The organism is Paenibacillus sp. OAS669 (assembly GCF_014873645.1).
GTDB lineage: Bacteria > Bacillota > Bacilli > Paenibacillales > NBRC-103111 > Paenibacillus_S > Paenibacillus_S vulneris.
In genome coordinates this window covers 115,344-173,014 of the sequence record NZ_JADBDR010000007.1, presented here as the reverse complement: position 1 = coordinate 173,014, position 57,671 = coordinate 115,344, and the positions used below count along the sequence as shown (strand labels likewise).

At 51.8% G+C, this 57,671-nt stretch carries 48 protein-coding genes, 2 riboswitches and 1 other annotated feature (1 of these 51 only partly in view); of the genes, 29 read left to right on the top strand and 19 right to left on the bottom strand.

Translation table 11 applies throughout. The features are described 5' to 3' along the window. The 3 genes in view from GGC63_RS17210 to GGC63_RS17200 are tightly spaced (at most 9 nt apart) and all read left to right on the top strand, a layout consistent with a single transcriptional unit that may run on beyond the window. Window positions 1-1,039: the 3' portion of an ABC transporter substrate-binding protein gene (locus GGC63_RS17210; protein ID WP_412973875.1), read on the top strand. It extends 53 nt beyond the left edge of the window; only the last 1,039 of its 1,092 coding nucleotides appear in the window; its start codon lies off the left edge, out of view; its stop codon occupies window positions 1,037-1,039. Window positions 1,040-1,048: 9 nt separating this feature from the next. Beyond that, window positions 1,049-2,725 carry an ABC transporter permease gene (locus tag GGC63_RS17205; protein ID WP_192703331.1) on the top strand — a complete coding sequence of 559 codons (1,677 nt, stop codon included), beginning with the start codon at window positions 1,049-1,051 and terminating at the stop codon, window positions 2,723-2,725. Then, entirely contained in the window at window positions 2,725-4,092 is a 1,368-nt protein-coding gene (locus tag GGC63_RS17200; RefSeq protein ID WP_192703330.1) for an MBL fold metallo-hydrolase, read from the top strand. The genes GGC63_RS17205 and GGC63_RS17200 overlap by 1 nt, the downstream gene beginning before the upstream one ends. Window positions 4,093-4,151: 59 nt before the next feature. On the opposite strand, the gene GGC63_RS17195 is transcribed toward GGC63_RS17200, so the two are convergent. Further along, window positions 4,152-5,507: a purple acid phosphatase family protein gene (locus tag GGC63_RS17195; protein ID WP_192703329.1), complete on the bottom strand. Its 1,356-nt coding sequence runs from the start codon at window positions 5,505-5,507 to the stop codon at window positions 4,152-4,154. Between the two features lie 220 nt (window positions 5,508-5,727). After that, window positions 5,728-6,702, bottom strand: coding sequence for a stalk domain-containing protein (locus tag GGC63_RS17190; RefSeq protein WP_192703328.1), 975 nt, complete (start codon window positions 6,700-6,702; stop codon window positions 5,728-5,730). Window positions 6,703-7,146: 444 nt separating this feature from the next. On the opposite strand from GGC63_RS17190, the gene GGC63_RS17185 reads away from it, so the two are divergent. Beyond that, window positions 7,147-8,550: an amino acid permease gene (locus GGC63_RS17185; protein ID WP_192703487.1), complete on the top strand. Its 1,404-nt coding sequence runs from the start codon at window positions 7,147-7,149 to the stop codon at window positions 8,548-8,550. Between the two features lie 265 nt (window positions 8,551-8,815). Here GGC63_RS17185 and GGC63_RS17180 read toward each other — a convergent pair whose 3' ends face one another. Beyond that, a complete protein-coding gene (locus tag GGC63_RS17180) occupies window positions 8,816-9,721 on the bottom strand; it encodes a DMT family transporter (RefSeq protein WP_192703327.1) in 906 nt (301 codons plus the stop codon). A gap of 98 nt (window positions 9,722-9,819) precedes the next feature. On the opposite strand from GGC63_RS17180, the gene GGC63_RS17175 reads away from it, so the two are divergent. The 5 genes from GGC63_RS17175 to GGC63_RS17155 all read left to right on the top strand — a co-directional run bounded on the left by GGC63_RS17175 (window position 9,820) and on the right by GGC63_RS17155 (window position 16,567). Further along, window positions 9,820-10,695 carry a LysR family transcriptional regulator gene (locus GGC63_RS17175; RefSeq protein ID WP_192703326.1) on the top strand — a complete coding sequence of 292 codons (876 nt, stop codon included), beginning with the start codon at window positions 9,820-9,822 and terminating at the stop codon, window positions 10,693-10,695. Window positions 10,696-10,802: 107 nt separating this feature from the next. Then, on the top strand, window positions 10,803-12,185 hold the full coding sequence (locus GGC63_RS17170; RefSeq protein ID WP_192703325.1) for a phytase: 1,383 nt from the start codon (window positions 10,803-10,805) through the stop codon (window positions 12,183-12,185). 171 nt (window positions 12,186-12,356) lie between these two features. Continuing rightward, entirely contained in the window at window positions 12,357-12,545 is a 189-nt protein-coding gene (locus tag GGC63_RS17165; protein ID WP_192703324.1) for a hypothetical protein, read from the top strand. 198 nt (window positions 12,546-12,743) lie between these two features. Further along, window positions 12,744-13,163: an HIT family protein gene (locus tag GGC63_RS17160; RefSeq protein WP_079913714.1), complete on the top strand. Its 420-nt coding sequence runs from the start codon at window positions 12,744-12,746 to the stop codon at window positions 13,161-13,163. A 437-nt stretch (window positions 13,164-13,600) separates the two neighbouring features. Next, complete coding sequence (locus tag GGC63_RS17155; protein WP_225948280.1) at window positions 13,601-16,567, top strand: OmpL47-type beta-barrel domain-containing protein; 2,967 nt, start codon at window positions 13,601-13,603, stop codon at window positions 16,565-16,567. Window positions 16,568-16,707: 140 nt separating this feature from the next. Here the strand turns inward: GGC63_RS17155 and GGC63_RS17150 are convergent, their stop codons facing one another. Further along, window positions 16,708-18,207 (bottom strand): MDR family MFS transporter, encoded by a 1,500-nt coding sequence (locus GGC63_RS17150; RefSeq protein WP_192703323.1) that lies wholly within the window; start codon window positions 18,205-18,207, stop codon window positions 16,708-16,710. A 175-nt stretch (window positions 18,208-18,382) separates the two neighbouring features. On the opposite strand from GGC63_RS17150, the gene GGC63_RS17145 reads away from it, so the two are divergent. Continuing rightward, the gene (locus GGC63_RS17145) at window positions 18,383-18,997 is read left to right on the top strand and encodes a TetR/AcrR family transcriptional regulator (protein WP_192703322.1); all 615 of its coding nucleotides are present in this window, start codon (window positions 18,383-18,385) and stop codon (window positions 18,995-18,997) included. A gap of 127 nt (window positions 18,998-19,124) precedes the next feature. On the opposite strand, the gene GGC63_RS17140 is transcribed toward GGC63_RS17145, so the two are convergent. Both GGC63_RS17140 and GGC63_RS17135 read right to left on the bottom strand, forming a co-directional pair. Beyond that, the gene (locus tag GGC63_RS17140) at window positions 19,125-21,248 is read right to left on the bottom strand and encodes an S-layer homology domain-containing protein (protein ID WP_192703321.1); all 2,124 of its coding nucleotides are present in this window, start codon (window positions 21,246-21,248) and stop codon (window positions 19,125-19,127) included. A gap of 116 nt (window positions 21,249-21,364) precedes the next feature. Next, window positions 21,365-22,198: an AraC family transcriptional regulator gene (locus tag GGC63_RS17135; RefSeq protein ID WP_192703320.1), complete on the bottom strand. Its 834-nt coding sequence runs from the start codon at window positions 22,196-22,198 to the stop codon at window positions 21,365-21,367. Window positions 22,199-22,454: 256 nt separating this feature from the next. Between GGC63_RS17135 and mgrA the strand changes: the two genes are divergently transcribed. From mgrA to GGC63_RS17120, 3 genes are all read left to right on the top strand, one after another. Further along, a complete protein-coding gene (mgrA, locus tag GGC63_RS17130; RefSeq protein WP_192703319.1) occupies window positions 22,455-23,447 on the top strand; it encodes an L-glyceraldehyde 3-phosphate reductase in 993 nt (330 codons plus the stop codon). A 57-nt stretch (window positions 23,448-23,504) separates the two neighbouring features. Next, window positions 23,505-23,779, top strand: a binding site (T-box leader). 173 nt (window positions 23,780-23,952) lie between these two features. Beyond that, window positions 23,953-24,936, top strand: a complete 984-nt coding sequence (gene trpS, locus GGC63_RS17125) for a tryptophan--tRNA ligase (protein ID WP_192703318.1) — start codon at window positions 23,953-23,955, stop codon at window positions 24,934-24,936. 51 nt (window positions 24,937-24,987) lie between these two features. Next, a riboswitch (SAM riboswitch) is annotated at window positions 24,988-25,102 on the top strand. Window positions 25,103-25,186: 84 nt separating this feature from the next. Continuing rightward, complete coding sequence (locus GGC63_RS17120; RefSeq protein WP_192703317.1) at window positions 25,187-25,657, top strand: NUDIX domain-containing protein; 471 nt, start codon at window positions 25,187-25,189, stop codon at window positions 25,655-25,657. Here GGC63_RS17120 and GGC63_RS17115 read toward each other — a convergent pair. The 3 genes from GGC63_RS17115 to GGC63_RS17105 all read right to left on the bottom strand — a co-directional run bounded on the left by GGC63_RS17115 (window position 25,619) and on the right by GGC63_RS17105 (window position 30,000). Then, window positions 25,619-26,506, bottom strand: coding sequence for a YitT family protein (locus tag GGC63_RS17115; RefSeq protein WP_192703316.1), 888 nt, complete (start codon window positions 26,504-26,506; stop codon window positions 25,619-25,621). The genes GGC63_RS17120 and GGC63_RS17115 overlap by 39 nt on opposite strands. Before the next feature lie 243 nt (window positions 26,507-26,749). Continuing rightward, on the bottom strand, window positions 26,750-29,098 hold the full coding sequence (locus tag GGC63_RS17110) for a UvrD-helicase domain-containing protein (RefSeq protein ID WP_192703315.1): 2,349 nt from the start codon (window positions 29,096-29,098) through the stop codon (window positions 26,750-26,752). Window positions 29,099-29,253: 155 nt separating this feature from the next. Continuing rightward, the gene (locus tag GGC63_RS17105) at window positions 29,254-30,000 is read right to left on the bottom strand and encodes a YwmB family TATA-box binding protein (protein WP_192703314.1); all 747 of its coding nucleotides are present in this window, start codon (window positions 29,998-30,000) and stop codon (window positions 29,254-29,256) included. A 213-nt stretch (window positions 30,001-30,213) separates the two neighbouring features. On the opposite strand from GGC63_RS17105, the gene GGC63_RS17100 reads away from it, so the two are divergent. Further along, window positions 30,214-32,193: an LTA synthase family protein gene (locus GGC63_RS17100; protein ID WP_318781068.1), complete on the top strand. Its 1,980-nt coding sequence runs from the start codon at window positions 30,214-30,216 to the stop codon at window positions 32,191-32,193. An 87-nt stretch (window positions 32,194-32,280) separates the two neighbouring features. On the opposite strand, the gene GGC63_RS17095 is transcribed toward GGC63_RS17100, so the two are convergent. Next, the gene (locus GGC63_RS17095; RefSeq protein WP_079913703.1) at window positions 32,281-32,481 is read right to left on the bottom strand and encodes a cold-shock protein; all 201 of its coding nucleotides are present in this window, start codon (window positions 32,479-32,481) and stop codon (window positions 32,281-32,283) included. Window positions 32,482-32,694: 213 nt separating this feature from the next. Then, a complete protein-coding gene (locus GGC63_RS17090) occupies window positions 32,695-32,895 on the bottom strand; it encodes a cold-shock protein (RefSeq protein ID WP_028549128.1) in 201 nt (66 codons plus the stop codon). Window positions 32,896-33,659: 764 nt separating this feature from the next. Between GGC63_RS17090 and GGC63_RS17085 the strand changes: the two genes are divergently transcribed. Continuing rightward, window positions 33,660-34,499 carry a protein-glutamine gamma-glutamyltransferase gene (locus tag GGC63_RS17085; protein ID WP_192703313.1) on the top strand — a complete coding sequence of 280 codons (840 nt, stop codon included), beginning with the start codon at window positions 33,660-33,662 and terminating at the stop codon, window positions 34,497-34,499. Here the strand turns inward: GGC63_RS17085 and hisJ are convergent. Beyond that, window positions 34,480-35,322 carry a histidinol-phosphatase HisJ gene (hisJ, locus tag GGC63_RS17080; RefSeq protein WP_192703312.1) on the bottom strand — a complete coding sequence of 281 codons (843 nt, stop codon included), beginning with the start codon at window positions 35,320-35,322 and terminating at the stop codon, window positions 34,480-34,482. The genes GGC63_RS17085 and hisJ overlap by 20 nt on opposite strands. Window positions 35,323-35,547: 225 nt before the next feature. Between hisJ and GGC63_RS17075 the strand changes: the two genes are divergently transcribed. Both GGC63_RS17075 and GGC63_RS17070 read left to right on the top strand, forming a co-directional pair. Continuing rightward, window positions 35,548-37,239: a methyl-accepting chemotaxis protein gene (locus tag GGC63_RS17075; protein ID WP_192703311.1), complete on the top strand. Its 1,692-nt coding sequence runs from the start codon at window positions 35,548-35,550 to the stop codon at window positions 37,237-37,239. Window positions 37,240-37,413: 174 nt separating this feature from the next. Next, window positions 37,414-38,031 (top strand): nitroreductase family protein, encoded by a 618-nt coding sequence (locus GGC63_RS17070; protein ID WP_192703310.1) that lies wholly within the window; start codon window positions 37,414-37,416, stop codon window positions 38,029-38,031. A 142-nt stretch (window positions 38,032-38,173) separates the two neighbouring features. Here the strand turns inward: GGC63_RS17070 and GGC63_RS17065 are convergent, their stop codons facing one another. After that, window positions 38,174-38,809, bottom strand: coding sequence for an FMN-dependent NADH-azoreductase (locus GGC63_RS17065; protein ID WP_192703309.1), 636 nt, complete (start codon window positions 38,807-38,809; stop codon window positions 38,174-38,176). 334 nt (window positions 38,810-39,143) lie between these two features. On the opposite strand from GGC63_RS17065, the gene GGC63_RS17060 reads away from it, so the two are divergent. The 4 genes from GGC63_RS17060 to GGC63_RS17045 all read left to right on the top strand — a co-directional run bounded on the left by GGC63_RS17060 (window position 39,144) and on the right by GGC63_RS17045 (window position 42,159). Continuing rightward, window positions 39,144-39,878, top strand: coding sequence for an amino acid ABC transporter ATP-binding protein (locus GGC63_RS17060; protein ID WP_192703308.1), 735 nt, complete (start codon window positions 39,144-39,146; stop codon window positions 39,876-39,878). Window positions 39,879-39,899: 21 nt separating this feature from the next. Then, window positions 39,900-40,739 (top strand): ABC transporter substrate-binding protein, encoded by an 840-nt coding sequence (locus GGC63_RS17055; protein ID WP_192703485.1) that lies wholly within the window; start codon window positions 39,900-39,902, stop codon window positions 40,737-40,739. An 83-nt stretch (window positions 40,740-40,822) separates the two neighbouring features. Continuing rightward, window positions 40,823-41,482, top strand: a complete 660-nt coding sequence (locus GGC63_RS17050) for an amino acid ABC transporter permease (RefSeq protein ID WP_192703307.1) — start codon at window positions 40,823-40,825, stop codon at window positions 41,480-41,482. 26 nt (window positions 41,483-41,508) lie between these two features. Further along, window positions 41,509-42,159 carry an amino acid ABC transporter permease gene (locus GGC63_RS17045; RefSeq protein WP_079913695.1) on the top strand — a complete coding sequence of 217 codons (651 nt, stop codon included), beginning with the start codon at window positions 41,509-41,511 and terminating at the stop codon, window positions 42,157-42,159. A 33-nt stretch (window positions 42,160-42,192) separates the two neighbouring features. Here the strand turns inward: GGC63_RS17045 and fabF are convergent, their stop codons facing one another. Beyond that, the gene (fabF, locus tag GGC63_RS17040; RefSeq protein ID WP_192703306.1) at window positions 42,193-43,431 is read right to left on the bottom strand and encodes a beta-ketoacyl-ACP synthase II; all 1,239 of its coding nucleotides are present in this window, start codon (window positions 43,429-43,431) and stop codon (window positions 42,193-42,195) included. 133 nt (window positions 43,432-43,564) lie between these two features. On the opposite strand from fabF, the gene GGC63_RS17035 reads away from it, so the two are divergent. The 4 genes from GGC63_RS17035 to GGC63_RS17020 all read left to right on the top strand — a co-directional run bounded on the left by GGC63_RS17035 (window position 43,565) and on the right by GGC63_RS17020 (window position 47,845). Next, window positions 43,565-44,428 (top strand): helix-turn-helix transcriptional regulator, encoded by an 864-nt coding sequence (locus GGC63_RS17035; RefSeq protein ID WP_192703305.1) that lies wholly within the window; start codon window positions 43,565-43,567, stop codon window positions 44,426-44,428. Between the two features lie 317 nt (window positions 44,429-44,745). Then, window positions 44,746-46,101, top strand: coding sequence for a dicarboxylate/amino acid:cation symporter (locus GGC63_RS17030; protein ID WP_192703304.1), 1,356 nt, complete (start codon window positions 44,746-44,748; stop codon window positions 46,099-46,101). 203 nt (window positions 46,102-46,304) lie between these two features. After that, window positions 46,305-47,255, top strand: a complete 951-nt coding sequence (locus tag GGC63_RS17025) for a helix-turn-helix transcriptional regulator (RefSeq protein WP_192703303.1) — start codon at window positions 46,305-46,307, stop codon at window positions 47,253-47,255. 83 nt (window positions 47,256-47,338) lie between these two features. Further along, window positions 47,339-47,845 carry a DinB family protein gene (locus tag GGC63_RS17020; protein ID WP_192703302.1) on the top strand — a complete coding sequence of 169 codons (507 nt, stop codon included), beginning with the start codon at window positions 47,339-47,341 and terminating at the stop codon, window positions 47,843-47,845. A gap of 63 nt (window positions 47,846-47,908) precedes the next feature. Here the strand turns inward: GGC63_RS17020 and GGC63_RS17015 are convergent, their stop codons facing one another. Beyond that, window positions 47,909-48,391, bottom strand: coding sequence for an NUDIX hydrolase (locus tag GGC63_RS17015; RefSeq protein ID WP_192703301.1), 483 nt, complete (start codon window positions 48,389-48,391; stop codon window positions 47,909-47,911). Between the two features lie 309 nt (window positions 48,392-48,700). Further along, window positions 48,701-48,842, top strand: a riboswitch (cyclic di-AMP (ydaO/yuaA leader). 106 nt (window positions 48,843-48,948) lie between these two features. Here GGC63_RS17015 and GGC63_RS17010 point away from each other — a divergent pair. Then, a complete protein-coding gene (locus GGC63_RS17010; protein ID WP_318781067.1) occupies window positions 48,949-50,784 on the top strand; it encodes an APC family permease in 1,836 nt (611 codons plus the stop codon). Window positions 50,785-50,798: 14 nt separating this feature from the next. Here the strand turns inward: GGC63_RS17010 and GGC63_RS34905 are convergent, their stop codons facing one another. Both GGC63_RS34905 and purB read right to left on the bottom strand, forming a co-directional pair. After that, window positions 50,799-50,933, bottom strand: coding sequence for a hypothetical protein (locus GGC63_RS34905; RefSeq protein WP_264082052.1), 135 nt, complete (start codon window positions 50,931-50,933; stop codon window positions 50,799-50,801). 117 nt (window positions 50,934-51,050) lie between these two features. Then, the gene (purB, locus tag GGC63_RS17005) at window positions 51,051-52,409 is read right to left on the bottom strand and encodes an adenylosuccinate lyase (RefSeq protein WP_192703300.1); all 1,359 of its coding nucleotides are present in this window, start codon (window positions 52,407-52,409) and stop codon (window positions 51,051-51,053) included. A gap of 265 nt (window positions 52,410-52,674) precedes the next feature. On the opposite strand from purB, the gene GGC63_RS17000 reads away from it, so the two are divergent. The 3 genes from GGC63_RS17000 to GGC63_RS16990 are packed head-to-tail and all read left to right on the top strand — an operon-like array spanning window position 52,675 to window position 55,540. Then, window positions 52,675-53,175 (top strand): TRAP transporter small permease, encoded by a 501-nt coding sequence (locus GGC63_RS17000; RefSeq protein WP_079913685.1) that lies wholly within the window; start codon window positions 52,675-52,677, stop codon window positions 53,173-53,175. Next, window positions 53,176-54,474 (top strand): TRAP transporter large permease, encoded by a 1,299-nt coding sequence (locus GGC63_RS16995; protein WP_192703299.1) that lies wholly within the window; start codon window positions 53,176-53,178, stop codon window positions 54,472-54,474. It begins immediately after the preceding gene. 28 nt (window positions 54,475-54,502) lie between these two features. Then, complete coding sequence (locus GGC63_RS16990; protein WP_192703298.1) at window positions 54,503-55,540, top strand: TRAP transporter substrate-binding protein; 1,038 nt, start codon at window positions 54,503-54,505, stop codon at window positions 55,538-55,540. A 329-nt stretch (window positions 55,541-55,869) separates the two neighbouring features. Here GGC63_RS16990 and GGC63_RS16985 read toward each other — a convergent pair whose 3' ends face one another. Together GGC63_RS16985 and GGC63_RS16980 are read right to left on the bottom strand one after the other, a co-directional pair. Then, window positions 55,870-56,484, bottom strand: a complete 615-nt coding sequence (locus GGC63_RS16985) for a stalk domain-containing protein (protein WP_225948278.1) — start codon at window positions 56,482-56,484, stop codon at window positions 55,870-55,872. 210 nt (window positions 56,485-56,694) lie between these two features. Further along, a complete protein-coding gene (locus GGC63_RS16980) occupies window positions 56,695-57,669 on the bottom strand; it encodes a glycerophosphodiester phosphodiesterase family protein (RefSeq protein ID WP_192703296.1) in 975 nt (324 codons plus the stop codon). Window positions 57,670-57,671 lie beyond the last annotated feature (2 nt).

The window sequence follows — 57,671 nt, the reverse complement described above, 5'->3', positions numbered from 1 at the left end:
GGTTGGATTTGGGGTAGCAGGGTGCGGGACCTCGCAGCAGCAAACGGCAGCAACGAACGGATCGGCACCAAAGGCCGAGCAGCCGGTACAACCCGCTAAAGCAGAGGATAAAAAAGAAGAGAAGAAGCTGAGCGGCAAGCTGGTAGTGTACAGCGCAGGTCCTAAGGAGCTGGCTGAGAGCATTCAAAAAGGCTATGAAGCGAAAACCGGCGTAAAAATCGAAATGTTCCAGGGCACGACAGGGAAAATTTTATCCCGTATGGAAGCCGAGAAGGCCAATCCGGTTGTCGACGTCGTCGTGCTGGCATCGCTGCCATCCGCTCAAGGCTTGAAGAAGAGCGGCTTGACCTTGGAATATAAAGAAGCAAAAAATGCGGATAAGCTGATTCCCGAGTGGTCCGATAAAGAAGGCAACTTCTTCGGATACAGCGCATCGGCACTCGGTATCGGCTATAACACGAAGCTGGTGAAAACTCCTCCGAAGGAATGGACAGACCTGACGAAGGATGAGTGGAAGGGCAAAGTGAATATCCCTGACCCTGCATTATCCGGCTCCGCACTTGATTTCGTAACGGGTTACCTGAGCATGAAAGGCGATTCCGGATGGGATCTGCTGGATCAATACAAGAAAAACGGCGTGGCGATGGCAGGAGCCAACCAAGAGGCGCTTGATCCTGTCATTACAGGGTCCAAAAGCATCGTAGCTGCCGGTGTCGATTACATGACTTACCAAGCCAAAGCCAAAGGCGAGCCGATCGACATGATCTATCCTGCTAGCGGTACTGTCATTAGCCCGCGCCCTGCCGCTATCATCAAATCCAGTAAAAACGTAGACAATGCCAAAGCGTTTATCGATTATTTGCTGTCGGATGAAGCGCAAAAAATGGTAGCCGAAACGTATTTGCTGCCAGGACGTAAAGACGTTCCTGTTAAAGACCGTCCGGGTGTGGAACAAATTCCGCAAATGAAGGTCGACTGGAATTGGATGGACACCAATGGCGACGCCGTAACGAAAAAATTTACGCAGCTATTTAAATAAGAGGCGGCTATGTACAGCACAAACAAGGTTTCTTTCAAAGCATTGGGGATGACACTGGCGCTGCTGATCCTGGCGCTGCTGGTGGTCGTCCCGCTTTTTTTCATCTTTTTGACGAGCGTTCACTCCGGTGAACAGTGGGATTGGATGGCTCCGATCCGGACGATTCTAGCCAATGAGCTCGGCGAGGTATTCTGGAACTCGATCTGGCTCGGCCTGCTCGTCGTCGTAGGGACGACAGTGCTCGCTCTGCCGCTTGCCTGGATACTATCCAGAACGGATTTGAAGCGCCACACTTGGCTCGATATCGTGCTGCTGATTCCCTTCATGACACCGCCGTACATCGGCTCTATGGGCTGGATTTTATTCATGCAGACGAACGGCTATCTGGAGCAGCTGCTTCCGGCGGCCGCTGCGGTAACGCCTGTTTTTTTCAGCTCATTCGGGATGATCGCTATCATGAGCCTGCACTTGTTTCCGTTTCTGTATTTAATTCTGCGCAATGCGCTTGTACAGATCGGCGGCAGCAAGGAGGAGGCGGCAAGCGTTCATGGAGGAGGCTTTCTGTACAGCTTTCGGCGCGTTGTGCTGCCGCTCTTGCTGTCCAGCTATGCGATGGGAGCGCTGCTGATCTTCGTCAAGACGATCGCCGAGTTCGGTACTCCGGCAACCTTCGGCCGCAAGATCGGGTTTTATGTGCTTACCTCGGAAATTCACAAGTATATTTCCAGCTGGCCGATTGACTTCGGTAAAGCGACATCGCTCGCTTCCATCTTGTTAACGACCTGCCTGCTCATCTGGTACATGCAATCGATTATTAGCCAGCGCTTTACCTACTCGCTAGTCGGAGGCAAAGGCTCCCGCGGGAAACTGTACCGGATGAGCGGCTGGATGCGCAGCCTGGCCTGGCTGTATGTCGCAGGTCTGCTTGCGGTATCGATCGGTATTCCGTACTTCTCGATTATTGCGGCTTCTCTAATGAAGCTGCGCGGCGTCGGCCTGGCTTGGACCAATCTGACGCTTCAGCATTACGCGGAACTCCTTGCATGGGGCTCCAAAAGCATGCAGGCACTGATGAACAGTGTCAGCCTGTCATTGGTTTCGGCGACGATTTCGGTGATTCTCGGGACGTATTTTGCCTTGATGATCGGCAGAGCCAAATCATGGCCGCAGAAGTTCACGGACTTGTTCAGCCTGCTGCCCAATACGGTGCCGGGGATTGTTATTGTGGTTGGCTTGATCCTGCTGTGGAACGCGCCGTGGAACCCGGTTCCGCTGTATAACACTTACGGCATGGTGGTGTTGACGTATGTCGTCTTTTTCCTGCCGTATACGGTTCAATATGTCAAGGCGAATTTCGCTCAGCTGGACGATTCGTTGTTTCAGGCGGGGCGGGTATTTGGCGGCAGTGCGCCGTATATTTTCCGCCGCATCCTGCTGCCGCTTATCCTTCCGGGGATGCTGGCCGGCTGGATGATGACCTTCACGATCTCGGTTCGCGAGCTCGTCGCATCGCTTATGATTTTGCCGCCTTCTATGGAAACGTCGGCAACGTATATTTTTTCCCAATTCGAACAGGGCAAGGTGTCGCTCGGGATGGCGATGGCGGTGGTCTCCGTCGGGCTGACGACACTGCTGCTCCTTGCCGTTAACAAGTTAAGTGCAAACAAAAAGTGGAGTGTGGACTAATGCAAGTAACTGTATGGGGCGGTGCGGGGGAACATGGCCGTTCTTGCTACCTCGTCGAACACCGCCAAACCCGCGTGTTGCTGGATTGCGGGGTGAAGAAGGAAGGAGCAGGGGAATACCCTCTGCTGGATGAGCGGATCGTATCCGAATTGGATGCGGTGTTTCTTTCCCATGCCCACGAAGACCATTCCATGGCCTTGCCGCTGCTCTATAAGCTGGGTTATGAGGGAATCGTATGGACGACACGGGCGACCTCGCGGCAGCTTCCCTCCTATTTCGATGCATGGAGGCGATATGTGGCGGGGCAGGGCAGCGAGCTGCCATACGAGGAGAGACATATCCGGGAAATCCGCTATGGATTCCTGGAAGAGTCTGCTCCCGCTGGCAAATGGCTCGTCCTGTCAGATAAGCTAAGCGTCTGCTGGGGGAGAAGCGGTCATCTGCCAGGATCCCTATGGCTGCTGCTGGATCTGGAAGGGAACCTGGTCTTCTTCTCGGGAGATTATACGTCCGAATCGGCTCTGCTGGCCGCGGAAATGCCTTGCCTGCCGGATCTTACCGTACGAGCCAATGGGGAGAGGAACCGAGGAAGCGGCCAGCAGGCAGGCGACGGCACTCCTATGCAGCCTGCTATCGATTTATCGATTGTGGAAGCGGCTTACGGAATCGAGGAGGATTCCCAGGAACGAAAGCTGGACCAATTGAAGGAAGTCATCGGTTCCGCGCTGGGTCGGGAAGAGACGGTTCTGCTTCCGGTACCGACCTATGGGAGAGGGCAGGAGCTGCTATTATGGGCGCTCGATACGTTCCCTCAGACGAGGATCGTGGTTGAGCGGGAGCTCATGGACGGCCTCGGACAAATGCTGGAATGGCCGGAGTGGCTGCAAGAGGATGTGGCGGAGCGCATAACAAGCTGCTTATCGGATCGTCGGCTGCTCGTTGTGGACCAGGAGCTTGAACGCGCCCAAGCCCTCACAGATAGTGTCGGGGTCGGTACGATCGTGTTCACGAATGACGGCATGATGCAGTCGGCCAAATGCCGATGGTACTATGAAGAGCTTCGTGCAAGAGGAAGCTACCGTATCGTATTGACTGGGCATTTGGCCCGAGGCAGTCTGGGGCAGCGGCTGCTCGGCGGGGAAGAGGCGGGAGCAGACGGGAGCCGGATTCATTTTGTCCGGTACAAGGTGCATCAAGGCATGCCGGATGTGAAGGCGATGCTGGATGCTGTTCCTGCCAAGCGGACGGTGCTTGTTCATGCAGGACAAGCAGCCACGGACGCCCTGATCAGCCGTCTAAGCGAGCAAGGATATGCAGGGCTCCATTCCATGAAGCCCGGACAAGTACTGGCCGACCAGCCGGGCTAAGTCGTGCAATGAGAAATCCCCGGAAGCCATTCGCGGCGGCCGGGGAATTTTTGTAGGCTTCACGGGGAGGACAGTAATGGAAGGATCTGTTTTTCCCCGCTTGGTGTCTTATGTATCTCGAAACCGTCAAACAAGCTGCCTGTGGCGGTGTACGATTCGTATTTCATTACGTCTCCGTCCACTCGGATGAGCTGGTACAGCTGAGTGTTCGCTATGGAGTGATCCACTTGAGCTCCATTGTCTTTCCAATTTTTATCGGAAAGCTTCTTCATATGAGTACCGGCAAAAGAGACGACAAATACGGTGCCGCTCTTTGAACTCTTATCGTTCGTTCCCGCCGTGAGGCTGCTGATCTGGCCGCGTGCGTAGCTGTGATCATGACCTTGAAGCACTAAATCCACATTATATTTTTCGATAAGAGGAAGCAGCTTTTCACGGACCTCCGCATTGTCTCGATCGGGAGAGTTAGCGAAGATCGGATGATGGAACGTCATGACCGTCCATTGATTCGGGTTGTTGGCCAGCACTTGTTCGAGCCAGGCTACCTGCGCGTCCAATTTCACAAACTTCGTATTGGTATTGAGAGAGATGATGCGCATGCCTTGATGGTCTGTATAGTATACGGTTTCCTCTAAACCTGCAGGCCCGTTCTCCGGCAGGGCAAATTGCGGACGCCAGTACTGCGAGAGACCTTTTTTCGCGCCGGGTACGATCTTCTCGTATTCATGGTTTCCAGGGGTCATAATGCTGGGAATCATACCGTTCAGCCATCCGCCGGCCTTGAACCATTCGCCCCACTGTTCATCCGCATCCCCCCGATCGACCAAATCACCGGCATGGAGAATGAATTTTGCCTCGGGGTGGTTGGAGTAAGCTTTGCGGATCACACGGGACCAATGCTCAAGAAGATCATGCTGAGCATCGCCAAGGTAAAGGAAAGCAAACGGTTCAGCCTTGTCGGAGGCTGTGGTGAACTCGAACCATTCGCTCCAGTTAGCGCCATCGCCCACGCGGTAAAGGTATTTAGTTTTCGGGAGAAGGTTTTCGAATTTGACCGTATGGAATTTGGCCGTGTAAGGCTGATTTCCCTGGACTTCACTGCTGCTGCTGGCCATAACCGTTATCGCCTTGTCCTTGAAAGCGGTCCCATCTTCAGCGACAGCAATTTGGGCTTGGGGGGTGAGGACACTGGTATCTGTACGCCAAGTTACAGCTTGGGTTGTAGCGGGGTCATCATTCCAGTTCAGGATAATCCGATCCGGGACAGGTGTGGGCTTATACATATCGGCATCCGGAACCTTGGCTGCAGGCTGATTAGCCGATACGATATTCATACAAGGTAACGCGGCCACTAGCAGGAACATGAGAAGAACTGTACGAGCTTTAAAGCACCCCATTAACTTTTTTACTTCCATCAGCTTCTTTCCCCTCCATTACATAGGTTTTGTTATCGAGTGTCTGAATTCATCATTTCTTTTACCTCCTATTCATTGTATCAATTCCATCATTTGGGTTAAGGGGCAAATGCATTACTTGTGTAGGGGGATTTGATTCCGCAAGTCTTAGAATGGCATGACCTTACTGCTCACGTCTCCTCATCAATGGCAAGCCTCTAATAATAGGGGGGTGCAAGTATCACGGTCCGACTTCTTCAGACTGGAGTTGTTTGTCCTTATCTTTATTTGGATGCAAGCTATCTATGTACAGATCTAGCTCTGCTTTTTGTGGGGAGGGGGATACATATTTAGCATGGTTCAAGACTAAGGCGGAGCTGAATCTTACCATGTTATCACCGTCATAAATATCCATGAAATAAGAATATCCAGCAGGGAGATCCTGGCTTCTAGCTTTCATAACGACCATATTTTTAAGTAAACAAACGATTTTATGAAGTGTTTCTTGATACTCAATAGTCCGAGTCCCGTCGGGGCCGTAATGAATAATAACCTTGGACACGTTATTCAAATCAGTGTGTAGAATGGTAGGAACGGGGATACTCCCTTCATAGAGATTTGGCACTTCATGTATGGTGGAACCATTGATACTGTACGTATAAAGCTGGACGTAAGCGTACTGGCTGATGTCTTGGTCCGTATGGGTTTCGAAGCTGTAAGGCGTGCTGCTGAACTTATCGCCCTTGATATCGGCTTCTCCGATGATCTCTCCCTGTTTACCGAAGAAATATAAAGTCGCCTCCAACTGATTCCACTTTTGCCGGTGAGAGTCATGGAAATATTGACCCGTCCTGCCATAAACCAGCTGGCCCGTAATCTTGGTCCGATTTCCTTCCTTCGTGAAAATGAGGTTACCTGCAGCAATGCCTTTTGTCAGTGAATCTGGTATGTTCAACTCTCCGCTTCGAAAGAGCACCTTGTCTTCCTTCTCATCGTACACTACAGTTGCACCCAAATTATCGGCCACATAGCGAACCGGGACATAAAGGTGCCCTTTATAGTTCAAGGTATCATATTCGCTGTCCATCGCGCGGGGTTCTCCATTAAATTCAAATTTGACAGGGGATAAGAGTGCCTGAATGGCATCTGCGGCAAAAACGACCGAGGATAACGATAAGGCAATTCCAATAAATATTCCTGACAATAGGTTCTTCATTCAAATCCACCTTCCAATATATGTAATTTACTCTTTTTTCTTAGACGTCTCCATTGTTATTTAGTTGCGATTTTGGACGAGAACATTAAGTGCTGCTGAGGAGGCTAGTGAAAGGGCTCCAGAATCAAATCCTTCATGAACGTATCGAAAACATACCAGGATAGTAAAATATAGGAGAGCACTGTCGAAAGAGCATGGAATCACGTCGGAAAATGGGAAATTTTATCATTGATCTTTATCTTCAGCACATCTATTCTATATTAGGCGACATATCGTCTTATCGGGAGCGATAGGACTGGATATAAGGCTCGTGCGGCGGTCGATTTGTGCCGGGCGGGCCCGGTTTGTTTTGTAAGAAAGGGCACGAAAGCACTGGGACGAACGATAAGGGAGTGTTCTTTTTTGAAGGAAGAAAAACTGAAAAGAGGGCTGAAGGCCCGCCATATGGCTATGATTTCGCTGGGCGGGTCGATCGGAACCGGATTGTTCTTGGCGAGCGGAGGGGCCATACATACGGCAGGTCCGGGGGGCGCTCTGTTTGCTTATTTGACCATTGGTATAATGGTATATTTCCTGGTTACGAGTCTTGGGGAAATGGCCACCTACATGCCGGTATCCGGAACGTTCAGCACCTATGCGACAAAATTCGTTGATCCGGCACTTGGCTTTGCGCTTGGGTGGAATTATTGGTACAACTGGGCCATCACGATTGCGGCGGAATTGACGGCTGCGACGGTCATTATGAAATTCTGGTTTCCTGACAGCTCTTCGTTTTTATGGTCGGCGCTGTTTCTTGCTCTGATGACATTATTAAATCTGCTCTCGGTTAAAGGATACGGGGAGACGGAGTTTTGGTTCGCTCTAATCAAGGTCATCACCGTTATCGTCTTTATTGGTGTTGGTCTTTTGATGATTGCCGGCATCTGGTCCCAGTCGTCGGTGGGCTTTCAAAACTGGAAGATCGGCGATGCTCCTTTTCACGGAGGCTTCCTGGCTGCGTTAAGCGTGTTCATGGCAGCGGGCTTTTCTTTTCAAGGAACGGAGCTGGTCGGTGTCGCGGCAGGGGAAAGCGAGAACCCCAGAGAAAATGTGCCGCGTGCCATCCGCACTGTGTTCTGGCGCATCTTGCTGTTTTATTTGCTGGCCATTCTCGTTATCGGACTGATCATTCCTTATACGAATGAAGCGTTATCGAGCGACAACATCCGAATGAGTCCTTTTACGATCGTGTTTGAAAAAGCCGGCTTAAGCATGGCCGCCTCAGTGATGAATGCCGTCATCCTGACCTCGGTATTGTCTGCGGGGAACTCAGGGATGTACGCATCGACTCGGATGCTGTGGGTGCTGGCCCAGGAAGGCAAAGCTCCGCGCTTCCTAAATAAGCTGACCCGCCACGGTGTCCCTGTATTTGCTTTGCTGGCAACCGCTGCGCTCGGGATGTTCGCCTTCCTGTCTTCCTTTTATGGAGACGGTCTGGTGTACACCTGGCTGTTGAATGCGTCCGGTATGTCCGGCTTTATTGCTTGGCTGGGGATTGCGATAAGCCATTACTATTTCCGACGGGCCTACATGGCTCAAGGCAAGTCGCTTAAGGATCTGCCATATCGTGCCAAATGGTTCCCGTTCGGGCCGATCTTGGCCGGGGTGCTTTGCGTGATCGTTATTATCGGACAAGCGATGGGGGCATACTCGGACGGCAAAATCGATTGGGCGTACATGTTCGCATCTTACATCGGAATTCCGCTGTTCCTGGCTATCTGGCTCGGATACAAATGGAAGTTTAAGACTAAGGTGCTGAAGCCTGAGGAATGCGTATTCGACGAAGAGGACATAGAAAAAAGCCGCTGAGGCGGCTTTTTTTGTTGAAAAACCTAATTTTGCGAGAACTATGCTATATATGGAGGTGGGGTATGCCTCGGAGGAGTTTACGTCCGCCTTTGAAATCCGTGAAAAATACCGCTAAATCTAATCCAATTCACGGGTTTCAACAGCGGCTGGAGGGGTATACCCCATCGGAGTATATTGGCAATAGTTCAAGCTTCATAGGTTTTTCAACAAACCAAAAGCCGCCGAAGAGGGCGGCTTTTTTCTATGAAGTGGAAGAAGCAAGCCGTTAAGCCGTATGAAGCTTTTTCTTGCTGCGCAAAGCTTTAGGCTTGGAGTTCACCAGCACGATGCTGAGCAAAATAAGAATCAGTCCGGCGACCAAAGTCAACGTGATCTTTTCACCGAGGAAGAGGACGCTGCAACTAATAGAGATAAGCGGGATAAGGAACGTAAACGAGCCTACCTTGCTGGCCTCACCCGAGCCGACCAGCTTGAAGAAGACGAGCCAGCCAAGGGCAATGACGAAAATGGATATGAACAGCAGACAGACTACGAAGGGAAGGCTCCAATGAATATCGGACCAGCTTTCAAAGGCGGAGCCTGTACCCGTCAGGACGAGCCCGCCGATCAAAATTTGCAGGGCGACGACCCAGAGGGCATCGACCTGTCCTGTTGTTTTTTTCATGTACAGCGTGCCCAGAGCCCAGCTAACGGCGCTTCCGATCGCAAGCCATATGCCTATGGTTGAGATAGGACCGGTAAAGCCTCCGCTGCTGATGGCGGCGACCCCGAGAAATCCAAGCACCAAGCCGAGCATTTTCATTCCGAACATCGACTCTCCAAGCCACAGCCACGAACCGAGCCCGAGCAGCACCGGCTGGAAGAAAACCAGAGCCGAGAACAGACCCGCCGGAAGATAGTTCAGCCCTACGGTCTGAAGCCCGTAATATAGAATGATGTTCAGAACGGAAGAGATGAGGTAGGTGTGCCATGTCTGCTTCAAGCGCAGCAGCTTATATCTCGGCAAGCAAACGAGAACGAGGATAACGCCTCCGATCAGTGTTCGCACGCCTGCAAACAGCAGCGGGGGTGTATATAAAAGCGCGTATTTAGACAGCGGCCAGTTGATTCCCCATATGATAACGAGGAACGCCAAATAAACAGCAGCACGTGTACGTGTAAGCTGTGGCATGCAGATCACTCCTTGTTGTTTTCTCTGTTCAACATGATACAATGATTCTACTAATAAATAAAATGAATGTTAATCATAAGGGGTATACCATAAACGTTATGACTCATTCCCAGCTAAAATTATTTGTCAAAATTGTCGATACCGGAAGCTTCACCCGAGCCGGGCAAGAGCTGAACATGACACAGCCCGCGGTAAGCCGCGCCATCTCTACATTGGAGTCGGAGTTGGGCGTGACCCTTCTGATTCGGGACCGGCGCAAGGGAATCGTTCTTACGGAGGTAGGCAAGCGTATTCTTGTGCTTTTTCGCGATATATTGAAGGGCTTCGATAAAGTCGATCAGGAAGTGGCGGCGGAGAAGGGCTTCGAGGTCGGACTGATTCGTATCGGTTCTTTTCCGGCGGCTTCGGCTCACTTCCTGCCCAAGATCTTCCGTGCCATCAGCGAAAAATACCCGCGTATCCGATTCGAGCTTCACGAGGGAAGCATCGACGAGATTAAGGAGTGGCTTGCTGCGAGAACGATCGATGTCGGATGGATTATTCCGCCGAACGAAGAGTTCGAAGCGGTCACCTTGCTGAAGGAACAAATGTTTTTGTTTATGCGGGAGGACCACCCCTTGCATCAGCATGACCGCATTCATGTCAAGCACCTGGATCAGGAGCCGATGATCATTTGCAAAGGCGGCTATGAAGCTCCGCTTTACGAGCTTTTCGGGCAGGGAGGCTCGCGGCTGCAGGCCCAATTCATCGTTCACAACGCCAATACGGCTCTGAACATGATTGAAGAAGGTCTTGGCATGGCGATCATGTCCAATGTCTCTTTATCCTTGTCCGCCTTGCCGCCGCATGTTGTCATCCGGCCGTTGGAGCCGCAGCCCTACAGGGAAATTTTGCTGGCTGTTCCTTCCTTGGAGGAGTCCTCATTAGCCGTCAAGCTGTTTATTCAAACAGCGAGGGAGTTATTCTCCATTTAGTAAAATTTTCAAAATATTAACATTCCCCATACATTCCGTTAACATTGGTCCCCTATACTCGACATGCCGAGTGAAAAAACTCGAAAATAATGTACCGGGGGATCAAGATGAAACAAAGAAAAGCTTGGATTGCATCCGCCATGATCGCAGGGATGATGCTGCAAACGTTGAGTGTCAGTGCGGCTGAAGCCGATTATGTGCCGCTGCGGGCGCAGCTGGAGAAGCTAGGGGCGAAAGTGAGCTGGGACGCCAAGGATCGTACCGCAATGTTCAAGCTGAAGAACGGTATCGCCGGGATCGTCACGATCAATGAAGGGACATACCGTCTTGCAGGGAAGGAAGGCAAGCTGTCTAGCCCAGTGCAATTGGTTAACGAGCAGACGATGATTCCTGCGGCGCTGCTGCAAAGCATTTTGGCCGAAAACGCCAAATATCAGGACCCGAAGGATGCTGTCCCTATGTTCTCAGTTAAAGCACAAGGGGAGACGGAAGCGGTGGATTCGGGTGAGGATGCGGCGGATGATCCGGCCATCTGGGTAGATCCGGTCGACCCTTCCAAGAGCAAGCTGATTGCCACTAACAAAGCCGGAGGCATACTGGTGTATGACTTGAGCGGAAAGCAGCTGCAGTCGTATAGTGTCGGTAAAATGAACAATATCGATCTTCGCTACGACTTCCCGCTGGGAGGCAAAAAGGTGGATATCGTAGCGGCAACAAATCGTACGACTAACACCATAGATGTATTCTCTGTTTCCGGAGAAAACGGCGAGTTAACCCCGATTGTAGGCGAACCGATTAAATCGGCTATGGGCGAGGTGTACGGCTTCAGCTTGTATCACAGCCTGAGAACGGGAGCGTTCTATGCATTGGTATTGGGGAAAAAGGGTGAATTCGAGCAATATGAGCTGAAGGACGACGGCACCGGAAAGGTAACGGGCAAGCTGGTTCGCGAATTCCGTCTCGGTACCCAATCGGAGGGGCTCGTTGCAGACGACGAGTACGGGACGATGTATATTGCCGAAGAGGATGTTGCGATCTGGAAATATAACGCGGAGCCCGATGGCGGCAAGGAGCCGTTGGCACAAGTCGATATCGCGGACGGACGCCGTTTGCAGGATGATATTGAAGGCTTGACGATGTATTACGGTAAGGACGGCACCGGATATTTGATCGCTTCGAGCCAGGGCAGCAACAGCTACGCGATTTATGACCGCCAAAACGACAATAAATATATTTCCAATTTTAACATTGTGGATGGCGACCGCATCGACGGTACGAGTGAAACCGATGGCATCGATGTGCTTGGTTTTGGGCTGGGAGATCAATATCCGTACGGTATTTTCGTATCCCAGGATGACGCCAATTATGAGAATGGCAAGAAGATTAATCAGAACTTTAAAATTGTAGGCTGGGATCAGATCGCCAATTCGGCGAAACCAAAGCTTCGTATGGATAACACGGTGAATCCGCGCGAATTGGTCAAAAGATAAGCCCAGAAAGATAGGAATACATTACATCTAGGGAAGCCGCTTTGTTTTCTCGCTTTAGAGGGAATGATGCGGCTTCTTCGCATGATAGTGATAATTATTGACATAAAATGGAAAACGATAAATCATGATAATAGTTCTCATTTAGAAAATCCAATTGCAGGGGGTTATCTGTTGTTCGGAAAAGAGGCCATGCTGTATGTCAATGAATCGGATGTAGCCGCTTGCGGCGGGGATGATTGGCTGGCGAGGCGCTGTGCGGTGTTCCGGCTTGCAAAGGATGGGTCGATTCGCTGTATTACGGCGTCCTGGGCAGCACTGGGGATGGAGCTTATCCGGGCCGGGCGGGCCGTGGTACGGTAGAGATGGCGGTCTTTTTTTCAAGCTTCTGAAGGTCCGGTTGATCCGTATTTCTCCTAATTGAAGCCTTGCGTCGTCCTTAGGGGGAGCGGCTCCGCTTACCTTCCGCCATGATGAAAAAGAACATGGACAAACCATCGGGTTCGGGCTTACTATTAAGCAGAGCATGGTAAAATCAACCCAAAGGCAGGGGAGCCCCAAATGACGCAAAGCTGTATTTATTGTACGAAGGACGAACGGATTGAGAACCTGATGATCGAAATCGGTCAGCTGCGGGTGTCTACGCTGTATCTGTTCAGAGAGCAGACCTACCGCGGACGGTGTATCGTAGCCTTGAACGAGCATGAGACGGAGTTTTTCCACCTTTCCCAGGAGAAGCAGGACGCTTACATGCGGGACGTAGCCCAGACGGCGCGTGCCATCGAGCAGGCCTTCGCTCCGGACAAAATTAACTATGGGGCCTTCGGGGACACGATGCCGCACGTTCATTTTCACATCGTTCCGAAGTATGAAAATGAATATACCTGGGGCAAAATGTTCGAAATGAACCCGGCTCCGAACCAGCAGCTTAGCGATGCCGAATATGATGAAATTATCGGTCTGATCAAGAAGCATCTGTAAAAGGATCAGCTGCCAAACACCAACACACTCGGCAGAGTGTCCGGATTGTCTGAATTCCAAGAACTTGCCTTCTTTTAAAGAGGGTGAGTCTTTTTTTGTATAGTTGAATTTATAAGCCTCCGAGGTCATCGGATGTGAAAATTTTATTTGGCGATAAAACCTATCTCTAAACGCGGTCGAGCGTCTTTCAAAGGCCTCGATAGAGTTTTTTTTCATTCACTCGTTCTTCTGATTCCCGGGTAGGATAAACGTATGTTCTGCTTGGGACGGAAGCTGCGAAATCTGTCGATAATCAGAGGCCCTTCTATACCTTTATGCCTGTTTTTCCTCCCGGCCTAGTCCTATGCTCCTGTCTTCATAAAATATTATCAAATCTTTCAATCGTTTCGTGATAGAATGCAATTGCAGTTCTATTATTCAAATAATGGAGGAATATGATGAGCAAATCCATGCATTGGAAGGCAACGCTGTTAAAGACGACACTCGCTCTTAGCCTCGCATTTCCGCTGCAATCTTTCTTTATGGATGGGGGGCAGCAGGCTTTTGCCGAAGGACCTAACGATCCGGCTCCTTTCATCAACGCTAAAGTAGTCAACGAGAACGCAGGTAAAAAGATTTTGTTCGATAACACCCACGGTCAAACGGCCGGCGCGGCGGATTGGGTTATCGACGGCGGCTTTTCCGATTTCGGCAACGCCTTGGCGGATAACGGTTATTATGTGAAGGAGCTTCGGAAGTCCAGCCCTATTACGCTCGAGGACCTGCAGGGCTACGATGTTTTTGTTATTGGGGAAGCCAATGTTCCGTACAAGCAGACGGAGCAAGCGGCCATGAAGCAGTATGTTCAAAACGGCGGCAGCATATTCTTTATCGCTGACCATTACAATGCAGACCGGAATAAAAACCGGTGGGACGGATCCGAGGTTATGAACGGCTATCGCCGCGGCGCCTGGGATGATCCTGCCAAAGGCATGAGCACGGAGGAACGGAATTCCGCTGCTATGCAGGGTGTAGCAAGCTCCGATTGGCTGAATGAAAATTTCGGTGTGAGATTCCGCTATAACGCTCTTGGCGATATCATCACTGATAAGGTAGTCGCACCGGATCAGGCACTCGGTATTACAAAAGGGGTATCTACCGTTGCAATGCATGCAGGCTCAACGATTGAAATTATTGACCCTACACGGGCCAAAGGGATCGTCTATCTGCCGCAAACCAAGGAAGCATGGCCTAATGCGGTGGATCAGGGCGTATATGCCGGAGGCGGTATCGCCGAAGGTCCGTATGTCGCCATTTCCAAGTCCGGCCTCGGTAAAGCCGCATTTATCGGTGACTCCTCTCCTGTAGAGGATGCTACGCCGAAATATTTGCGGGAGGAAAACGGCCAAAGAAAGACGACCTATGACGGCTTTAAAGAACAAAATGACGGCACTCTGCTCGTGAATATTATCAATTGGCTGAGCAAGAAGGAGAGCTATACGAAGCTGAGCGACGTGAGCGGGCTTCAGCTCGACCAGCCGACGCCATTGCTGCCGTTCGAGGCTCCGGAAGCATCCACTGAGCCTCAGAAGGAGCCATGGGCCGCACCTGATGCCGGATACAAATGGTGGGACCCTTCCACGTTTAAGCCGGGCTCCTACGGCGGTGCAACAGCCGCTCCAACTGCAGCGTACAGCTTAGTGCATCAGGCACAGCTGCCGAATGCACAGCAGTTCCAAATCCGTGTCGTTGCGGATAACCTGCCGGCTTACGGAACGGTATCCGGCTTCAGCGCAGGCATTTATTTAACCGGGGGCACCCAGGTCGCCCAGATTCAAAATGCCGACGGCACTTGGCCGACCGCATATGGCTACAGCTCTGCTTTCAGCATGACCGCCGATGGCTTGGGCCATGCCTACAAGGATCTCACGGTTCGCATTAAGCCTGACACTACAGGAGCGGCAAGTCTGCGTTTAAGACAAAACGGCAATAACCTCAAGACCGAATCGGTTACCTTGGCGAATGTGCCGGCCGAGCCGCTTCCCGAGGACAAGCCGCCTCTACCTGACCAAATTTCGATAGCGGATGCACGGAGCAAGGCGGACAATACCCTTGTTACCGTAGAAGGTATCGTGACTACAGAGCCCGGGGCTTTCGGCGGGCAAGCGTTCTATCTTCAGGATGGTACCGCCGGAATCTATGTATTCCAAAGCCAAAGCGGCTTCCACCAAGGAGACAAGGTGAAGGTTACCGCTTCGCTTACTCACTATAACTCGGAGCTTGAGCTGGCCTCGCCTGTAGCTATCGCGAAGACCGGTACAGCCGAGCTTCCTGAGGTGAAGGCCGCTTCCTCCGTCAACGAGAATAACCAGGGCCAGCTTATCGAGCTGTCCAACGTTACCATTCATAATGTAGTCGCCGCCACACCGGCAGGTTCCTTTGAATTCGATGCGACGTCCGGCTCAACTACCAACCATGTGCGCGTTGACGGCCGTACAGGGCTCACACTGGATAAGTTCCCTTATCAGGAGGGGCAAGTCGTAACTGTCCGCGGAGTTGCAGCCATTTTCAAGGATAACTATCAGCTGAAGCCTCGCGGCTTAAGCGATTTTACGGCTGTTGACTCATCGGCTCCTGTCACAACGGCCGCCTTGTCCGGAACGCCGAACAGCAACGGCTGGTACCGTGAGGATGTGACAGTGACGTTATCTGCAACGGATACCGGAACAGGTGTTGCATCGACCTTGTACAACACGAACGGCGGAGAATGGACGGGCTATACGGCTCCGGTGACCGTTTCCTCCGAAGGCGACAGCCATCTGCAATATTATTCCGTCGATAACGCCGGAAACAAGGAAGAGGTGCAATCGCTCCTCATTCGTCTCGATAAAACGGCTCCGGCCGTGCGTCTGACACAATCGGGCCAAAGCGTTCATAGCATCACCTATGATGAAGCCTTTACCTTCGAGCTGGCTGCAACGGACGGATTGTCCGGCATCGCTTCCCAAAAGCTCCTTCTGGATGGTAAAGAGATTGCCTCCGGTCAATCGCTTCAGGCGAAGCAAGTGGGACTCGGTTCCCATACGGTACAGTACCGCGTTGAGGATGCTGCCGGAAATACGGCCGAGCAAAGCTTCAGCTTCGAGATCACGTTCAGCACCAGCTTCTCCGCTGTGCAAGCCTTAATCGATCAGCTGGATAAGAACGGTCAGTTCAAAAATAACGGGGAAGCCAATTCCCTGAGGGCCAAGCTGTCCAATGCGGAGAAACAGTTGGAGAAAGGCCATAAGGACCAAGCCATCAAGCATTTGAACGATCTTCAAGATACGGTGGAGAAGGATGCGGCCAAGGGCAAAATGACGGCTTCCGCCCACGAGCAGCTGGCTCAGCATCTTGCATATTTGCTGCAAAACATTTCCCGTTAACCGATTCTTACCTAAAGTCATGTATGGCTGCGGCAGCCGGAACAGCGTCTCTGTTCTGGCTGCCGTTTTTTGCTGCTTTCGGGGCTCCCCACAGTCCTGAATCGGCTTCGGAGAAGGCCTTACTATATGGGGCTATTTTTTCATTTAGAGGCACTCTCGCTTAACCTTGCACCTCCTATCGCAATGCTGGCCAGCAAGCTGACGGTAACAAACAGCGCAGCCAGCAGGAACATATCGCTGAGAGCCCCGCTGAACGCCCGCTCAAGCTCATGCAGCACCGAGTCCGGTATTCCGGAACGCACTTCCTGATTTAATAATAGCTCCGGGTCAGCGAACTGCTGCAGCTGCTCGGACGTCATGGTGCTTCCATCCTCCAGCCTGGCCGCAGTCCCTCTCGTAAGAATCCCGCCCATGATGCTGATGCCAAAGGTGCCGCCGACAGACCGGAAAAACTGGTTGGAGGACGTCGCCGCCCCTCGCCGCTCCCAGCTCACCGCGTGCTGCGCCGCCGTTCCCAAAGCAGGGAAAATCGCGCCAAGACCCAACCCGGTAATCACCATATACATCATAAGCTGCAATAGGGTTGTATCGACGCTCATCCGGGAGAACAGCAAGAAGCCGATCAAGGTTAAGGTCAGGCTAACTGCAAGAACGGTTCGATACGAAACGATCGTCAGCCACCTTCTTGAGCCCATAGTGGTCACTACGGTTGCAAGCATAAGGGGAACCAGAACGTACCCGGTAGCGGAAGGAGATACTCCGATGACACCCTGTGCGAATAATGGGATGTAAGCGATGGCTCCGAATAGGGCCGCGCTGACAAAAAATCCGGCAATACTGCTGCAGGAGATCGTACGAATTCGAAAGAGCTGCAGTGGAATCAACGGCTCCGGAACCTTGAGCTCCACCCACAGAAAGGCTGCAAGGAGTAAAGCACCGCCCCCAAATAACCCTAGAATGACGCCGCTGTGCCAAGCGTAAGTATTGCCGCCTAGGACGAGCGCCAGCAGCAAGGAGACTACGGCGCCGATGAAGGTCATTGCTCCGAGCCAATCGATCCTTGGTTTGCCCGCTGTTCGCGGCGGTTCTGCGAGAGCCCAAGCCAACATAATCCAAGCGGCCAATCCGAACGGGAGATTGATGAAAAAAATCCAGCTCCAGTTCCACTGAACGAGCATTCCTCCTATCACAGGTCCGCCTATGCTTGATGCGGCGAACAGCGTACTGAACAATCCCATAAATCGGACCCGCTGCTCGGGAGAGTAAATGTCCGCGATGATCGTGAAGGAAATCGGCATTAATGCCCCGGCGCCGAGCCCTTGTATTCCTCGAAAGATAATCAGCTGGGGCATCGTCGAAGCGAAGCCGCACCACAGCGACCCCGCCAGAAACAGCAGCAGGCCGAATAAAAAAATGCTTTTGCGGCCGAACAGATCGGCCAGCTTCCCGTAGATCGGCATGATGGCCGTTGATGCCAGCATATAGACGGTAAATACCCAGCTATACAGCGAGAGACCGCCTAACTGCCTGGTAATCGTGGGCATTGCAGCTGCCACGATGGTTTGGTCAAGGGAAGATAAGATCAGTCCGATGAGCAGCCCCGCCATGACCCATTTTGAATTCTTTTCCTTCATAGACATCTTTCTCTACCTCCGTTATAATCAACACTGTGTTGTATTAACAATGATGTGTCGATTATATTACCTTTCAGACCGGAAATCGGCAACCAACAATAACAGCCGGGATGCAGCATTTGTAACACTAATCCGGTGAAGTGTTGTATAAAATGATCATGTTAGACAGAAGGAGGATATCATGTCGATGAAGGAAACGACGGATCTTCGGGTTCAGCGCACGCTGCAATGTATTCGGGATGCGCTGATCTCGCTGATGAAGGAGCAGGGCTTTGATCGGACGACGGTTCGGGATATCACGTCTCGTGCGATGATTAACCGAGCTACGTTTTATTTGCATTATGAGGACAAATACGCTTTGTTGAGGAGTCTGGTGGATGGGATGCTGGAGGAGCTGAAGCAGACGATGCAGCTGCCCGACCATTTTTCGGCCCAACAATTGCAGATGAGCACAGAGGTTCCTCCCGTATCCTTTGTCCGGCAGTTTGAGCATTTGGCTGCCCACGCCCCGTTCTATAAAGTAATGCTGGGGCCGAACGGGGTTCCCGGCTTTGCCGGTCGCATGGAGCAAGTGATTCAGGAAGCGCTGTTTGCAAGACAGGCGCTGGCACAGCCTGATGAACGCAGGCTCTCTCTCCCGAGGGAGCTCATAATCCGTTATGCGACGTCAGCTCATATCGGAATTATGAAGCATTGGCTGGAGCATGACATGCCTTATTCGGCCGATTATATGGCTAAGCAATTGAATCGGCTTCATATGCTGGGGCCAACGCAGTTGTCGCTTCCAATGGAGTAGCGAAACATCGGAAACAGCAAGAAGACGAGCCAACGGATGGCTCGTCTTGGAATCAAAGCGGTAATGGATCGCTGCCGCCTAACCTGCCGGACTTGCTATTTCAACGCTGGTAAATGAACTCCGTCTATTAGTTGACGGTGGGCGTTTCAGGCTTCTTCAGCAGCTGAGTGAACCCTTTGTCCTGAAGATTTCGCAAAAATTGCAGCGCTTCGGCTCTGGTTAACGGATCGCTGCCGCCATACCCCTCCACCGTCGCCGCCGTCTTACCCTCAGAATAGCCGCTGCTGAGCAGGTAACGAATGGCATCCTGGTCATCCGCATAATGCTTGCCATTCAAGCCCCCGATAATCCAGGCGACTTGAACCCGCTGAATCGCTTGGTCGCGTGAGTCTCCACTAAGGCCTAGCCGGAAATACCGTGCGTACTCATAGAACTTATCGCTCCAGCTGCCGGAATCCGCCTGAGCCTGCAAGTCTTGAACGCTGCCCGGATACATCCGGAACAGCATAGCCAGAAACTCGGCCTCGGTCACTTGTCCGTCGGGGCGGAACGTTCCATCGGAATAGCCGTCGACGACTTGGTACTGCCGGGCCCATTCAATCGAGGCTTTCGCCCAATGCGAGCCGATATCCCGGAAGGAATCCCGGGACTGCACAGGCGGTGAAACCTGGACGACACCGTCGGCAGCTGCGGCGGACTTTTCTTTGATATGCACCGTATAGCTGAAATCCTTGCCTCCGAAGCTCGCCGTAATCTTGGCAGAGCCGGCTTTTATCCCTTGAATGATGCCGTTTTGGATCACGACATGATCTGAATCCGACGTGTATTGTACGGATGAGGACACGTCGGTTTTCGTTCCGCTCATGTAGTTGGCCGAAAAGCCGGGAACCTTGATCGTGCCGCCTACTTCGACGGAGGTAGGATAGGAGCCGTTCGGAACCAATGAATCTATGGCATCGCCTTGAGTCGTAAAGCTCCAGGTTTGCTGTTCCTCCGTTGAAGCAGAGTTCTCCATAAGGTTGCTCGCTTGATAACGGACCGTTACCGTATAGGCGGTATTCGGCTTAAGAGGCTCTTTGGGGATGTACAAAATCGCATTCTCATTGCCCGAGTGCTTGGAATCCACCAAATAATAGTCGACTTGATTGCCGGAGGCATCGCTAATTTGTGCGCTCAAGTGACTAAGCTTGCCTCCCGACGTGGTGCTGACGGAGATCGGATAGCCGACCTTGGCCCCGTTTTTGCCGTAATATTGCAGCGGATTAGGGGTTTCATAAGCATGCCAGTAGGAGGGGACCCCGGTCTGGCCGTTGTAAGGATAGTACACAGGCTTATAGTTCTGGGCGTTGTACGTGTACTCCTTGGTACCCGGGTTAATAACGGTATAGCCGTTAGAGACGCCTATCCCAACCTCGCGGAACGATGGCATCAGCAGAATGATCCGGTGAAACGGAGCGTCGATCAGCACCTGGGCCGCTCCTGACGGAGATGTGCCGGTGGAGGCTACGGTCTCGCCGACCCCGCCTGCAGACGCATATCCGAAGGCTTTGGCGCGATCCCAGGGACCGGCGCCGGAGAAGCCCGGTTTGCCCTGTTCCTCGGTGTGCCCCATCTTTTTATCGATCTCCTGATAATTGGCATGGGCCTGCGATGCCTTGTTCAAATTCTCGTTAATAGAAACCGCCGGTACGCCTACGGCCCGTCTAAGCTTATTTATGAGCTCCAGCGAGGCTTGACGATGTGTGGAAAGCCGGGACATATCGATTCCGGAGTACACGTCGAGGGTAGAGGTAGGTACGACAGGCTCGTTGACCACCGGGTTGCTGACCGTTGTCTGCTGCTGTTGCTTCTGCTCCTGCGGCGTGATGTTCTCGACTGTAACCGGAATGGAGGCGGTCAAATCGTTGTAACGGATCGTCAACACGGTGGTCCCTGGACCTACTGCCGTGACGACTCCGCGGGAATTGACGGTGGCCACCTTCGTATCGGCTATCGAATAGGTGCATAATGCCGACACTTCGGCGGATACGCCCGGCTCGCCGAGCGCATAGTAGTAGGTTGTATAGACCGTATTTAACGTCATGGTCATCTCGGAGACTCCGGGCGAGAGCCGGGTATATTTGGACGTTTGATAGGTTGCCCCTGTTACCGATGAGGCTTCTGCTATGTAAGCACCGCCGGGAAGAGCCGGCAGAGGAATCTGTGACAGCAATACGGCAGCCACAAGCGGTTTGACAAAAGGCTTCAGCATGACATAATCCTCCAGTTATTGAATGTTGTCCTACTACTATTCGCTACTGGAGAACTAATCCCTTCCAAAATTCGACAGATACTTCGCAAAATTTGGTTATAAGGTCCTAATTAGAATCAGGAGGATCTGCGATATTCGCTGGGAGACTGTTTTTTTAGCTTTTTGAACATTTTGGAAAATAACAGCTGGTCCTTATAGCCTACGGAATAAGCGATCTCACCGATGGACAGCGAAGGATTGCTCATTAACTCGCATGCTTTGCTGATTCGAAAATGGATCAGGTAATCCTGCGGAGTCAGCCCTGTGGCGGCCTTAAACAGCTTGGACATGTATTTGCGCTCCAGTCCGATCCAATCCGCTATTTCACTGATCGTGATAGCTTGGGAATAATTGTTGTGAACGAATTCGATGGCTTTTTTGACATACAAGTCCTGCGTGTTGTCCTGCTTGGCTTCAGGGTGCTTGCACTCGGCCTCTTCAATCAGTACGGATAAAAAGCCGTATAAAGCGCTTAACATTCGGGTATCGCGGGTGCTGCTCATTTTGCTGGCCTCGTAAACCTGCTGAAAGCAGGCTTCAAGCGCTTCCTTCCGGGTGCAATGGGAGACGGGATGCTCCACAGATAAATGGGCGCGGCGTAAGTACAGCTCGGCGTTTAGCCCGTTAAAGGCGATCCAGGAGTAGGTCCACGGGTCCTGATCATCGGCGCGGTAGTAGGCTACGGCATCAGGAGTCAGCAGGAAGACGTCTCCCGAGCCCAAACGGTAGGTATGGTCACCGGCACGGTAAATGCCTTGGCCGCTATGTACATACAATATTTTGTAATGGTCCTTCAGCGCCGGTCCCCAGGAGTGCCCCGGCGAGCAGTGCTCGAATCCGGAATAAAAAAGTTTTAATTCTATAGTGCGGATCGAGTGGTCGGAATGAAATCTGTAGTCGTGATAGCCCATATGCAGCCTCCGTCGTAAGGTACGATGTTTACTGTGAGACATTATACCATATAAAGAACTCATGCTGACATATGGAATGCTTGTCCCCCGATATAGAATGGAAGTAGGCTGGACGATTGTATGAAGGGAGCTGTCTCTTCGTCAGACAGGCTGTGAACGATGAGTTTTTTTGACACAAGATAGGATATCCTGCGGTTAAGGAGTCCCACGATCAAGGAACAAGCATTTCTCATAGAACTCTCAAGGAGGAGAAACAATGAGCTATATCCCTAGCAATGAAAGATACGATACGATGGTATACAACCGATGCGGCACATCCGGACTCATGCTTCCGGCCGTATCCCTGGGTCTTTGGCATAACTTCGGAGGCCACGATTCTTACGAGAACGGCAGAGCTATGGTACGACGTGCGTTCGACCTGGGCATCACGCACTTTGACCTGGCGAACAACTACGGGCCGCCGCCGGGAAGCGCGGAGGAAAACTTCGGCAAAATGCTGCAGGCCGACTTTGCCGGTTACCGCGATGAAATGATTATTTCCACTAAAGCGGGCTACCACATGTGGCCTGGACCTTACGGAGATTTCGGATCGAAAAAATACATCGTGTCCAGTCTTGATCAAAGCTTGAAGCGGATGAATCTGGATTATGTCGATATCTTCTATCATCACCGTCCGGATGCCAACACGCCGTTGGAAGAGACGATGGGAGCGCTGGATCTGCTGGTGCGTCAAGGGAAGGCGCTGTATGTCGGGATCTCCAATTACAGGGCGGACCGTGCGAAGGAAGCAATCGCGATTCTGAAGAGCATGGGAACTCCGGTGGTCATCCATCAGCCTAGATATTCCATGCTGGATCGCTGGGTCGAGGACGGCCTGCTGGATGTGCTGGAGGAGCAAGGAGTTGGCAGCATCGCGTATTCGCCTCTGTTCAAAGGCATCTTGACGGACCGCTATTTGAACGGCATTCCGCAGGATTCCCGTGCCGCAGGCTCCAGCGTATTCCTCAAGCCGGAGGAATTAACGGATGAAATGCTGGGCAAAGTCCGTCGTCTTGACGAGCTGGCTAAGCAGCGCGGGCAAAAGCTGTCGCAAATGGCTATTGCGTGGGTATTGAGGGGTGGTCGAGTGACCTCCGCATTGATCGGCGCGAGCAAGGTGAGCCAGATTGAAGATGCGGTGGCGGGCTTAAGCAACCTGAGCTTCAGCGAAGAGGAGCTTGCCGCTATCGAGAGCATCCTGAAAGGGTAGCTGGCGAATATTTGTAATGATTTTACAAATCGAGTGTGCTATACTGGATCAAATGAATAGTTCACGATGATGAAGAAGAGTAGACGAAGCTAAAGACTTCAGAGAGCGGATGGGTGGTGCGAATCCGTGTCGGTGCAGCGTTGAATGGGCTTCGGAGTGCGGATCTGAAGGCTTACGGCCGGTAGGTGAAGCGGATGTCTCACCGTTACAAGAGACAGGGTATCGAGGAAGAGCTCTCGAAAAAGGGCTGCTGCGCCTCCGTACCTGTAGAGCGAGTCTGCTTAGAGGCAGGCTAATGAAGGTGGTACCGCGAATTCAACTTCGTCCTTTTTAGGACGAAGTTTTTTTGTTGTTCTCACTGTTTCAGAAACGGGCAGCATCGATGCTATGCCGGTTCATCTATATTTTTTAAAGGGGGTGATGGCCATGGAAGACGGCTGGTGGTGGCGCAGTAACGATCAATTATTAAACAACTACCATTATGTAACTTTGAGGAGGATGTTCCATGAAAGAACGTGTATTAACAGGAGATCGCATTACCGGCAAGCTGCACCTTGGCCATTACGTCGGAAGCTTGAAAAATCGGGTGGAGCTGCAGCATCAATATGAAACCTTTATTTTGCTTGCGGATGTGCAGGCATTGACGACGCATTTTGACAACCCGCAGCTGATCCGAGACAACCTGAGGAATGTAGCGATGGATTATCTCGCCGTAGGCATTGATCCGGAGAAGGCGACCCTGTTCGTTCAATCGATGATTCCGGAAATCGCCGAGCTGACCGTCTATTTCTCGATGTTCGTCACAGTCAACTCGCTGCGGCATAATCCCACGATTAAGACGGAGGCGAACGAACGCGGGTACAAGGATATGTATTACGGCTTTCTGGGTTATCCGGTCAGCCAGTCGGCGGATATCGCGTTTTGCAAAGCGACATTAATTCCTGTCGGCGAAGACCAAATCCCGCACATCGAGCAGACGCGCAAAATTGTACGGCGCTTTAACGATTTGTACGCCCCGGTGCTTGTCGAGCCGAGAGCCCTCGTAGGGGAGCGGTTGGATGGCTTGGACGGAAACAGCAAGATGAGCAAGAGTCTTGGCAACGCGATCTATCTCGATTCGTCGAAGGAGGAGCTGACGGACAAGATCAAGAAGGCGAAAACCGACCCTAGCCGCATCCACAAGCAGGACCCGGGGCATCCGGAGATTTGCCCGATGTATGGCTATCATGCCGCATTCCGTCCGGAGGGCAAGGAGGAGATCCGCGAGAGCTGCTCCAAGGGCCGCATCGGCTGCGCCGATTGCAAGAAGCTGATCATTTCTGCGATGAACGAGCTCTTGGAGCCGATTCAGGAGCGCAGGCAGCAGGCGGCCGCCAAGCCGGGCTTCATAGATGAGATGCTGATGGCGGGAACGGCGAAGGCGCGGGCTGTAGCTAAGGAAACGATGCTGGAGGTCCGTGAGGCGATGGGTATCCAGTATTTCAAATGATTGCCAAATATAGATCGATGGGATTATAATCAAACCTGCAATTGAACACTTCTCTTATCCAGAGTTCGGCGGAGGGACTGGCCCGATGAACCCGCGGCAACCGGCTTGTCAACGGCAAGCACGGTGCAAATTCCTGCGAGGCGATGACTGCCTCGATAGATGAGAGGGAAGGAAACCGTCGAATCGACATTAGCCCCCTTTCATTGGAAGGGGGTTCTTCGTTGTATAGGAATTCAAAGGAGAGAGTTCTATGTCTATTCGAGTCAGAGTGGCCTGCATCGGCGTAAGGGAGAGCAGTATTGTGTTGATGAAGAAACGAATCCGCTCCTATTTCAATTACAATCAGCTGACCCCGCCGGGCGGAGGGGTGGAGCTGCATGAAACGTTAGAGCAGGCTTGTATTCGCGAAATGAGGGAAGAGACGGGTCTCACCATATCGAATCCGAAGCTGCGGGGGATCGTATCGTACATCAATCATACGAATAAAGATCATGCCGTCACTATGTTCTTTGTCAGCACGTGCCTGGAAGGGGAACTGGCCGTTCTGGAGCCGGAGAAGCATGTCCCCGAATGGGTGGAACTGTCCACGTTGTCTACCGATGAACGGGTCCCTGATTATTACAGAGCGATGATTGCCCGCAGCTTGACCGATACCGGTGTTTTTAATGCGACGATAGAATGGCTACAGCCGGACGGGCGATTCCGATGCACGCTTCCATAAGCGGGTTGTCTCCAATTCCTGGTTGAAGCCTTCTCCAGCCACGTCATCGGCTTCGGTAAAGACGATAAAAGCATGGGGGTCCAGGGCCTGTACAAGCAGCTTTAGCTTGCGCGCTTTATCGGCCGCCAGTACGACCATCATGATCACGCGGTGATCGTCGGTGTATCCTCCGGTGCCGGACAGCTTGGTCATGCCGCGGTCCAAATCCTCCAGCACGGCCTTGCTGAGCGCCTGTTCGTACTCCCGGGATGTAATGATATAGGCGACCTTGGAGCTTTTTTGCAGCTTCAGCACCATGTCCATGGCCTTGCGTGTCACGAATACGCTGACCAGCGCGTACAAAGCCTTCTCTGGGGCCATCAGTATTCCTGCGGAGATGACGACCACGGAGTCCATCGCCATGATGGCCTGGCTAGGCTTGACGCCAAGCCACTTGTGAAGCATTTGCGCCAGCAGCGTAAAGCCTCCCGTATTGCCGTGGGCCCGAAAGACGATGCTGAGTCCCACTCCCGTCATTACGCCGCCATAGATGGCGGCCAGCAGGGGATTATCGGTCAGCGGACGCAAGGAATGCGTGAGCAGCACGAAGAATGGCATCAGGATCGAGCCAGTCACGGAGGCTGCAAGGGAACGAAAGCCCAGAACGAACGCGCTGAGCAGCAGAAGGAGAAAGCTGCCTGCCCACAAAATGATCATTGAATCCGTGTTCCAAAGGCTTCCAAGCAGAATGGAAGTGCCTGATAAGCCGCCGGAGGCGATATGGTTCGGGCTCAAGAACCAGTTGAAGCCGAGCGCGACGACGAGCGTACCCGCCGCTATCATGCTGTATCGTTGAAGCTTGCGCATCATCCTATCCTCCTTTATTCCGTTTTTTGAGGATTATAAGACGGAATAGAAATCCGCGCAAGAATTCCCATTAATGCTAAAATGCTAAGCTGCATCGGCGCTTTCACGATGGATTCCTTTATCACAGCGGGGCGTCGGAGCGGGTTCGTCCCAGGGCGTCCAACACGCATGAGGCCGAGGCGGGCTCCACTGCGTCGCAAGGCGGCCGATCGAGTTCGGTGTTCCGCAGCAAGGCTCGAACCAACGCTATACCGGCACCTCTTTACTCCCCCGTTCCATCGGAGACTGGCATAACGGGCAAGCCTTGCTCTCGAGCTTGCTTTCCTTAGCGCTGCTGATCCGTGCCCAGGCGGGGCAGCTGCCGCTGGTGCAGAGCCACGCAGGGACCATGTGAAGCTTCCTCGGAGCGGAGGCGTGCTCCGCCTTCGGCTTCGGCGCATAGCCGCGGCTTGTATTGCCGGCACCAGAGGCCGACTGTGCCGCCGAAGAAGAGGCTCCCGCCTTCCGCGCGGCATCGCCCGGGGCCGATGAAGCCTCCGTGAACGGCGCCAGTATAAAGCGCGACACGTTCGCTTTCTTCCCGCGGTAATACGCAGGGGAGCTCACGATGAGCTCCTCCTTGGCCCGGGTTATCGCTACATAGGCAAGCCGCCGTTCTTCCTCCAGTGCGGCCAAGGCTTCCTCCTGGATTTGCTGCCTTGTTCTCTTATCCCCCTTCGTCACGGCGCCTGCCTCCACTGCCGAGCTGTGGGGCAGTATGCCTTCGGATAACCCTATGGCAAAGACGACGGGGAATTCAAGCCCCTTGGCCTTATGGATGGTCATTAAGGTGACCGTATCGGCGCCGGGATTGCCGCGCATCTGCTCCATGGCCTGATGCATCTCGGTCATGTGATCGATATGCTTCACGAATTCCTCAACCGTGTTGAATCGTTTGGCCGATGCCTCCAGCTCATCCAGCGTCTCCTTCAGCAGCTCCTTATGCGGAGTCAACGTCCGCCCGTCGGCGGTCTCCAGGAAAACATCGTAGAACCTGCGGCGAATTTCCTGAATGGCCTCCAGAGGCTTCATATCGGCAAGGACCCGGATCAGCTCGATGCGCTCCTTGACCTTTTCCTTCTGATAATCCTTCAAATCAGGGAAGGTCATCAGATGAATCATCGGCCCCTTCTTAGGCTGGATGCCTTCGCAGTGAAGAATGTAATCCATGCATTTGTCGCGGCTCAAATACAGCGTCTGCAGAATGCCCGCCAGTGCCTCAAAGTCGCGGCGGTTCAAGCCGAGCCGCAAATGATCAATGACCGGTCTGACCATCCACTGGTCGTAGAACACATCGACGCTTCCGTAGTGAACGAACGGAATGCCTTGAATGACGAGCTCCTCCAGCATCGCCCGGCTGCTGCTTGCCGTTCGGTACAGGATGGCAAAGTCGCTGTAGGTGCGGATTCCTTGCTCCACGTCCTGCCGGATACGGCTCAGTACGGCCTGAGCCTCCTCATCCGTATCTCCCGGCCGGATATATTGGGGAAGCATCGGGCTTTGCCTCGTTGCCTGCAGCGTCTTGCTCTTGCGCCGCGTATTGTGCCGAATCACTTCATTGCCTAATCCGACGATGCTCGAGGTCGAACGGTAATTGATATCGAGCGTGATCGTTCTGGCTCCCGGATATTCCTTATGAAATTGAAGGATGAATTCGTGGTTCGCGCCCTGGAACGTGTAGATCGTCTGGTCGTCGTCTCCGACCACCATCAGATGGTTGTGCGGAGCCGCGATAATGCGAACCAGCTCGTACTGCAGCTTGTTGGTGTCCTGAAATTCGTCGTTCATGATGTACCGGAAACGATTTTGCAGCGACGACAGAAGGGAGGGAGATTCCTTCAGCAGCTGATGCGCATAAACCAAAATATCATCGAAATCCATCTTGTTATTAGAGGCCTTCCACTGCTCATATTGCAGGAAGATGCGCTTCAGGTTGGCTTCGTCGGGTGTGCGTTCAGGCAAATCGTTCAGGTCGGTCATATTCATTTTGTACGCCGAGAGAGCGGAGAGCACCGTCTCGGGCTCATAATCGTCTTGAAGCCCGCGTTCGCGCAGCAATCGCTTCAATACAATATGCTGGTAGCGCGTCTCGCTGAATATCTCCTGCGTGTAGCCCTGCTTGCGCAGCAGCAGCAGGAAGAAGGAATGGAACGTACGCGCCTGTACCTCCTGGGCCATTCGGCTTGTGATCCCCGGCAGCTGTGCAATCCGCTGCTTCATCTCTGCAGCCGCTTTGCTCGAGAAGGTAACAAGCAGAATGTGAGCCGGCTGCACATGACGGACGGAGAGCAGATAGCCTGTGCGCGCCACCAGCACGGAGGTTTTACCCGAACCGGCGCCGGCGAGCGTCAGAATGGGGCCTTCAAAATGCCGCACCGCCTGAATTTGCCGGGCGTTCAGGGCGATGCCGCGGCTCTCCAGAGCGCGGAAATAAAAAGCATCCGACTCATCATCGGATACCAGGTCCTTGCTTGTCTTGGCCGGAGCGATAGCGGCAAAAGGGACTTTCTTGCTGTTTGCGCCGAACGGCCTTTTATAGTAAACGGGGTTCATCATTAGAATCGTATCCTTTATGTATCGTCATTTTTGCATCGTCCATGTCCGGTTATACCAAACATACGTACTTATGTGAGTGTACATGAAATGAGCAGAAAGAACAATTCACTAAGAAGGATTTTCCTGAATAAGGAACCGGGATAAGGGCTTCAAGACTAGTATTCTATGGTGATAGCCGGAATGCCTATAGTAATCCGGTTCTGGTGCGTTATGGAGCTGCGGTGGACGGCGACCTGAAGATTCATCTCCTGCTTGCCGTTGTTAATATGCTCCTTAAACTTGGGAGAATAATAAGTTACGCTGGTGCTGCCTGCATCTTCGTACTGCTCTACCTTGTGGGCCTCCAGCCGTTTCTGTACCCAATCCTGCAAAGGGGAAGCGTCGATAGAGTATTCCTCTGATGCATTGCCCTGGATCATGACGTTCCATTGCGGCTTGATATGCAGGAAAGCGAGGCTGTCTGCCAGTCTCTGCTGGACTGATTGGATGAGGGTGAAGCCTTCAGGCTGTGTCGTCTGGGCCGATACCACCAGCTCGGACGTGCCGTCCGGAAAACCGATCCACAGCAGGGTCTCCTCTACACCGTTCGCAGCATCCTGAGAAGCTGTTTTATATAGCAGGTGGTCCGTCTCCTTGGTGATGTCTGAAGTTACGGGAAGCCCTAGAAGCTGGCTGATCTGCTGACCGATTTGTACAAATTGCATTTCGCTAGAATAGGATTGATAAGGCCCTGCATGCTTAACGATCATTTTTTGCTCCGCCCCCATAAACTTCTCCGATAAAGGCATCAGCAGCTCAAAGCTGTTATCCGCCTTCCCGGCGGCCCCTGCACCCCAAGCACCCGCTATGCAGCTTACGGCAACCAGACAACCTATTACATAACCCAGCCATCGACGATTCATTCCGCGCACCTCTTTCCTGCAATCTATCAATCTAGCAGTTCTACTAGAAAGGATGCACCAAAACAGCCGATTTTAAACCTGAGCGGCATCGGGCTTGCTCCAATTTGTTCCACCGGGGTCATTTTCAGCTGATTTTAAGTTTAGACCTTTACAATATGTTCATAATCTAGGTACACGGTACTTGGTGGAAAAAAATAAAGGAGTGAAGGAAAGGTGAAGCTTAAACGAAAAGCCCGGAGCCAAACCAAAGCGACAGTCATCCGTAACCGGACTCTACAGTACGGCCTAATCCTGACTATGCTCGCGATCATACCGATACTGCTTGTTTTTGGGGTGGAGCTTCTTCAAAGGGGTTCCTTTCAGGAAACATGGGCCTGGATGGTGCAAAATGATAAGCTGGTGCTGATGAACGCCCTGATCAATCTATTCGTGCTGGTTTTCTTTTACAGCCTGTTCGGAGCTATGATGCCGGGGGCTACAGTGACTGCGCTGCTGCTGTTTATTATGGCTCTGATTACTTATTTTAAAACGAAGCTGATCGGGGAGCCGTTCTTCCCTTGGGATATATTCCTGAAAAAAGAAAGCATGAATATCCTTCCGCTGGTTACCGGACCGGCGGCAATCAAGCGTCTGTCTCTGGTAGGGGGCATCGTCGTCTTGATGATCGCGCTATGCTTCGTATGGCCGCGGCTCAAATTACGCAGCGGAAGCCGCATCGTCCTGGGCCTGCTGTCCCTGTTTGCGCTGTATTCCTTCGGTGTAAGAACGCAGTGGGCCAGCCACATGATGGATAAGATGGGCGTTAGCGAAATCGTCTGGAATCAGCAGGAAAATTACAGCAACAACGGGATGGCGCTGGCCTTTACCATGAATGTGAAAAATGCCATTGTCCCTAAACCCGAGGGATACGGGGAACCGGCTATGGCTGCGTTGGCCCAAAATTTGGCGAGCCAAAGCCAGGTGAAGACGGCATCCGCCAAGAAAGCGACGGCAGATCCGTTTAACGGCAAGCAGCCGAACGTTATTTTTATTATGAACGAAGCGTTCTGGGACCCGACCCTGCTTCCCAATGTAACTTACAGCGAAGATCCGGTTCCAACGATTCATAAGCTGCAAAAGGAATCGACCTCCGGTTACTTGTTGTCGCCGCAATTCGGCGGGGGAACGAGCAATGTAGAGTACGAGGTATTGACAGGACAATCCATGAGCTTCCTTCCCGACGGCTCGGTGCCTTATCAGCAGTACATTAATAAACCGGTGCCCAGCTTGGCCAGCTATTTTGAATCCAATGGCTACAAAAGCATGGGGATCCACTCGTACGAGGGATGGTTCTGGAACCGCGAGAATGTATACAAGCAGCTCGGATTCGAGAGCTTTATGAGCAAGGATCAATTCCAAAATCCCGAGTACAAGGGCCTGTTTATTTCGGATGATGAGGTGTCCCGGAATATTATCAAGCAGGTGGATGAGACCGATAAGCCTATGTTCATTTATGCAGTGACCATGCAAAACCACGGCCCTTATGACGATAACCGGTATGGGGAAACATCGATTAAGGCGGAAGGCAATTTGACCGATTCTGCACGTTCTATACTGGAAACTTATACCCAAGGCGCACATGATGCCGATCAAAGCTTGCAAATGCTCATCGACCACTTCCAGCAATCCGATGAACCGACCGTTATTGTGTTCTATGGCGATCACCTGCCGATGCTCGGAATGGATTACGATGTGTATAAGCAGGGCGGAATGATTGGCAACGGCTCATGGTCGTTGGAGGATAACAAAAAAATGCACAGCGTTCCGTTCGTAATGTGGTCTAACGTCGATTTGCCGAAGGAGCAGGTGCCTGTCTTGAGCGATTCCTTCCTGGGGACGTACGTATTAGATAAATTGGGGATGGAAAAGCCGGCTACTCTTGCTTTGAATGAAAGCTTGATGGGGCAAACGCCGGGGCTGCTGCGCAACCTGGTTGTCGATGCCAACGGAGGTCTGCATCAAAATGTACCGGACGAAGCTCAGGCAACCGTCAATGAGTACCGGGATTTTCAATATGACCAATTGTTCGGTAAGCAGTATTTGGCCAAATATATCGATCAGGATTACTTGACCAAAGAGGCCCTGCCGAATTACAACGAAGAGTTTGCGATTCCTTCCGGCGCGGAGGACCCGAGCAGCAAAAAAGGCTACTAGCCTAAAATAAAAAGCACTAACCTCTGCGGTTAGTGCTTTTTTTGGCGTTATTTCGCCAAGAAAAGTCCGGCGGCTAACGGCACAAGGTTAATAGGTTTTATGGTGATTCACTAAAGTGGGGAGCATCTTGGTATTCTTGACCATTCCCGAATGGCAAATCGGGCAGGAAGGGACCTCTTCCAAAGCAAAATTTTCCCTCATCCAGCAGGAGCATCCTTCGTTACTGCACATCCACACAGATGTCTGTTCTTCTTGAACTGGTTCCATAGCTTTCTTCGAGAAATACAATGTAACCCCTCCTTTGGTTTGTGCGTTTGAGCGTTCCTCATGTGAATGACCGGATGGTCTTGGAACGGGGAGGAAACACCGGAATCGTCACAGAAAGCCGACGGGACCGAATTTCCGTATGTACCGTAGAGATGCTTGCAGCGGTTCAAGGCTGTGTTACTGAAAAAGAACTGCCCGCTTGCGGGGGCAGTTCTCCCTTCCAAGTTGCAAACCTTACAGTTTTACAACATTCTCAGCTTGTGGTCCGCGGTTGCCTTGAACAACATTGAATTGTACACGTTGTCCTTCGTCAAGGGATTTGTATCCATCCCCAGTAATTGCGCTAAAGTGTACGAATACATCTTTACCGCCTTCAACCTCGATGAAGCCAAATCCTTTTTCCGCGTTAAACCATTTCACTGTTCCTGTTTCCATCTTCTAAAACCCTCCAATAAATTGTAACTAATATTTGTATGAATAAAAAAATTCACACATTAGAAAGAGCACCCTATAGTGGAAGTGATAACCTTTCTAATATGTGAATTATTGTCTCCTTTTATTCCAATAATTTATTATACCATATTCTTATGCAGAACAACAGTCCTTTAGAATAGGTATCGAAAGAATATTTTCCATCCATATGCCTTTAGCAAGCGTAAGCTTCTATTTTGGGCGGTCTCCCGTCCTTTTTTCAATGAACGAAGTTTCAAGCGCCAGGACTCCATAGCGCTCCGTTGCCTATTGTAACCAGAAAGCGGGGTTTTAATTCTTATTGGGGTAAAAAGGACTGAGGAAACGAAGCGATGGATTGTTGAGAAGCTGTAAAGCTTGAAAATAGCTTGGTACCCCGGTGGGATATCCCCCTCCAGCCAAGCTTCCGAAGTAGGCTTTGCTTTGCAAAGCCCTTAGCTGTTGTTCCCGGAAAATTTGATTATATCGCTTTACAGCGGGTATTTTCCGTGAACAAAGGCGGACGCTATCGCTCCTGCGAGGGATACCCCACCTCCCACCTACCGCAATTTTCTGTATGGTGAGGCTTTTCAACAAGCCTAGGGGCGTGCATCCGCAGTCCTTTTTGTATGGGGAGGCGGTCATAAAAACATAGGGATTCGTCCAAGCATACGGAACATAGGATAGTATTAGGTTATCCATAGGCCCTCTTGGTCATAAGCGGTCTAAGAAAGGCGGGTGAAGGGGCGATGATAGTTCTTGTCAGCGGCACGCCGGACGTGGAGTCGTTAACCGATGCGGAAAGAATGATTTATCGGGAAAAGGACAGGAGCAGACGCACGTATACGTATGATTCATGGAATTCATTATTGTTCGAGCTGCAGGTAAGAGCCGCCATCATGGAGGCTGCCGCGGCTATGAACAGCAGCGAGGTATCGTTTTCCTCCTTTAAGCAGTCGCGCTGCAACGAGCGATTCTGGGAACGCAAGGAGAACGGAGCATTTCTGCAAAGAAATGACGTCCGATCGAGTGCGGCGATTCGGGATATTTTTGAGAACGGAAGCTTGTACGCATTTGAATGTGCAACTGCCATTATTATCTTGTTATATAAAGCGGTGCTGGATATTATCGGCGATGAGAAATTCGATAGGCTGTTCAATCATTTGTATTTGTATTCGTGGAACTACGACCATGATCTGCGGTTGATTACGCTGGAGCATGGTGCGGAAGCGTTCGGAGGGGATATCCAGTATTTCAAGAATCCCGACGTCAACCCGGAATGGATAGAATGGCAGGGGGAAAATGTGATCAAGATGGGGGCGGGACTTTATTACGGTCACGGAATCGGGATCAGAACGGGCAGGGAGATTATTGAAAAGCTGAACAGGGTTCGAATTCCCGGCAGCACGGTTTCTGCCTATTTGATGGATGAAGTTACGTTCCCGGACTTTGCTTATTTGCAGAAAATCGTAATGGGCAATAACCCGGTGAACCCGTCGGCATCCTCTTTGTCGACGATACCAACGGTATTCGGACAGGTGGTTGCGACCATTGGAGGACGCAGCTTTGTTAAGAAGATGCAGGCTTGAATGCGGATAGCTGCTCTTCATACCATGCCCAGCCTGTGCCAACATGCTCCGGCTTATGGGAGTCCGACCCGTAAATACAAGGAATGCCCTGCTTCAAGCACTCCTGAATAAACCACTCGGGCGCATAAGGCTTGCCGCAAGTAGCAACGCGCAGTCCGGCTGTGTTCACGTCAATGCCGACGCCTGCCTTGGCCAGCTTCGGAATGATGGATCGCAATCGGCGCTCGATCTGGCTTGGATCGATTTCGGGGAGCGCTTGGCTGAATTTCTCGATAAGGTTGATATGCCCAAGCCGCTTGCGCATAGGAAGGCGTGCTGCCCACTCAATTGCCTCTTCCACATGATTGTAGTACTCATCCACTACGCTTTCCATTGAACCGTAATAAGCCAACAGGCCGCTGCGAAAATCATCGGCTGTAAAGTCTATGCAGCGGGTGCCCCCGATGCCGGGCAAATAATGAACGGAATAAACAACATCCTCCAGCTCCGACTGCCATCGATCGACCATACGCTCCGTATAGGACAGCTGACCGGGTAAATAATCGATTTCAAGCCCTACGGCAATCTCGATTTTCCCGTTGTACAGCTGTTTTATTTGTTGGGCATAGGCGATATACAGAGGCAGCTCCTCTTCAGGCATAGCCAGCTCCCGGAATAAGGTTTCATCGGCAATCCAGCCCTGCGGCAGCGGCGGATGCTCGCTGATCGTGTAGCGCTCGAAGCCGAGCTCGATGGCTCTATCGATATATTCTTCCTGCGGTGCGCTGCTGCCATGATAGCAAAAGCGCGTATGGGTATGACCGTCCCATTTTAAGATGCTCATTCTAATTTCGGCTCCTTCCCGCTTATCAAGTTTAAGCATAACCCCAAAGTAACACTACTAGGTATTTATTGTAAAGAGCGGTTTCACCCTTATAGCATCCTCGAAATTGTTAGGCAACTATTAGACTTTCTCATACAAAGCACAAAGGTTTTCAATAATAATTCTAAACATTGTATGGTATATTCCTTCACAAGAGATGATGTCTATTATTTCAGGGGGTTTCGTATGAGAATGACCATAGGCAAAAAACTGATGATTTCATATGCGGTCATTTTACTTATTATGGGTGTAATGGGAGCTATGGATTTGTCCAACATGCGGGTATTGCAAAGCAATACGAGAGAGATTGCCCAAAACTGGCTGGTCGGAACACAAATAGCTAATAAGGTAAGCTATGCCAAGGAGCATATTTTTGTCCTTTATTATCAAATGCTTACGGAGCCGGATCCGGCTAAAAAAGCAGAGATCAATAACCAGATCGCGGAAACGTTCAAAGACATCGACCAAGGGCTGATCGATTATGAAGCATCCATTGCCGACGAGCAGGACCGGACCAATCTGAATGAATTGAAGGCTCGTTGGGATGCGTTCAAGGAGCTTAACAATCGCCAAAAGGCCGGGGGAAAAGGGATGGAGCAAGCCTCAGCCGAAGTATCCAAGGCATTTTCGGATGTGCAGGACAGCATTTCCGTCATTGTAAGCTATAACCAAAAAGGCGCAGACCAGGCTCAGCAGGAAAGCGAGGCTTTGTACCGGAGAAGCGTTATCGAGTTTGCAGCGCTTATTGTACTTGCGTTCTTCCTGGTTGCCTTGATCGGTTACCTGGCGACACGAATCATCTCCAGGCCGATGGCGGAAGCATCGGAGGCATTGGTCCGTATATCCGGCGGGGATTTAACGGGACAAGAGCTCATCAGTAAATCCAAGGATGAACTGGGGACATTAATTGGCGCTGTGAATACCGTGTCGAACTCTTTGAAGGAATCCGTGCTTCAAATGCAGCAAACCTCTCACCTTGTCGCCGCTTCAGCCCAACAGCTGTCGGCCAGCTCGGAGGAGAATGCCGCTGCATCGGAGCATGTCGCGCAATCGGTTCAGAATGTGGCTTCCGGTTCAGAAAATCAGGCGCAAAGCGCTTCGGAATGTGCAAGAGCAATGGACGAGATGTCCATAGGCATCCAGAGAATAGCGGAATCCACCTCGGAAATATCGGAGATTACTATGGAAGCGTCTCATGAGGCTGAGCAGGGAGCTGCCGTCCTCCAGGAGGCTTCGTCCAAAATCCATTCCATCAGCACGGCTGTGAACCAAACCGGGGAAGTCATCCGGAAGCTGGAGGAGCAATCCCACAGCATTAATCGCATTTCGCTGTTCATAGGCGAGATTGCCAGACAGACGAATCTGCTGTCCCTCAATGCGGCTATTGAAGCCGCAAGGGCGGGGGAGCATGGCCGGGGCTTTGCCGTAGTTGCCGATGAAATCCGCAAGCTGGCAGCCCAAACGGCGGAGTCCATCGACGAGATCAACCTCGTGATCGACGGCATCAGAGAAGGCACCGGACAGGCTGTTGTCAGCATGAATTCCGGGATGGCGGAGGTGGAGGGTGGACTGCAAGCGATGTCTCAAGCAGAGGAAACCTTTGCCCGGATCGTCCACTCAGCCTTGGAAGTAAACCGCCGCGTTCAAGAGACGGCGGCGGCCGCGGAGCAAATGTCCGCAAGCACCGAAGAGGTAACCGCCGCTATAACGAATATGGGCCATATCGCCGGGCAGACCTCGGGTCTTGCTCAAACCGTAGCAGCAACAACCGAGGAGCAGCTGGCCTCCATACAGGAAATAACATCGTCCGCCACGATGCTGTCCGGCATCTCGGATGATCTGCATCAGCTTGTCATTAAATTCCGTGTGAATCCTTGATCGAAGCGGCTTCCCTTGGTAAAAGGGAGGCTGTTTCTTTTTGTCCAAAAGCTGTACGAAGGGAATCCGCATGAATGGAAGGCATCGTGGCGACCCTATGGAGGATTGCGAACGCTGCAAGACGTTAAGGCTATTTTACGCTTATACCTTCATAACCTTAGGAGTGAACAGCGCATGAGTCATACTGAACAACACATGACGGCGGAAGAGACGATCCAAAGCCGCCGGTCCGTTCGGCAATTTCAACCGGGTGTTTCAATTCCCGAAGCGGAGCTAAATGAAATCCTGTCGCTTGCCGCCAGTGCCCCCTCTTCATGGAACCTGCAGCACTGGCGTTTTCTGGTGGTTACCGAGCAAGCCAACAAAGAACGATTGCTTCCGATTACTTATAACCAAAAACAAACCGTAGATGCTTCCGTTGTCGTCGTGGTGTTGGGGGATCTTCAGGCCAATCTGGTTGCTCCTACCGTGTACGGGCAGGCGACCGAGCAAATCCGTGATTTGATGCTCGGACAAATTAACAGTGCTTATGAGAACAATCCTGTCCTGGCCCGTGACGAAGCGATACGCAATGCATCGCTGGCCGCTATGCAGCTGATGCTCGCAGCCAAAGCCAAAGGCTACGATACGGTACCGATGGGCGGCTATGACCGGGATGCTCTGATAAAAGAACTGAACATTCCGGATCGCTACGTTCCGGTGATGGTGATTCCAATTGGGAAAGCAGCCGCTCCAGGCCGTCCGACCGATCGGCTCCCTCTGGAGCAGCAAGTGATTCGCGAAAGCTTCTAATATTGAGTTGAGGAGGGGCCCTTTATGCAAAAAGGGCTCTTTTTTTCATTTCACATACCGGTGCGTCGAATGAAGAAAATTGATATGACAAATGGCAGTAAGCACTGTCCCTCGTGGAACAGTGCTTCTTGAACCTCATTGATCAGAACGATTTGGCCAGTGCGACAGCTTTATCGATTGCTTCCTGCTTTATGGCTGCTGCGCGGTCTGGATATTGGTTGTGTCCTTCAATAAATAAACCTTGAAAATCCTTAATTCCGAAAAATTGCATGATAGCGGCCAGATGGCGATGTCCCATCTCCATATCCGACATCGGAGGAGTGGAATACACGCCGCCGCGCGCTTGGATATGCAGCGCTTTTTTCGTTGGAAGCAGCCCTACCGGCCCCTCTGGCGTGTACTTGAATGTCTTCCCTGCCACACAAACGGCATCGATGTAAGCTTTCATGATTGGCGGGTAAGAGAAGTTCCACATAGGCGTAATGAATACATATTTATCCGCTGCGACAAATTGGTCAACAAGCTCATTTAACCGGCTGACCTTGGACTTCTCTTCCGCAGACAAGGTGCTCAGCTCATTGCCGGAACGGAGCTTACCCCAGCCGCTGAATACGTCGGCGTCAATGTGGGGGATATGGGCCTTATACAAATCCAGATGAATGACTTCATCTTGCGGGTTGGATTCGCTGTAGGCTTGAACGAAAGCATTCCCGGCCGCCATGCTGAAAGACTGGGTCTCATCGTTAGGATGCGCGATAATATGAAGTAAAGTAGCCATAATGTCATCTCTTCCTTTTCTAAGCTTTTTATGCGAGGCAGATCTCCGTCCAATCGCACACATACAATTTGCCCATTCCGCATAGCGAATATGTTGAATGAGGGTTGGAGAATCAAGCCATGAAGCACGACGTCCTCCTCTATAAAATGACGAACCGAAACCGTGCTGTTGAGGAACATCATGAGCACAAAAATAAGCCAGTAGGACAAAAATGCTTCCGGGTGTCATACTTTTCCCATTTGGGTAATAACTTGTAAATACCTGTTGCTCTCCGTATAAGGGAGTAACGTTATATTGGTGTAAGGAAAACTACCTCAATGGCAGGAGGTGACCTATGATTGAATTTCGCAATGTCAACAAGCACTATGGGCCGTTTCATGTACTGAAGGATATTAACTTATCGATTCAACAGGGCGAAGTGGTCGTCATTATAGGTCCGTCCGGCTCCGGTAAAAGCACCCTCCTTCGCTGCATCAACCGTCTGGAGGCAATAACGGACGGGGAGCTGCACGTTGCCGGTGTCAAGCTCCATGACAAGAAAACAGATGTCAATCGATTAAGGCGAAATATCGGGATGGTGTTTCAGCACTTCAATCTGTACCCTCACAAAACGGTGATGGACAATATTACGCTTGCCCCGATCAAGGTGCTTAAGCTCAGCAGGGATGAAGCGGAACGCACCGCCATGCTGTATCTCGAGAAGGTAGGCATCCCCGATAAAGCGAAGGCCTATCCCTCCGAGCTGTCCGGGGGACAGCAGCAGCGGGTGGCTATTGCCCGAGGACTTGCCATGAAGCCCCAGATCATGCTGTTCGATGAGCCGACCTCGGCTCTGGACCCCGAGATGATCGGAGAAGTGCTGGATGTCATTAAAGCCTTGGCGCATGAGGGGATGACGATGGTAGTGGTCACTCATGAAATGGGCTTTGCCCGCGAGGCGGCCGACCGGATCGTATTTATGGATCAGGGGCAGATTGTCGAGGAGTCGGAGCCTAACGCCTTTTTTTCCAAGCCTCGTGAAGAAAGGGCACAGTTGTTCCTTAAACGGTTGTTACAACAAGGATCATAGAGAGGAGACGGGTCAATGCGGATGAGGAGAAAGAAGCTGGGATTCACTATGCTGGTGCTGCTAACGATGCTGGCACTGGTAGCGGCGGGATGCGGAGCGAAGGAGCAGGGGGGCGGACCGGCCCCGAATTCGGCCAACACAGCCGGGAAAACGTTGGATGAGATTAAGAAGCGCGGCAAGCTGGTCGTAGGGGTAAAGTATGACACCAAGCTGTTCGGGCTGAAGGATCCGGGAACAGGCGTCGTGGAAGGCTTCGATATCGATATTGCAAAGGCTTTGGCCAAGAAGGTGCTCGGGGACGAAAACAAGCTGGAGCTGAAGGAGGTTACCTCAAAAACACGGATCCCGATGCTGAAAAACGGGGATATCGATATGATCATCGCCACGATGACCATTACCGAGGAACGAAAGCAGGAGGTCGATTTTTCGGATGTTTACTTTAAAGCCGGCCAATCACTGCTGGTCAAGAAAGGCAGTCGGATCAAGTCGATAGCCGATATTAAGAAAGGCATGAAGGTGCTGACAGCCAAGGGCTCTACGTCGGCGCAAAATATTCGCGAGAAGGCTCCGGACGCTACGGTATTGGAGTTTGAAAATTACCAGGAAGCATTCACGGCGTTAAAAGCAGGTCAAGGCGATGCCCTGACAACCGATAATGCTATCCTGTACGGGATGACCAAGCAGGATCCGAATTACCAGGTTACGGAAGGAACCTTTACCGATGAGCCTTACGGCATAGCAATCCGGAAGGGCGATACGGAATTTGTGACCTACGTCAATGATTTCCTCAAGGCGATGAAATCCAGCGGCGAGTACGACAAGCTGTATGAAAAATGGATTGGAGAGAAGCCAGCCAAATAGGCAGTTGAATTTGGAAAGGGTGGATGGTCTTCCAGGCTGTTCATCCTTTTCATTCAACGCCGGTAAGAAAGGAGGAGACAGCGATGGATGCCATCCAATTCCATATTTTATGGAAGTACTGGGATTTGTACCTGGAAGGCTTCCTCAATACCTTGCAGGCAAGCGTGATCGCGCTGGTCGGAAGCTTTCTGCTGGGGACCCTGATAGCCGTGATGCGGATTTCTCCCGTCAAGCCTCTTAACTGGCTCGGTACCGCGTATGTCGAATTTATCCGCAACCTCCCGATTCTGCTGATCGTCTTCCTGTTCTTCCTCGGTCCTTCGGCGCTGGGCTTAAGCTTAAGCGGATTTGCCGCGGGGACGCTTGGCTTGACGATTTATACGGCGGCTTTCATAGCGGAAGCGGTACGGGCGGGCATTCAAGCGGTGCCCAAGGGGCAGACCGAGGCGGCCCGTTCTTCCGGACTTACCTACGGCCAAACGATGGGACATATCGTCCTGCCTCAAGCCATGAAAATGGTCATTCCGGCGATGGGAAACCAGTTTCTGAACCTGGTGAAAAATTCATCCGTGCTTAGCGTCGTCGCGGGCTTGGACTTGATGTACTACGCGGACCTGATTTCTACCAAGTCGTTCGTTACGTTCAGTGTGTATATTTTTGTGGCGGTGTTTTATTTGCTGATTACGATCCCGCTCAGCTTTGGGGTCGCTTATTTGGAGCGCAGGATGGCGAGAGCTCATTAACCGGGGACAAAAGGAGGTGAGAGAGCATGGATTTTGCGGGGGCATATACGTGGGATCATATCCGGTTTTTGCTTGAAGGACTGGGAGTGACGATAAGAGTCGCTTTTATCGCCATCGTGCTCAGCTTCATCATCGGATGTCTCCTTGGCACGATCCGTTATACGAGGCTGCCGGTCGCTTCGCAGCTGACCGCGGTTTGCGTGGAAGTGATCCGCAATCTGCCGCTGCTGCTGATTATTTTCTTCACCTACTTTGCTCTCCCGGAGGTAGGGTTGAAGCTCAGCATCGAGCATGCGGCGATAGCCGCACTAACCGTCTTCGAGGCGGCCATGATTTCGGAGATTGTGCGCGGCGGGCTGAATTCCATCGATAAAGGGCAGATCGAGGCGGCCCGTTCCTCGGGCATGAGCTATACCCAGACGCTATGGAACATCGTGCTGCCGCAGGCGCTGCGCCGGATGATGCCGCCGATGGTCAGCCAGTTTATCTCGCTGCTGAAGGACACTTCGCTTGCGGTCGTGATTTCTTTGGCCGAGCTGATGCATAATGCGCAGATCATTAACGGGCAAAATGTGAATTTCGTTATTCCGACCCTGCTGATGACAGCATTGATGTACTTCGTGGTCAATTATGCGCTGTCCGTGGTGGCCCGGCGTCTGGAGGCCCGGCAGGTATAAGGCACCCGGGCTTGCCCGGATGCCTTTCCATGTTTATTCCTTGTAGCTCTTCAGGACAATGACGGCATTATGGCCGCCGAAGCCGAAAGAATTGGATATCCCGATAGTCAGATCCGCCCGGCGGGACACATTCGGCACATAGTCCAAGTCGCAGATAGGGTCAGGCTGCTCCTGGTTGATCGTCGGAGGAATAATGCCTTCTTGCAGGCTCTTAACCAGAGCGATCGCCTCGACGCCGCCGGCGGCTCCGAGCATATGGCCAAGCATGGATTTATTGGCTGTGACAGGAACGCGGTGAGCCGCATCGCCGAACAGCCTCTTGATGGCGAGAGTTTCCGATTTATCGCCGGCCTCGGTGCTGGTGGCATGTGCGCTGATGACATCTACGTCCCCCGGCTCCACGCCGGCCTCGCGCAGTGCCGATTTCATCGCTTGGTAAGCGCCTATGCCTTCAGGATGAGTCGCTACCCGATGATAGGCGTCGGAGCTTGCTCCATAGCCGATAACCTCCGCATAAATACGGGCATTTCGGCTGAGCGCATGGCTTAAGCTTTCCAGCACGAGAATGCCGGCTCCTTCGGCCATAACGAATCCGTCCCGTCCCGCGTCGAAAGGACGGCTCGCGCGCGCCGGTTCCTCATTGCGGGTGGACACGGCGGTGGCATTGCCGAAGCTGGCGAGCGATATCTCCGTAATAGCGGCCTCTGTGCCGCCTGCCAATATCACATCCGCTCCCCCGTACCGGATCAGGCGCATCGCTTCCCCGATGGCGGTATTGCCAATAGAGCATGCGGTCACAGGAGATAAAGTGGGACCCAATGCGTTGAATTTCATGCTGATCATGGCGGCAGCCATATTCGAAATCATCATCGGCACCAGAGAGGGGCTTACCCGTTCAGGACCGCGTTCCTTCAGAATGGCATCCTGATCAAGAAGCGTCTGGATGCCGCCGATTCCCGAGCCGACATACACTCCGAATCGTTCATGATCCACTTGGTCAAGCGGAAGCGCCGCATCGTTCAAGGCTTGCTCGGCTGCCGCCAGAGCGAATTGGCAGAAGCGGTCCATCTGCCTGGCCTCCTTGCGCCCGAAGCGGGCTTCGGCGTCAAAATCACGGACGAGCCCGGCGATTTTGGCCTTTTGCCTGGAGCAATCGAATGTATCAATAAGGGAAATGCCCGACTCGCCCCGGATCAGACGGCCCCAGAACTGGTCAACATCATTCCCGAGCGGAGAAATCACTCCCATTCCCGTAATCACTACTCGTTCCATTGTCATTCACCCTTTCGATAGATTGTGATGTCCCCTATGATGTCATATGATTTATCCTATTACAAGTTGTAGTTTATACTAGTATAATAGGTACCATGATAACAGCTAGTTCATGGGAAAGGGCGGACATTGTATGAATCATCAGACCAGGCTTCAAGCGTTGTCGGCTTTCTTGAAGGCCCAACGTGCCAAAATCACACCGGAATCCGCAGGCTTGGTATCGGGAAGCCGAAGAAGAACGCCGGGGCTGCGAAGAGAAGAGGTTGCTCAACTGGCAGGGGTCAGTGCGACCTGGTACACCTGGCTGGAGCAGGGAAGGGATATTAAAGTATCCGCCTCGGTTCTGGATTGTGTAGCCACGGCTTTAAGGCTGACGGTAGACGAGCGCAAATATTTGTTTTCTCTGGCTCTGGATACCGGATCCGGAGCCGGAGCCAGTCTCCTTCGAGAGGATCAGCCGAGAATCAGCCCGTCGCTGCAGACGATCTTGCAGGAGCTGCGCAATTGTCCCACCATCATATCGGACAGGCGGTTCCAGATAGTGGGGTGGAACCAGGCGGCCTCCCACGTTTTTCTGGACTTTGACCAAGTGCCGGTGGAGCAGCGCAATATCATCCGCCTGCTGTTTACCCGCAAGGAGTTTCGCAGCCTGGCCGTCAACTGGGAGCATTTTGCGAGCGGCTTTCTCTCCATATTCCGCTCCTATTACGGCCAGTATGTCGATGACGAGTGGTATGAGCAATTTCTCGAGGAAATGAAGTCGCTGCATCCTGAGTTTCATTCCTTGTGGGAGCGGAGTACAGTGAGCTCGGCTCCCGAGGTATTGATCGAATTCCGCCATGGCAAAGCGGGCAAGATGCTGTTCCATCTCACCTCCTTGCAGGTGCAGGGGGACGCCGATTTGCGCTGCAGCATTTACACTCCTGCGCCGGATACGTCCACAGAAGCCAAAATCAAACGATTAATGGAACGCAAAGCCGTCTTGAGCGGCTCCTAAAGAATGAAGCATAGCCGTGCAGTACGAGCCTTTAAGGCGGTACTGCCCGGCATATTTTTTTGTAACCGGCTCATTTTTATAGCGGCGGCTGCAGCGGGGAAGGTTCTTAATCAAGATCCCCGTCGTAAGATGGTAATACAGACCCTCGATAACTCAGTACGTTCCTCCGAATTGCGCTTCTGTTTCTGGCATTTTAGGAAAACTTGACAAAATAGTTTTTTGAAAAAATATTCTTGACAGTTGTATTCGATGGAAGTATTATTCTTGTATCGCATAAATCCTACTAAAATAGTAGGGAATTGAAGGGGATGGGTCGCGTGAATAACAACTTGGTTACCGCGTTTCAAACGAACTGGGTAAGCTTGCTTGTTTCATTAGTCATTATCGGTTTTCTTTACTTCTTGGGGAAAAAGCGCGTAGGGTTCGGTAACCGGGTACTTCTCGCCCTTGCCCTGGGACTTATCGCAGGGATTTTCTTCAACACTTACAAGCTTAGTGCGGTAAGCGTAAGCACGATCGGTACGATTTACGTCAATCTTGTCAAAATGCTGGTGATTCCGCTGGTTGTCGTACTCGTCATCAATAGTATTACATCGATTTCAAGCCTGGGTCATTTGCGCAAAATCGGCTTGAAGACGATCTCCTTGTTCTTTATCACTACAGGGATTGCTGCTCTTATCGGTTTGATTGTAGCTTTGATTTTCGATCCGGGCTCAGGTATCGCCCAAGAGGTTCCTAAGACGTTCAAGCCTCGTGATATCCCGACGTTCTCGCAGGTTATTCTGGACTTAGTTCCGACCAATCCTATCGGTGATATGGCCGGAGGTAAGGTGGTTCCGGTCCTTATGTTCTCGATCTTCGTAGCTATCGCTATGGTACAAGTGGGAAGCAAGAAGCCTGAGGTCGTTCAGCCTGTAAAGCAGTTTATCGAATCTTTTGCACAAGTGATGCACCAGGTTACCAAATACATTATTCGTCTAACTCCTTACGGCGTGTACGCTTTGATCGGTGCCATGGCAGCCAAATACGGCCTCGAAACGCTGGCGCCGCTTGTAAAAGTTATTGCAGCCACTTATGTAGCGCTGCTGCTTCACTTCATTATTACATTCGGCGGCATGGTTTCTTTTATCGCGAAGGTGAATCCTATCAAGTTTTTCCGCAAAGCGTATCCTACGATTGCTGTAGCTTTCACAACACGCAGCAGCTACGTTACTTTGCCGGTAAATATGGAAGTTATTACGAAGAGACTACGCGTATCTCCGCGTATTGCAAGCTTCGTCGCCCCATTGGGAGCAACGATGAACATGAATGGCTGCGGCGGCGTATGGCCTGCTGTAGTAGCTATTTTCGTAGCGCGTGTATATAACATTCCACTCGGTATTTCCGAGTATATCCTTATCGTATTGGTAAGCATGATTTCTTCTATCGGTGTTGCCGGGGTGCCAGGACCAGCTGCCATCTCGACTACGGTCGTATTGACCGCATTAGGCTTGCCAGTTGAAGGCTTGGGTCTTGTATTGGCTATCGATGCTGTGGTAGATATGGGCCGTACGGCGGTCAACGCAACAGGTACAACCGTATGCTCCCTGGTTATCGCCAACTCCGAAGGGGAGTTCGACCGAGAGTCGTTCAACCGGGACGAGGAAGATCAAATGGAATTGAACACAGTGTAATTTATCTTTATAGATAAAATGAAGATGCAGCTTGGGTTCCCTGTCGGGGAAACGAGCTGCATTTTTTTGCTTACAGCTTGAAAATTTCATGGCTCCCCACAGAGCGCGGCCCCGGTATTGGGGGATGAAAAAAGCAGCGATTGATTTAGAGCGTCTTCAAAGGTAACATAAAAAGGGAAACCAGTAAGGAGGAGGTAGCACCTTTGAAGCTTGACCGTTTATTGGCTATCACGATGCTGCTGCTCAATCGCAAAAGAGTCGGGGCCCAAGAGCTTGCCGAACGCTTTGAGGTATCTCTGCGCACGATTTATCGTGATTTGGAGGCGCTGAATCAGGCGGGCATTCCGATTGTGTCCTTTGCAGGAGCATCCGGAGGCTACGAGATCATGGATCAATATCGGCTGGACCGGCAATTCCTGTCTTTAGATGAGCTTCAGTCGATTATTATAGCGCTGAAAGGGGTTGGCTCTTCCTTCGGCGATCAGGATACCAGCATCTTGTTGGACAAGGTGGGCGCATTAATGGCCAGGTCCGAGCGGCATGAGTTGGACCATTGGAGCCAGCAGGTCATGATTGACCTGAATCCATGGCATGGCGGCCAAGCGGAGAAGGAAAAGCTCGGGGTACTTCGTGCAGCTGCTCGAGATGCCAAGGTGATTCGCTTCTCCTATACGAGCTCGCAGGGGGATTCGTCCGAACGGATGTGCGAACCGATGGGGGTCGTATTAAAGGGCTACGTATGGTATTTGTATGGATACTGCAGGCTTCGTGAGGATTACCGGATATTTCGGCTTACGCGGATCGAGCATTTGACGGTCTTGGATGAAGCCTTCACACGCCGTTCCAAAACCATGGATCAGCTCGATTTTCGCTGGTCTCGTCAGGAGGAGCCTCCCCGCCTGGTAAGCCTGGTGCTCCGGTTCCAGCCTCGTGCGAAAGCGCGGCTTCAGGATTATTTCTGCTTCGGGGACATGGTGACAGAGCCCGATGGAACCATTCTTGTGACCGCCAAGCAGCCCGATGAGCCCTGGCTGTACGGGATGCTGCTGAGCCACGGGGCCGATGTGAAAGTGCTTGAGCCGGAATCGGTAGCGAGAAAGGTGCAGGAGATGGCACAAAAAATAGTGGACCAGTACCAACTAATCTTGACATAGAGTTGTCAGGGTTAGGAGGGTATACTTCAGATATTCAAGCGAGAATACAGTCATAGGTAGAGATCAAAGGAGGATGATGAATTATGTTTACTTCTGTTGAACAATTTACGGCAAGCTGGAGCCATGAATCCGCTTCTACGCAGCGCGTTATGGATGCATTAACGGATGCTTCGCTCAATCAAAAGATCACTCCCGATCACCGCAGTTTGGGACAGCTTGCCTGGCATTTGACGACCACGGTTCATGAGATGATGTCCCGTACAGGCCTTGAGTTTCAGCCGGTTGAGGGGGGCGAGCATGCTCCTGCGCCTGCTTCGGCCCAAGCTATCGCCGATGCGTACCGGAGCCAGCGTAATGCCCTACTGGAGGCGGTTCAAGCCCAGTGGAAGGATGCGGATTTAACGCGTACCAGCTCTATGTACGGAGAGGAATGGCCTAATGGACTGACTCTCCGTGTACTCATTCAGCATGAGGTTCACCACCGTGGGCAAATGACGGTGCTCATGCGCCAGGCGGGACTTCGCGTACCTGACATTTATGGCCCGACCCGTGAGGACTGGATCGAACGCGGAATGACGCCGCTAGTATAAAAGAATGAAGAGGCCTTCCCTCAATAAGGGAAGGCCTCTTTATTTCACGTCTCTGACGGCCCATTATACCTTCGTCGCAAGCTTCAGATTAAAATGCGGCTTGGTGGCATAGTCCATATAATGGACCTTACCGTCGAAGTCGAGGTAAGCCTGATACCGGCTGCGGATCGCCGGTGCCGTAATCAGCTCAAGCACTTGATCCCTCGCTACCCATCGGCTGTCGGAGGTTTCGTCTGAAGTGGACAGCTCCCCGCCCAGAGGCTGGCAAATAAAGTCCATCATCACCTTCGTGGGTACATCGGTAACCCCGTCATGCCATTTGTAGGCGGAGGTATTGGAATAGATTCCGACCAATTGGACGGGCACGGCGTCAATTCCGCTTTCCTCCTTTATTTCCCGGCTCAGTGCCTCAAGCAGATTTTCCCCGTTTTCCACTTGGCCGCCAGGATAGACCCAGCCTTCATGATGGGTTTTCACCAACAGAACCTTCCCCTGCTCATTGACCACGAAGCCTCCTACGGCTACGATATGTGTCGGCATGGCCATGCTTTGCCCTCCCATAATTTGATGGTTGCTGCAGTACCATCTTACCATATCCTTCCTAGTTTTCTTCTGATTTTCCACTGACAGATTCGATGATAGGAGACCGTTAGCAAGCTCCCCATCATAATAACCGGAGGGAACCTCCCTTTTTTCAATAAAGAAAGCAATTCGATAAGAAACGATGCGAGATGCACGGCTGTAGGCATGTATGCGCTATTTTGACTAAAGGAGAACAGAAATTGGTTTATTTATCGGGACGCGTCACGTTTACAACGGGATCATTAGAAAGTAATATTCAATCGTTGCTTGAATAATTTCATAAAGCTTAATCTTCGAAAGAAGAGCGGGGGACCCATCATTAAGGGGTGAATCCTATTGCGTAGAGCAAAGGAAGGGCATGCTTCTCACAGCCCTAATCCGACAGCTAACCTCGTCAGCGGAAGTGAGAAGGAGAGATGAACACAGGACTCTTGCCTTGTGTTTTTTGTGTTGTTACAGGACATATTAAACACTAAGATGGTTTATTACGCCAATTCTTTTGTTATCGGGGTGCACGCAGTGTGACAACAGATTCATTAAAAAGAGTTATTTTCGGCAGGCCGCTGAAATCCAATGAGCTGGAGCAAGAAAAGATGCCGGTTTGGAAGGCGCTTCCGATATTATCGTCGGACGCCTTGTCGTCAGTGGCTTATGGAACGGAACAGATTCTGATTGCGCTGGCCGCAGTCGGATCGGTTGCAGCCTTTGCTTATTCCCTGCCGATAGCGATCGCTATTATTTTGTTAATCACGATTCTGGTCGTCAGCTACAGACAGGTCATCGACGCTTATCCTCAAGGCGGCGGAGCGTACATGGTTTCCAAGGAAAACCTGGGGATGGCATTCGGAAGATTAACCGGCGTGTCGTTATTGATCGACTATACGCTGACGGTTGCGGTTTCCGTATCCGCCGGAGTGCAGGCTATTACGTCCGCCTTTCCTGCTGCGATCCCTTATATTGTGCCGATCGCCCTGTTCCTGGTTTGGCTCATGGTATGGTTAAACCTGAGAGGGACCTCCGAATCCGGAACGGTATTTGCCTTCCCGACGTATTTCTTTATTCTCTGTGTGCTGGTATTGATCGGCAAAGGGATATTTGATTTGATCACGGGGGCCAGTCATGCGAACGCCATTCATGTGATTCCGGGAGCGGCGCCGGCGGGGCTGACGATGTTCGTATTGTTAAAGGCTTTCTCCTCCGGTTGCTCTGCGGTTACCGGGATTGAGGCGATTTCAGATGCGGTGCCGCATTTTAAAACTCCTTCCAAGGACAATGCCAAAAAGACTCTGCTGTCGCTGGGGATTCTGCTGGCTGTTATCTTCGGCGGGGTTACCATCCTGACCATGGCTTACGGCGTTACACCGGATCCAAGAGGACATACCTCCGTGCTGTCTATGGTAACGGAAAGCGCATTTGGCCGCGGTACGATGTACTATGCGACGCAAATCGCGACGATGATGATTTTGACACTCGCTGCGAATACGAGCTTTAACGGCTTTCCCATCCTGGCATCGATCATGGCTCAAGACAAAAATTTCCCGAGAATGTTCGCTAACCGGGGAGACCGCTTGTCCTTCCATTTCGGGATTGTTACCTTGGGCATCTTGGCCAGCCTTCTGCTGATCGCCTTCAGAGGAAAGACCGATGCACTGATTCCTTTATACGCCATCGGTGTCTTCTTGTCCTTCACGCTGGCTCAGAGCGGTCTGGTCCGCAAATGGTTCCGGGAGAAACAAAAGGGCTGGCAGGGCCGGCTCTTGATTAACGGCTTGGGGGCGCTGGTCTCGTTCGCTGTTCTCATTATTTTTTGTGTGACGAAATTTGTGGAAGGCGCCTGGATTGTCATTATTTTGACGCCGATCCTCTTATGGTTTATTACCAAAATATATGACCATTACGAGGATGTCGCGGATCAGCTTCGCATCAACCTGGATGAGCCGCTTCCCCATAGGGAATCGATCATTATTATCCCGATCGCAGGGATTCACCGGGTGGTTGCCTCCACGATTTCTTATGCCAAGACGCTGTCGCCCAACGTAGTCGCTTTCTATATCTCGTTTTCCGATGAAGATGAGGAGAAGATGGAGAAGAAATGGGAGCAATGGAATCCCGGGGTGCGGCTGGTCGTATTCCGGTCAAGGTACCGGACGATTGTGAAGCCGCTGGTCGATTTCATCGAGCGGATCGACGCGCATGTTAAGGAAAAGCAGACCATCATGGTGCTGCTTCCCCAATTCGTAGCGAAAAAGTGGTGGCACCGCCTGCTCCATAACCAATCCGCTTATCGCATTCGGTCCAGGCTGCTGAAGGAGAAGGACGTTGTCGTAGCTACCGTTCCCTTCCATTTAAGCGAATGAAGAAGAGAGAGCTGTTAGGCTCTCTCTTCTTTAGTGTCTTCCTCTTTATTAGGTTCATTCGGGACGACGATATAGCTATGTTCATTGGTCTTGACGGACCAATCCTCTTGCGAACTGAAGAGCTCGTTTAACAGGGTGTTGATTTCCATGGAGACTCACTCCTTCATTCTGTATCGGCCTATTCAGCATAGTCCCTGCTTCTTAAGTTAACCTTAAAGTTGGAGGACTATTCCATGGCAAAAACAGGAATGGAGGGAGTTGCGGCATTATTGAATGTGACGGACCAGCTTGTCCGCGATGCCGATATAGCTAGACGGCGTAAGACGAAGCAGCCGTTCTCTCTCGGCGTCAGGCAGGCCTAACCCATGAATGAAATCGGCAATGCGCTGCGGCGTTACTTCAACGCCTCTTGTGAGCTCCTTCAATTTTTCATACGGATTCTCATAACCGACGCGGCGCATAACGGTTTGAATCGCTTCGCCGAGCACTTCCCAGCTTTCGTTCAGATCCTGCTGAATCGCCGGCTCGTTCACGGACAAGCTGGAGAGTCCGCGCAGAGTAGCGGCCATAGCAATATAGGAATGAGCGATTCCGACACCCATGTTGCGCAGGGCGGACGAGTCGGTCAAGTCGCGCTGAAGGCGCGAGATCGGCAATTTGTTGGCCAAATGATCGAGCATGGCGTTGCTGACGCCCATATTGGCTTCGGAATTCTCAAAGTTAATAGGGTTCACCTTATGCGGCATAGTGGACGAACCGACTTCGCCGGCGACGACATTTTGCTTGAAATACGCAAGCGAGATATACTGCCATACGTCGCGGTCGAAATCCAGGGTAATATTGTTGAAGCGCATGATCGAATGGAACAGCTCAGCCATGTAGTCGTGGGATTCGATCTGCGTCGTCAACGGGTTGTAGGTCAGCCCCAGGTGCTCGACGAAGGAGCGGGCGATATCTTCCCAAGGCGCGTCCGGATAGGCGATCGAGTGCGCGTTGAAGTTGCCGACCGCACCATTGAATTTTCCGAGGTATTCCTGTGCTTTGATTTGCTTGAGCTGGCGGTTCCAGCGGTATACGAACACAGCAAGCTCCTTGCCAAGTGTCGTAGGGCTCGCCGTTTGCCCGTGGGTACGGGACAGCATCGAAACATTTTTCGCAGCCTCGGCCATACGGGTGACCTCAGCCGTCATTTTCTCAGCCATTGGCAGCCAGCCGCTTTGCATGCCGTTTTTCAGCATCAGGGCGTGGGACAGGTTATTGATATCTTCCGAGGTGCAGCTGAAGTGAAGGAATTCCTTGACGTCAGCAAGGGTTGTCGGATCCAATGTTTCCTTCAGGAAATATTCGACAGCCTTCACATCATGCTTGGTCGTACGCTCGATTTCTTTGATGCGCAGTGCGGATGCATCGTTGAATTGCTCGGTGATGCCTCTCAGAAACGCGATCTCTTCCGCCGTGAAATTGCGCACTTCTGCAATCTCGGGCCTTTGGGACATATGGATCAGCCATTCGACCTCCACAAACACCCGGTACTTCATCAGAGCCCATTCCGAGAAATGCTCTGCCAATACTTCCGATTGTTCCCTGTATCTCCCGTCTAGGGGGGATATAGCTTTAATTGACATTGTTCAGCCTCTTTCTGTTCATTTGACCGTTTGTAGTTTCCTCCAACATAAGAACCATCATTCCGATTATACAATATGCCCTAAGCCTTTCACTACCCCATCTGTCTGAATCAAGGGGCCCACGCCAGGAAAGACCTAAAAAAATTACAAATAAATCTAAAATCCATGGCGTACCGTTTCCGCTCCATATTCTTTACAATAGGTTTTGTGACCGAAAATGTAAGTGCTTACATCACATATTTGCAAGTCTGAAGGGGGATGAAAGGTGAAAGCTCTGAAAAAAGCGTTTTTGTGGATCGATAGCTTTTTTGAGACCTTTTCCATGGCGGCGCTGCTGGCGATGATTCTTATCGTAACGACCCAGGTGTTGACCCGGAAGCTGTTTCATTTCGTATTATTTTGGTCGGAGGAGGTGACGCTCCTGCTGTTGGTCTGGTTCTCCTTCCTTGGTATCGCGTACGGTTTTCGCGAGCACCTGCATCTGGCCATCGATTCGTTTACAAGCAAGTTTCCTCCCAAAGTCAATTGGGTACTGGATAAGACGATTTATGCAAGCACGTTCGCCTTCGGTGTCTATCTGATCCTATCCGGTACCGAGTTTACCATCCTCATGAACGAGAGCACGCTGGCGGCGACCAAGCTTCCCAACAGCGTTATTTATGTGGTGATGCCGATCACGGGTCTGCTTGTATGCGTGTATTCCTTCCTGCAGTTTATCGGGATCGACACAAGAAGGCATCGAGGCATTGAGGAGGGGAGTCATTAGATGGAAGAAACGACAATCGCGATACTCATTCTTACCGTCAGCTTCGTAGTTCTGATGGTGCTGCGGTTTCCAATCTCGCTGACGCTGGCGCTGTCTACATTGCTGACGGTGATGTATCTGGATATCCCGCTGGCGGTGGTCGGTCAACGGATGATTCAGGGCATCAGCTCGTATTCACTCCTGACGATACCATTTTTTATTCTTGCCGGACATATGATGAGCGAGGGCAAGCTTGCGCTGCGGCTCGTGAATCTCGCCCAGCTGATTGTCGGCGGGATACGGGGCGGACTGGCGATGGTGAACTCGGTCGCCTGCATGTTCTTCGGCAACATTTCCGGTTCGGCGGTAGCGGATGTGTCCTCGATCGGCTCCGTCATGATCCCGATGATGAAGAAAAAAGGCTACGATACCGACTATGCGGTAGGAGTTACCGTATCCTCCGCGATTCAAGGGGTGGTCGTTCCTCCGAGCCACAATCTGGTGCTGTACTCCTTGGCGGCGGGGGGCGGCGTATCTATAGCCAGTCTGTTCCTTGCGGGCATCATCCCCGGATTGATTCTCTGCATCTCCCTGATGGCGACAAGCTACGTGTATGCGATCAAGCGAGGGTATGCCAAGGGAGACCCGGTAGAACGCAAGGATATTCCGAAGATCGTGCTGGATGGCTTAATGTCGCTGATGACAGCGGCTATTATTCTCGGGGGCATCTTCAGCGGCTGGTTTACGGCGACGGAGTCGGGTGCATTGGCCTGCTTATACGCCTTTATCCTGACGTTTGTCGTCTACAGGGACATTCCGGTCAGCCGCATGTGGGTGATTTTGCAAAAAACGTTCCGAACCGTCTCCATGGTGCTGTTCCTCATCGCCGCATCCGATGCGTTCAGCTGGCTGCTGGCTTACCTGAAAATTCCGGCCATGGTGACCGATGCGATGCTGGCCATATCGGACAGCCCGATTATCATCCTGCTTATTATTAATATCGTGCTGCTGATTCTCGGCGCCCCTATGGATATGGCCCCGCTTATTTTGATCATGACGCCGATCCTGCTGCCCGTCGTAACTCATCTCGGAATGGATCCGGTCCATTTCGGCATTATTATGATGCTGAACCTGGGCATCGGGCTGCTGACGCCGCCGGTCGGGACAGTGCTGTTCGTCGGCTGCGCCATCGGAAAAATATCGATCAGCCAAGGGACGAAAGCGATGATGCCCTTCTTCTATGTGATGTGCGTCGTGCTGCTCGTGCTGACGTATGTGCCGGATTTAGTGATGTGGCTGCCTAATATGATGAAGCATTAATAATTCAAATAAAAGGGGAAGTGTACGAATGAAACCGTTCATCCAAGTGGTAAGTGTCCTTTCATGCTTGATTATGGCCGGGGGTGTCCTTGCAGGCTGCAACACCAAGGACCCTGCTAAGCCGACGACAGCCGGGGGAGATAAGAAGGTCGAAGGGAAGAAGTATACGTTCCGCTTGGCGGATACGCATCCGCCGGATTATCCGACCGTGATCGGGGATAAAAAATTCGCTGACCTGGTCAACGAGCGTACGAACGGCCGCATTAAGATCGACGTCTTCCCTTCATCCCAGCTAGGGGAGGAAAAGGCGGTCATCGAGCAGGTTCAGCTCGGAGCCATCGAATTCACCCGCGTCAGCAGCGGACCGTTGGCGGAGTTCAATAAAAACTTCGGCGTCTTCAGCCTCCCTTATGTGTTCGACAGCGATCAGCATCTGTGGAAGTTTCTGGAGAGCGATAATGGCAACAAGCTACTGGACAGCCTGGAAAGCTCCAAAATGAAAGGTCTGGCCTATTACAGCTCCGGCGCCCGTAACTTCTATTCCCGCAAGCCGGTAACCAATCTGGCGGAGCTGAAGGGCCAGAAGGTTCGCGTCATTCAGAACAAGATCAACATCGATCTGATGTCCGCACTCGGAGCCAATGCGACGCCTATGGCTTACGGCGAGGTCTTCAGCTCCCTGCAAACCGGCGTAATTGACGCGGCCGAGAACAATTTCCCGAGCTATCAGTCCTCGAACCATTATGAAGTGGCGAAGCATATGATTCTGGATGGGCATCAACGCGTGCCGGAAGTGCTCCTGATCAGCCAATCGGCCTGGAATAAGCTGTCAGAGGAGGACCGCAAGATCGTGAAGCAGGCCGCCATCGATTCTGTCAAAACCCAGCGCGAATCCTGGGATAAGTATGAGAAGGACGCGGAAGCCAGGGTCCGTGCGGCCGGCGTAACCATCACTGAGGTTAAGGACGTTAAGCCTTGGCAGGACGCGGTGAAGCCGGTTATCGAGAAATATCGTCCGGAATATAAAGACGTCTTAGAGCAGATTGATGCGGCCAGGAAAAAATAAGCGAGATGGAAACGGCAACCCCCTGCACTTGTGTAGGGGGTGATGTCTATAAGATACCGACAATCTGAACAATTGCTAGGGTGCCCCGGTGCGGTACCCCCCCTCCGGCCAAGCTTCCGAAGCAGGCTTTGCTACGCAAAGCCCCCAGCTGTTGTTCTCAGGAAATCTTGATTTTATTTCGCTCTATAGCGGGAATTTCCCGAGAACAAAGGCGGGCACTATCGTTCCTACAGGGGATACCCCACCTACCACTTTCGCATTTTTTTAAAATGAAAGGTTTCTCAACAAACCAACCCCCCTGAGCAGATGCACAGGGGGGTGTTGGGTGGTTATTTAAGTTTATACCGATAGAAGTAATCGTTCTGCATTTGCTTGATGACCGTCTCACGGTCTGTTTTAATATCGTAAGGAAGCCGTTTGGAATCCCCCAGGATAGTGGTCTTATAGACGCCCTTCTTTTTATTCAGAAGCTGCGTATTGGTAGTCAGAACCGTCTGGTCCTTATTGAGCCTCTCCAGAGCAAGCACCGGCTCGCGGTCGAGATCTTGGGAGACCTCATAGACGATCTCTAGGGAGATCGACCCCAGATAATGGGTGCTGTCCAAGGACGTCATCATGTCATATTTGGGTTCGGCCGACACAATCTGTACGCCCTCATTCTTAAGAAGCGGGTAATTGCCTTCCGGCTGCTTGAAGTGAATAGCCTGATTGGCGCCATCCCAGGTCACCTCATAGCCTAATGCCTCGCTTACCAGTCTTAACGGAACGTAAGTTTTTTCGTTATACATGATCGGAGTATCCTCCGACGTGTCAATCAGCTTGCCGTTATCCACCAGCTTGAACTGCGGTACCAGGAGCGCGGCGATTTCTTCGGAAGCTTTGGCGGTAAATGGCAGAAGAACGACGGCTGCAGCCATTAAAGCAATGGTCCATGATTTTTTCAATGTTAGTTTCCCCCTTTGATGAATCATGTTTAATGGTTTAGTCCATTATTTACCAAATGGGGGATGGGGGACAAGGGACGATCGTCTCATTTTGGGCGGGACAAGGAAGCAGGGACTTCTGTCGCCCTTTATGCCAGCGGTTCTCTGTGCAGAAAGCCCTTGTACGGCTCAAGCGAAGACCGGATCACCAGGAACGACGATGATTCCCGTTCATTTGCCTCTGTACATAGGTGCGATCAGGTCGATGCGATTGGTCCAGATGCCCCCTGTGTAGCCGCGCGGCAGACGCTCTACGTCCTCCGGCGTATCGAATCCATGGGAAAACTCCGAGCCGTCTCCTCCGACCACGATGACTCGGGTATCGGCCTTCTCCATACGCTCCAGAAAACGATTCGGCCATCCCCACAAGTAAGGAGCATATTTCTCCGGTATATGAATTTGAGTGTGCTCTATGGAGGAAGGAATAAAGCCGGTCCAGCCCAGCGCTTCGTATGTAAGCAAGGAACGGATGAGCGAAGCCTTGGACATCGTTCGCAGGCCGGGCAGCAGCTCCTTCACCGCGGCGACCGGCTGATCACCTCCGTATACGGTCAGCTGCTCAAGCCGGTTAGTCGGTAACGTTTTAAGATATTGGGCAAGCTGAGCCCCTTCATCAGGGTCATTGCTCTTCACGTGAATGAGAAAGGAGCGGTCGGGAAAGGTAGAGAGCACCTCGTCGAGGGTCGGCATCAGCCCGATGCCTTTTCCGCGAAAAGGATAGGTCTGTCCCCCGTCGGCCGTATAACCGTATCCGATATCCAGGGCTTGGAGCTCGGCAGCCGTATGATCTCTGGTCACCCCGGCACCATTCGTCCGGCAATCCAGCGTCCAGTCGTGAAATACGACGAATCGTCCGTCCTTGGTAGGCTGCACATCAAACTCTACGATATCGGCTCCCTCTCTAAAGGCTGCGTTCATGGAGGCTATCGTATTTTCCAAATAAGGGTGCTCCGGTGCATAGATTCGTTCCGCCGTACAGGTATCATTGGTAATACCCTCCATATGGAAGGTTTGGGCGAGTCCGCGGTGCGCCAGCAGCAGCGGGGCCCCGTCTCTTGAGGGAGCCAGACGCGAGCTGTTCGTGATATAGACGATCGCTGCCGCTATTAGTAAGATGACAAGGACTTTTCGCTTGGTGATCCTCATCC

Excerpts from the sequence above, each read along its gene's own strand:
- GGC63_RS17185 (WP_192703487.1), top strand. The coding sequence starts at position 7,147 with ATGGCTATGATTTCGCTGGGCGGGTCGATCGGAACCGGATTGTTCTTG.
- hisJ (WP_192703312.1), bottom strand. The coding sequence starts at position 35,322 with ATGAGCATCTTAAAATGGGACGGTCATACCCATACGCGCTTTTGCTAT.
- GGC63_RS17175 (WP_192703326.1), top strand. The coding sequence starts at position 9,820 with ATGACTCATTCCCAGCTAAAATTATTTGTCAAAATTGTCGATACCGGA.
- GGC63_RS17190 (WP_192703328.1), bottom strand. The coding sequence starts at position 6,702 with ATGAAGAACCTATTGTCAGGAATATTTATTGGAATTGCCTTATCGTTA.
- GGC63_RS17150 (WP_192703323.1), bottom strand. The coding sequence starts at position 18,207 with ATGTCTATGAAGGAAAAGAATTCAAAATGGGTCATGGCGGGGCTGCTC.
- GGC63_RS17090 (WP_028549128.1), bottom strand. The coding sequence starts at position 32,895 with ATGGAAACAGGAACAGTGAAATGGTTTAACGCGGAAAAAGGATTTGGC.
- GGC63_RS17105 (WP_192703314.1), bottom strand. The coding sequence starts at position 30,000 with ATGAATCGTCGATGGCTGGGTTATGTAATAGGTTGTCTGGTTGCCGTA.
- GGC63_RS17075 (WP_192703311.1), top strand. The coding sequence starts at position 35,548 with ATGAGAATGACCATAGGCAAAAAACTGATGATTTCATATGCGGTCATT.
- GGC63_RS17055 (WP_192703485.1), top strand. The coding sequence starts at position 39,900 with ATGAGGAGAAAGAAGCTGGGATTCACTATGCTGGTGCTGCTAACGATG.
- mgrA (WP_192703319.1), top strand. The coding sequence starts at position 22,455 with ATGAGCTATATCCCTAGCAATGAAAGATACGATACGATGGTATACAAC.
- GGC63_RS17070 (WP_192703310.1), top strand. The coding sequence starts at position 37,414 with ATGAGTCATACTGAACAACACATGACGGCGGAAGAGACGATCCAAAGC.
- GGC63_RS17155 (WP_225948280.1), top strand. The coding sequence starts at position 13,601 with ATGAGCAAATCCATGCATTGGAAGGCAACGCTGTTAAAGACGACACTC.
- GGC63_RS17195 (WP_192703329.1), bottom strand. The coding sequence starts at position 5,507 with ATGGAAGTAAAAAAGTTAATGGGGTGCTTTAAAGCTCGTACAGTTCTT.
- GGC63_RS16980 (WP_192703296.1), bottom strand. The coding sequence starts at position 57,669 with ATGAGGATCACCAAGCGAAAAGTCCTTGTCATCTTACTAATAGCGGCA.
- GGC63_RS17120 (WP_192703317.1), top strand. The coding sequence starts at position 25,187 with ATGTCTATTCGAGTCAGAGTGGCCTGCATCGGCGTAAGGGAGAGCAGT.
- GGC63_RS17060 (WP_192703308.1), top strand. The coding sequence starts at position 39,144 with ATGATTGAATTTCGCAATGTCAACAAGCACTATGGGCCGTTTCATGTA.
- trpS (WP_192703318.1), top strand. The coding sequence starts at position 23,953 with ATGAAAGAACGTGTATTAACAGGAGATCGCATTACCGGCAAGCTGCAC.
- GGC63_RS17045 (WP_079913695.1), top strand. The coding sequence starts at position 41,509 with ATGGATTTTGCGGGGGCATATACGTGGGATCATATCCGGTTTTTGCTT.
- GGC63_RS17015 (WP_192703301.1), bottom strand. The coding sequence starts at position 48,391 with ATGGCCATGCCGACACATATCGTAGCCGTAGGAGGCTTCGTGGTCAAT.
- GGC63_RS17205 (WP_192703331.1), top strand. The coding sequence starts at position 1,049 with ATGTACAGCACAAACAAGGTTTCTTTCAAAGCATTGGGGATGACACTG.
- GGC63_RS16995 (WP_192703299.1), top strand. The coding sequence starts at position 53,176 with ATGGAAGAAACGACAATCGCGATACTCATTCTTACCGTCAGCTTCGTA.
- GGC63_RS17115 (WP_192703316.1), bottom strand. The coding sequence starts at position 26,506 with ATGATGCGCAAGCTTCAACGATACAGCATGATAGCGGCGGGTACGCTC.
- GGC63_RS17135 (WP_192703320.1), bottom strand. The coding sequence starts at position 22,198 with ATGGGCTATCACGACTACAGATTTCATTCCGACCACTCGATCCGCACT.
- GGC63_RS17180 (WP_192703327.1), bottom strand. The coding sequence starts at position 9,721 with ATGCCACAGCTTACACGTACACGTGCTGCTGTTTATTTGGCGTTCCTC.
- GGC63_RS17160 (WP_079913714.1), top strand. The coding sequence starts at position 12,744 with ATGACGCAAAGCTGTATTTATTGTACGAAGGACGAACGGATTGAGAAC.
- GGC63_RS17050 (WP_192703307.1), top strand. The coding sequence starts at position 40,823 with ATGGATGCCATCCAATTCCATATTTTATGGAAGTACTGGGATTTGTAC.
- GGC63_RS17020 (WP_192703302.1), top strand. The coding sequence starts at position 47,339 with ATGTTTACTTCTGTTGAACAATTTACGGCAAGCTGGAGCCATGAATCC.
- GGC63_RS17170 (WP_192703325.1), top strand. The coding sequence starts at position 10,803 with ATGAAACAAAGAAAAGCTTGGATTGCATCCGCCATGATCGCAGGGATG.
- GGC63_RS17065 (WP_192703309.1), bottom strand. The coding sequence starts at position 38,809 with ATGGCTACTTTACTTCATATTATCGCGCATCCTAACGATGAGACCCAG.
- GGC63_RS17200 (WP_192703330.1), top strand. The coding sequence starts at position 2,725 with ATGCAAGTAACTGTATGGGGCGGTGCGGGGGAACATGGCCGTTCTTGC.
- GGC63_RS17085 (WP_192703313.1), top strand. The coding sequence starts at position 33,660 with ATGATAGTTCTTGTCAGCGGCACGCCGGACGTGGAGTCGTTAACCGAT.
- fabF (WP_192703306.1), bottom strand. The coding sequence starts at position 43,431 with ATGGAACGAGTAGTGATTACGGGAATGGGAGTGATTTCTCCGCTCGGG.
- GGC63_RS17110 (WP_192703315.1), bottom strand. The coding sequence starts at position 29,098 with ATGATGAACCCCGTTTACTATAAAAGGCCGTTCGGCGCAAACAGCAAG.
- purB (WP_192703300.1), bottom strand. The coding sequence starts at position 52,409 with ATGTCAATTAAAGCTATATCCCCCCTAGACGGGAGATACAGGGAACAA.
- GGC63_RS17035 (WP_192703305.1), top strand. The coding sequence starts at position 43,565 with ATGAATCATCAGACCAGGCTTCAAGCGTTGTCGGCTTTCTTGAAGGCC.
- GGC63_RS17140 (WP_192703321.1), bottom strand. The coding sequence starts at position 21,248 with ATGCTGAAGCCTTTTGTCAAACCGCTTGTGGCTGCCGTATTGCTGTCA.
- GGC63_RS16990 (WP_192703298.1), top strand. The coding sequence starts at position 54,503 with ATGAAACCGTTCATCCAAGTGGTAAGTGTCCTTTCATGCTTGATTATG.
- GGC63_RS34905 (WP_264082052.1), bottom strand. The coding sequence starts at position 50,933 with ATGGAAATCAACACCCTGTTAAACGAGCTCTTCAGTTCGCAAGAGGAT.
- GGC63_RS17145 (WP_192703322.1), top strand. The coding sequence starts at position 18,383 with ATGTCGATGAAGGAAACGACGGATCTTCGGGTTCAGCGCACGCTGCAA.